The sequence below is a fragment of the Nocardia gamkensis NBRC 108242 genome (assembly GCF_001612985.1).
GTDB classification, from domain to species: Bacteria; Actinomycetota; Actinomycetes; order Mycobacteriales; family Mycobacteriaceae; genus Nocardia; species Nocardia gamkensis.
On record NZ_BDBM01000064.1, the window covers coordinates 1 to 43,737 of the forward strand.

General features: G+C 68.0%; 41 protein-coding genes and 1 pseudogene. 26 read left to right on the top strand and 16 right to left on the bottom strand.

From position 1 onward, the window contains the following. Both NG1_RS31350 and NG1_RS31355 read right to left on the bottom strand, forming a co-directional pair. Positions 1 to 1,037 (bottom strand): adenosylmethionine--8-amino-7-oxononanoate transaminase (locus tag NG1_RS31350; protein WP_062976913.1); only part of this gene is annotated, 1,037 nt, incomplete at its 3' end. A gap of 209 nt (positions 1,038 to 1,246) precedes the next feature. After that, positions 1,247 to 1,693: a MarR family winged helix-turn-helix transcriptional regulator gene (locus NG1_RS31355; protein WP_062976916.1), complete on the bottom strand. Its 447-nt coding sequence runs from the start codon at positions 1,691 to 1,693 to the stop codon at positions 1,247 to 1,249. 29 nt (positions 1,694 to 1,722) lie between these two features. Here NG1_RS31355 and NG1_RS31360 point away from each other — a divergent pair, with 29 nt between their 5' ends. From NG1_RS31360 to treY, 3 genes are read left to right on the top strand one after another with little or no spacing between them, the layout of a single operon-like run. Then, positions 1,723 to 2,271, top strand: a complete 549-nt coding sequence (locus tag NG1_RS31360) for a cupin domain-containing protein (protein WP_062976919.1) — start codon at positions 1,723 to 1,725, stop codon at positions 2,269 to 2,271. Positions 2,272 to 2,330: 59 nt separating this feature from the next. After that, entirely contained in the window at positions 2,331 to 4,451 is a 2,121-nt protein-coding gene (gene glgX / locus NG1_RS31365) for a glycogen debranching protein GlgX (RefSeq protein ID WP_062976922.1), read from the top strand. Between the two features lie 35 nt (positions 4,452 to 4,486). Continuing rightward, positions 4,487 to 6,895 (top strand): malto-oligosyltrehalose synthase, encoded by a 2,409-nt coding sequence (gene treY / locus NG1_RS31370; RefSeq protein ID WP_062976989.1) that lies wholly within the window; start codon positions 4,487 to 4,489, stop codon positions 6,893 to 6,895. On the opposite strand, the gene NG1_RS31375 is transcribed toward treY, so the two are convergent. Together NG1_RS31375 and NG1_RS31380 are read right to left on the bottom strand one after the other, a co-directional pair. After that, positions 6,881 to 8,095, bottom strand: a complete 1,215-nt coding sequence (locus tag NG1_RS31375) for a T6SS phospholipase effector Tle1-like catalytic domain-containing protein (protein ID WP_084499342.1) — start codon at positions 8,093 to 8,095, stop codon at positions 6,881 to 6,883. The genes treY and NG1_RS31375 overlap by 15 nt on opposite strands. A 93-nt stretch (positions 8,096 to 8,188) precedes the next feature. Further along, a complete protein-coding gene (locus NG1_RS31380) occupies positions 8,189 to 8,422 on the bottom strand; it encodes a hypothetical protein (RefSeq protein ID WP_062976924.1) in 234 nt (77 codons plus the stop codon). Between the two features lie 87 nt (positions 8,423 to 8,509). Between NG1_RS31380 and NG1_RS31385 the strand changes: the two genes are divergently transcribed. Both NG1_RS31385 and ilvA read left to right on the top strand, forming a co-directional pair. Continuing rightward, on the top strand, positions 8,510 to 8,944 hold the full coding sequence (locus tag NG1_RS31385) for a nitroreductase family deazaflavin-dependent oxidoreductase (RefSeq protein WP_062976927.1): 435 nt from the start codon (positions 8,510 to 8,512) through the stop codon (positions 8,942 to 8,944). A gap of 76 nt (positions 8,945 to 9,020) precedes the next feature. Next, entirely contained in the window at positions 9,021 to 10,376 is a 1,356-nt protein-coding gene (ilvA, locus tag NG1_RS31390; RefSeq protein ID WP_062976930.1) for a threonine ammonia-lyase IlvA, read from the top strand. A 448-nt stretch (positions 10,377 to 10,824) separates the two neighbouring features. Here the strand turns inward: ilvA and NG1_RS31395 are convergent, their stop codons facing one another. Then, positions 10,825 to 12,075: a serine hydrolase domain-containing protein gene (locus NG1_RS31395; protein ID WP_062976932.1), complete on the bottom strand. Its 1,251-nt coding sequence runs from the start codon at positions 12,073 to 12,075 to the stop codon at positions 10,825 to 10,827. Between the two features lie 110 nt (positions 12,076 to 12,185). Then, the gene (gene treZ / locus NG1_RS31400; RefSeq protein WP_157114348.1) at positions 12,186 to 13,928 is read right to left on the bottom strand and encodes a malto-oligosyltrehalose trehalohydrolase; all 1,743 of its coding nucleotides are present in this window, start codon (positions 13,926 to 13,928) and stop codon (positions 12,186 to 12,188) included. Between the two features lie 212 nt (positions 13,929 to 14,140). On the opposite strand from treZ, the gene NG1_RS31405 reads away from it, so the two are divergent. Then, on the top strand, positions 14,141 to 14,758 hold the full coding sequence (locus NG1_RS31405; protein ID WP_062976935.1) for a class I SAM-dependent methyltransferase: 618 nt from the start codon (positions 14,141 to 14,143) through the stop codon (positions 14,756 to 14,758). 3 nt (positions 14,759 to 14,761) lie between these two features. On the opposite strand, the gene NG1_RS31410 is transcribed toward NG1_RS31405, so the two are convergent. Next, on the bottom strand, positions 14,762 to 15,163 hold the full coding sequence (locus NG1_RS31410; protein ID WP_062976936.1) for a hypothetical protein: 402 nt from the start codon (positions 15,161 to 15,163) through the stop codon (positions 14,762 to 14,764). 158 nt (positions 15,164 to 15,321) lie between these two features. Between NG1_RS31410 and NG1_RS31415 the strand changes: the two genes are divergently transcribed. Continuing rightward, a complete protein-coding gene (locus NG1_RS31415) occupies positions 15,322 to 15,894 on the top strand; it encodes a TetR/AcrR family transcriptional regulator (protein ID WP_062976939.1) in 573 nt (190 codons plus the stop codon). A gap of 72 nt (positions 15,895 to 15,966) precedes the next feature. Further along, positions 15,967 to 17,163 (top strand): Cmx/CmrA family chloramphenicol efflux MFS transporter, encoded by a 1,197-nt coding sequence (locus NG1_RS31420; RefSeq protein WP_062976942.1) that lies wholly within the window; start codon positions 15,967 to 15,969, stop codon positions 17,161 to 17,163. A gap of 128 nt (positions 17,164 to 17,291) precedes the next feature. On the opposite strand, the pseudogene NG1_RS39270 reads toward NG1_RS31420, so the two are convergent. The 3 genes and pseudogenes from NG1_RS39270 to NG1_RS31425 form a co-directional block, all read right to left on the bottom strand. Further along, a pseudogene (locus NG1_RS39270) lies at positions 17,292 to 17,384 on the bottom strand (DUF397 domain-containing protein); the annotation flags it as partial. Positions 17,385 to 17,522: 138 nt separating this feature from the next. Continuing rightward, positions 17,523 to 17,735 carry a DUF397 domain-containing protein gene (locus NG1_RS36100; RefSeq protein WP_084499338.1) on the bottom strand — a complete coding sequence of 71 codons (213 nt, stop codon included), beginning with the start codon at positions 17,733 to 17,735 and terminating at the stop codon, positions 17,523 to 17,525. Further along, positions 17,732 to 18,625, bottom strand: a complete 894-nt coding sequence (locus NG1_RS31425) for a helix-turn-helix domain-containing protein (protein WP_063910490.1) — start codon at positions 18,623 to 18,625, stop codon at positions 17,732 to 17,734. Before NG1_RS31425 ends, NG1_RS36100 begins: the two co-directional genes overlap by 4 nt. 162 nt (positions 18,626 to 18,787) lie before the next feature. Between NG1_RS31425 and NG1_RS31430 the strand changes: the two genes are divergently transcribed. Then, positions 18,788 to 19,039: a hypothetical protein gene (locus NG1_RS31430; RefSeq protein WP_157114349.1), complete on the top strand. Its 252-nt coding sequence runs from the start codon at positions 18,788 to 18,790 to the stop codon at positions 19,037 to 19,039. A gap of 195 nt (positions 19,040 to 19,234) precedes the next feature. After that, positions 19,235 to 19,507 carry a hypothetical protein gene (locus tag NG1_RS31435; RefSeq protein ID WP_062976950.1) on the top strand — a complete coding sequence of 91 codons (273 nt, stop codon included), beginning with the start codon at positions 19,235 to 19,237 and terminating at the stop codon, positions 19,505 to 19,507. 432 nt (positions 19,508 to 19,939) lie between these two features. Here the strand turns inward: NG1_RS31435 and NG1_RS31440 are convergent, their stop codons facing one another. After that, positions 19,940 to 20,875, bottom strand: a complete 936-nt coding sequence (locus NG1_RS31440) for a helix-turn-helix domain-containing protein (RefSeq protein WP_062976953.1) — start codon at positions 20,873 to 20,875, stop codon at positions 19,940 to 19,942. 344 nt (positions 20,876 to 21,219) lie between these two features. Here NG1_RS31440 and NG1_RS37940 point away from each other — a divergent pair, with 344 nt between their 5' ends. The 6 genes from NG1_RS37940 (at position 21,220) to NG1_RS31470 (ending at position 24,992) form a co-directional block, all read left to right on the top strand. After that, complete coding sequence (locus NG1_RS37940) at positions 21,220 to 21,990, top strand: MmcQ/YjbR family DNA-binding protein (protein WP_063910491.1); 771 nt, start codon at positions 21,220 to 21,222, stop codon at positions 21,988 to 21,990. A 76-nt stretch (positions 21,991 to 22,066) separates the two neighbouring features. After that, positions 22,067 to 22,492 carry a PPOX class F420-dependent oxidoreductase gene (locus NG1_RS31455; RefSeq protein ID WP_062976955.1) on the top strand — a complete coding sequence of 142 codons (426 nt, stop codon included), beginning with the start codon at positions 22,067 to 22,069 and terminating at the stop codon, positions 22,490 to 22,492. A 10-nt stretch (positions 22,493 to 22,502) separates the two neighbouring features. Beyond that, on the top strand, positions 22,503 to 22,649 hold the full coding sequence (locus NG1_RS37225) for a hypothetical protein (RefSeq protein WP_168434208.1): 147 nt from the start codon (positions 22,503 to 22,505) through the stop codon (positions 22,647 to 22,649). 173 nt (positions 22,650 to 22,822) lie between these two features. After that, the gene (locus NG1_RS31460; RefSeq protein ID WP_062976958.1) at positions 22,823 to 23,845 is read left to right on the top strand and encodes an alcohol dehydrogenase catalytic domain-containing protein; all 1,023 of its coding nucleotides are present in this window, start codon (positions 22,823 to 22,825) and stop codon (positions 23,843 to 23,845) included. Positions 23,846 to 23,909: 64 nt separating this feature from the next. After that, the gene (locus NG1_RS31465; RefSeq protein ID WP_062976961.1) at positions 23,910 to 24,368 is read left to right on the top strand and encodes a YybH family protein; all 459 of its coding nucleotides are present in this window, start codon (positions 23,910 to 23,912) and stop codon (positions 24,366 to 24,368) included. Positions 24,369 to 24,590: 222 nt separating this feature from the next. Beyond that, positions 24,591 to 24,992 carry a VOC family protein gene (locus NG1_RS31470; protein WP_062976964.1) on the top strand — a complete coding sequence of 134 codons (402 nt, stop codon included), beginning with the start codon at positions 24,591 to 24,593 and terminating at the stop codon, positions 24,990 to 24,992. Positions 24,993 to 25,390: 398 nt separating this feature from the next. Here NG1_RS31470 and NG1_RS31475 read toward each other — a convergent pair whose 3' ends face one another. From NG1_RS31475 to NG1_RS38610, 4 genes are read right to left on the bottom strand one after another with little or no spacing between them, the layout of a single operon-like run. After that, complete coding sequence (locus NG1_RS31475; RefSeq protein ID WP_245660137.1) at positions 25,391 to 25,819, bottom strand: hypothetical protein; 429 nt, start codon at positions 25,817 to 25,819, stop codon at positions 25,391 to 25,393. Beyond that, a complete protein-coding gene (locus tag NG1_RS31480; RefSeq protein ID WP_062976967.1) occupies positions 25,816 to 27,945 on the bottom strand; it encodes a site-specific integrase in 2,130 nt (709 codons plus the stop codon). Before NG1_RS31480 ends, NG1_RS31475 begins: the two co-directional genes overlap by 4 nt. Then, positions 27,942 to 30,842 carry a hypothetical protein gene (locus tag NG1_RS38605; protein ID WP_245660138.1) on the bottom strand — a complete coding sequence of 967 codons (2,901 nt, stop codon included), beginning with the start codon at positions 30,840 to 30,842 and terminating at the stop codon, positions 27,942 to 27,944. The genes NG1_RS31480 and NG1_RS38605 overlap by 4 nt, the downstream gene beginning before the upstream one ends. Before the next feature lie 21 nt (positions 30,843 to 30,863). Continuing rightward, a complete protein-coding gene (locus NG1_RS38610) occupies positions 30,864 to 31,280 on the bottom strand; it encodes a site-specific integrase (protein WP_062976969.1) in 417 nt (138 codons plus the stop codon). A gap of 17 nt (positions 31,281 to 31,297) precedes the next feature. Here NG1_RS38610 and NG1_RS31495 point away from each other — a divergent pair, with 17 nt between their 5' ends. Then, positions 31,298 to 31,519 (top strand): hypothetical protein, encoded by a 222-nt coding sequence (locus tag NG1_RS31495; protein WP_157114351.1) that lies wholly within the window; start codon positions 31,298 to 31,300, stop codon positions 31,517 to 31,519. Next, the gene (locus NG1_RS31500) at positions 31,516 to 31,704 is read left to right on the top strand and encodes a hypothetical protein (protein WP_157114352.1); all 189 of its coding nucleotides are present in this window, start codon (positions 31,516 to 31,518) and stop codon (positions 31,702 to 31,704) included. The genes NG1_RS31495 and NG1_RS31500 overlap by 4 nt, the downstream gene beginning before the upstream one ends. Before the next feature lie 31 nt (positions 31,705 to 31,735). Here the strand turns inward: NG1_RS31500 and dnaE are convergent, their stop codons facing one another. Then, a complete protein-coding gene (gene dnaE, locus NG1_RS31505; protein ID WP_084499339.1) occupies positions 31,736 to 35,284 on the bottom strand; it encodes a DNA polymerase III subunit alpha in 3,549 nt (1,182 codons plus the stop codon). A 318-nt stretch (positions 35,285 to 35,602) separates the two neighbouring features. On the opposite strand from dnaE, the gene NG1_RS31510 reads away from it, so the two are divergent. The 8 genes from NG1_RS31510 to NG1_RS31545 all read left to right on the top strand — a co-directional run. Then, positions 35,603 to 36,040, top strand: coding sequence for a hypothetical protein (locus NG1_RS31510; RefSeq protein ID WP_062977003.1), 438 nt, complete (start codon positions 35,603 to 35,605; stop codon positions 36,038 to 36,040). Positions 36,041 to 36,355: 315 nt separating this feature from the next. Continuing rightward, positions 36,356 to 37,552, top strand: a complete 1,197-nt coding sequence (locus NG1_RS31515) for a sensor histidine kinase (protein ID WP_040865970.1) — start codon at positions 36,356 to 36,358, stop codon at positions 37,550 to 37,552. A 319-nt stretch (positions 37,553 to 37,871) separates the two neighbouring features. Beyond that, positions 37,872 to 38,669, top strand: a complete 798-nt coding sequence (locus NG1_RS31520; RefSeq protein ID WP_062976977.1) for a LytR/AlgR family response regulator transcription factor — start codon at positions 37,872 to 37,874, stop codon at positions 38,667 to 38,669. Beyond that, positions 38,666 to 39,031, top strand: coding sequence for a hypothetical protein (locus NG1_RS31525; protein ID WP_062976980.1), 366 nt, complete (start codon positions 38,666 to 38,668; stop codon positions 39,029 to 39,031). Before NG1_RS31520 ends, NG1_RS31525 begins: the two co-directional genes overlap by 4 nt. 78 nt (positions 39,032 to 39,109) lie before the next feature. After that, the gene (locus NG1_RS31530; RefSeq protein ID WP_062976983.1) at positions 39,110 to 40,864 is read left to right on the top strand and encodes a sodium/solute symporter; all 1,755 of its coding nucleotides are present in this window, start codon (positions 39,110 to 39,112) and stop codon (positions 40,862 to 40,864) included. A 158-nt stretch (positions 40,865 to 41,022) separates the two neighbouring features. Further along, positions 41,023 to 41,379 carry a DUF485 domain-containing protein gene (locus NG1_RS31535; protein WP_062976986.1) on the top strand — a complete coding sequence of 119 codons (357 nt, stop codon included), beginning with the start codon at positions 41,023 to 41,025 and terminating at the stop codon, positions 41,377 to 41,379. Then, positions 41,376 to 43,013: a monocarboxylic acid transporter gene (locus NG1_RS31540; protein WP_174315432.1), complete on the top strand. Its 1,638-nt coding sequence runs from the start codon at positions 41,376 to 41,378 to the stop codon at positions 43,011 to 43,013. The genes NG1_RS31535 and NG1_RS31540 overlap by 4 nt, the downstream gene beginning before the upstream one ends. A 51-nt stretch (positions 43,014 to 43,064) precedes the next feature. Next, on the top strand, positions 43,065 to 43,737 hold a 673-nt coding region (locus NG1_RS31545; RefSeq protein ID WP_157114353.1), incomplete at its 3' end, for an AMP-binding protein.

Consider the following 43,737-nt stretch of genomic DNA (forward strand, 5'->3'; position numbering starts at 1 on the left):
AGGCCCGCCGCCAGCTCCGCCTCGATCCGGGCCACCTCGCCGCGCCAGTCGCGCGAGCGCAGCAACTCGATCGACGCGACGGCGACCGCGCAGGCCAGCGGGTTGCCCATAAACGTGGGACCGTGCATGAGCCCGCCGTGCGCCGCGCTGATCGTCTCGGCGATCCGCGTGGTGCACAGCGCGGCGGCGAGGGTGAGATAGCCGCCGGTCAGCGCTTTGCCGACGCACATCACATCCGGGCTCACCCCGGCCACGTCGGCCGCGAACAGCGTTCCGGTGCGGCCGAATCCGGTCGCGATCTCGTCGAAGACCAGCAGCACGCCGTGTTCGTCGCACAGCCTGCGCAGGTCGGTGAGATAGCCGGGGTGGTGCCAGCGCATCCCGCCCGCACCCTGGACGAGCGGCTCCACGACGACCGCCGCGAGCTCGCCCGCGTGCGCGGCGATCAGGCGCTCCAGTTCCGCCGCGTACTCCGGCCGGTACTCGCTCGGCGGCACCGGCGCGAACACCTGGTTCACCAGGATGTCGGTCCACAGCGAGTGCATGCCGCCCTCGGGGTCGCACACGCTCATCGGCGTGAACGTGTCGCCGTGGTACCCGCCGCGCCAGGTGAGCAGCCGCCGCTTCTCCGGCTTGCCCAGCGAGCGCCAGTACTGCAGGCACATCTTCACGGCGACCTCGACCGACACCGAGCCGGAGTCGCACAGGAACACTTTGTCCAGTCCGGCCGGTGTCGATTCGACCAGCAGTTCGGCCAGCCGGGCCGCGGGCTCGTGGGTGAGCCCGCCGAACATCACGTGACTCATCCGCCGCGACTGGTCGACCAGCGCGGCGTCGAGCACCGGATGCCGGTAACCGTGGATGGCGGCCCACCAGGAACTCATGCCGTCGACCACCTCGCGGCCGTCTGCCAAGGTCAGCCTGGTGCCCGCGGCGGCAGTCACCACCAGCGGTTCGGTCGTCGCGGGGAAACCACCGTAGGGATGCCAGACGTGTTCGGCGTCGAGTGCGGTGATCTCGTCGGGGGTCAGTGCCACAGGAATCCTCGCGTCACGGCCCCGGCCGTCCGGGGCGGCTTGAACGCCGTTCAAGTTAGCACCGAACTGGACGGGGACGCCCATCGCCCACCGCCAACGGCTATCGCCCACGACCCACAGCCCATCGCCCCACCCACCGCATCAGCGTCGGCACCGGCACCGGCACCGGCGCTCTCAGCCGAGGACGTGCGCTTCGCCACCGCGGCGGGTCATTCGTCGGCCATGCCCCCCGCCAGCACCGCCGCCGCTCGAGCCAGCGCCGCACGCGTCTCCGCGAGGCGGCGCTCACCCAACGCCTGCGCCACCGTCCGCTCTAGCTGGTGGATTCGCTGCTCCGCCACGTCCAGCGCGGCCCGGCCCACCTCGGTGACCAGCACCACCCGCGCCCGCCGGTCGGCGGGGTCGACTCGGCGCCGCACGAGTCCGCGGCGTTCCAGATACGTCACCAGCTCCCCCATCGACTGCTGCGTCATCCCGGCCGCCTCGGCGAGCGCCGTGATCCGCGACCCTGCGGGGTCCAGGTAGCGGAACACCGCGTAGTGCGCAGGTCGCAGCCGGTCGTCCAGCCGCGCGCGCAGTTCGTCGTTCAGCGCGCGCTCGTAGGCGGCGGTGGCCTGGCTGAGCAACTTCAGCAGCGTCGGTTCACCCGTTGACATATTACAAAGGTTACCTTTATATCTGGAATATGCGAACCGGCCCCACACTGACCTTCCGCAACGGGCACCGAGTCACCCTTGTGGCGCACAGCGCCGACGAACAGGGCCCGTACCTGCGGCTGGAGCACGTGCTGCCACGAGCGGAACGTCAGGCCGGCCCACATTGGCATCCGGTGCTCGCCGAGCGATGGACGGTCCGGGAAGGCCGGCTCCGGTTCCGGATCGACGGCGTGCAGATCTTTGCCTGCGCCGGCGACACGGTGACGGCGCCCGCGGGCACGGTGCACGAGTTCCACAGCGCGGCCCCCGGAACGGTGGTCGATCACGAGATCCGGCCGCCACTGCGGCACTGGGAGATGTTCCGGCTCTGGCACAACCTGGATCGCGCGGGGAAGACGACGTCGTCGCGGGTGCCCCGCGATCCGCTCGCCCTCGCCCTGCTGTGGGATTACCAGGATGGTTACCTGGCCGGCGTGCCGGCCGTACTCCAACGGGCCGCACTCGGCGGTCTCGCGCGCGTCGCGGTACGTCTCGGCTACCGCCGCCGCTGGTTGGAAAACCCCTCCGACCTCCCCTGATCCGGTCGGCCGGAACCACCCGCACTGCGGAATTCCCGGCTGGCGCTACTGTCGTTGCCATGGCTCAGCCCGACGCAGCGCCCGGCGACGCGACCCCACTGGGTGTCTGGCCCGGCACCGCCTATCCCCTCGGGGCCACCTACGACGGCGCGGGCACCAATTTCTCGGTGTTCTCGGAGGTTGCCGACGCGGTCGAACTCTGTCTGATCGACGGGGACGGTGCCGAGACGCGGATCGCGCTCGACGAGGTGGACGGCTACGTCTGGCATGCCTACCTTCCCGCCATCGATCCTGGTCAACGCTACGGGTTCCGGGTGCACGGCCCCTACGACCCCGACCGTGGATTGCGCTGCGACCCGAGCAAGTTGCTGCTCGATCCGTACGGCAAGGCGTTCGACGGCGACTTCGACGATGATCCCTCGCTCTACACCTACGGACTGGACTCGCTCGGCCACACCATGACCGGCGTGGTGATCAACCCGTACTTCGACTGGGGCGCCGACCGCGCGCCCAACCGCCCCTACCACGAGACCGTGATCTACGAGGCGCACGTCAAGGGCATGACGATGACCCATCCCGACGTGCCCGAGGAACTGCGCGGCACCTACTCGGGCATCGCGCACCCCGCGATCGTGGATCACTTGAAGGGATTGGGCGTCACCGCGATCGAGCTGATGCCGGTGCACCAGTTCCTGCACGACCGTGTGCTGTTGGACCAGGGGCTGCGCAATTACTGGGGCTACAACAGCTTCGGCTACCTCGCGCCGCACAACGGGTACGCCGCGATGGACCGCGCCGGGTCGGCGGTCACCGAGTTCAAGGCGATGGTGCGCGCACTGCACGCCGAGGGCATCGAGGTGATCCTCGACGTGGTCTACAACCACACCGCCGAGGGCAACCACTGCGGCCCGACGATCGGCTTCCGCGGCATCGACAACGCCGCCTATTACCGCTTGGTCGACGACGATCCCTCGCACTACATGGATTACACGGGCACCGGCAACAGCCTCAACGTGCGCCACCCGCACACCTTGCAGCTGATCATGGACTCGCTGCGCTACTGGGTCCTGGAGATGCACGTCGACGGCTTCCGCTTCGATCTGGCCGCGACGCTGGCGCGGGAGCTGCACGACGTGGACCGGCTCTCGACCTTCTTCGACCTGGTGCAGCAGGATCCGGTGGTGAGCCAGGTCAAGCTCATCGCCGAACCGTGGGATGTCGGCGAGGGCGGCTACCAGGTCGGCAATTTTCCCGGCCTGTGGACGGAATGGAACGGCAAGTTCCGCGACACCGTGCGCGACTACTGGCGCGGCGAACCGGCGACGCTGGGCGAGTTCGCCTCTCGGCTCACCGGCTCCTCGGACCTCTACGAGGCCACCGGCCGCAGGCCGAGCGCGAGCATCAACTTCGTCACCGCGCACGACGGATTCACGTTGCACGACCTGGTGTCCTACAACGAGAAACACAACGAGGACAACGGCGAGGACAACCGGGACGGCGAGAGCTGGAACCGCTCGTGGAACTGCGGCGCCGAAGGGCCGACCGACGATCCGGACATCCTCGCCCTGCGCGCCAGGCAGAGCCGCAACCTGCTCGCGACGCTGATGCTCAGCCAAGGTGTGCCGATGCTCGCGCACGGCGACGAGATGGGCCGCACCCAGCACGGCAACAACAACGTCTACTGCCAGGACTCGCCGCTGGCCTGGATGGACTGGTCGCTGCGGGAGGAGAACGCCGAGCTGCTCGAATTCACCCGCGCGGTGATCGCGTTGCGCACCGAGCACCCGGTCTTCCGGCGCCGCCGCTTCCTGGCGGGCGGCCCGACCCGTTCGGCGGGCGGCGCCCGCGACATCGCCTGGCTCACCCCCTCCGGCGAGGAGATGACCGATGCGGACTGGGACAGCGGATTCGGCAAGTCGCTGGCGGTCTACCTCAACGGCGAGGCGATTCCCGAGCCCGGCCCCCGCGGCGAACGGATCACCGATGACTCGTTCCTGCTGTGTTTCAACGCCCACGACGAGGCCATCGACTTCGTGCTACCCCGCACCGGCGACGGCGGGGAATGGTCGGTGGCACTGGATTGCTCGACGCCGACCGGCCTGGCCGACGCCGGGTACCCCGGTGGCGCGACCGTCACCGTCGAAGCTCGCTGTCTCCTCGTCCTCCGCCAGGCCGCCTGACCAGAATGCCGATGAACCCACCCGATTCCACCGAGATGCACGTGACCGACCCGGTATCGCTGCGCCGCAAGCCCGCCCGCCAGACGACGATCCGCAGCGCCTACCGGCTCCAGCTACGACCGGACACACTGACCTTCGCCGAAGCGCGCGCCATCGCGGAATACCTTCAGCAACTGGGTATTTCGCACCTCTACCTCTCACCGATCCTGACCGCCACGCACGGCTCGACGCACGGCTACGACGTCACCGACCCGACCACGGTCTCCGCGGCCCTGGGCGGGCCGACCGGGCTCAAGGCCCTCGCCGACGAGGTGCGCAGCCGCGGCATGGGACTGATCGTGGACTTGGTGCCCAATCACGTCGGCGTGGCCGATCCGCGACAGAACGCCTGGTGGTGGGACGTCCTGCGGAACGGTCAAGAGTCCAGGTTCGCGCCGTACTTCGACATCGACTGGAGTCCCGGCAACGGCGCGGGCGGACGGCTGGCGCTGCCGGTGTTGCAGAGCGAGAACGATCCGGCCGCCTTGACCGTGGACCGCTCCGGCGCCGAACCCATGCTCGCGCTGCACGATCTGCGTTTCCCGATCGCGCCGGGCACCGACGGCGACAACGCCCTGCGCATCCACGACAAGCAGCACTACCGCCTGGTGAGCTGGAAGGCCGGGCTGTGCACCTACCGGCGGTTCTTCGCGGTCAGCAGCCTGGCCGCGATCCGGCAGGAGAACTCCGAGGTCTTCGAGGTCACCCACCGGGAACTCGCCGCGTGGTGCGAGCACGACCTGATCGACGGCGTGCGCATCGACCATCCGGACGGTCTGGCCGATCCGGCAGGCTATCTGACCCGGCTGCGCAGGCTGATCGGCCCGCACCGGTTGCTGCTGGTGGAGAAGATCCTGGCCAACCGCGAGCCGTTGGACGCGACGCTGCCGATCGACGGCACCACCGGCTACGAGGCGCTGGCCGATTTCGGCGGCGTGCTCATCGATCCGCGCGGGGAACATGCGCTCACCGAACTGTCGCGCCGGGTCGCCGGGCACGGCAGCGACCGGGCCTGGATCGGCGAGACCGAGCACCGGATCAAGCGGGCGGTCGCGGAAACCATTCTGACGCCGGAGATCCGGCGGCTGGTCGCCGCCATCAAACAGGATGCGAACGCCGAGAGCTTCGACACCATGGCGCTGACCAACGCCACCATCGAGGTGCTGGCGTTCATGCCGGTGTACCGGGCCGACTACGCACCGCTGGCCGGGATGGCGGGCGCGGTGATCGCCGAGGTGGAGAAGCGCAACAGCGAGCTCACCGCGCCGCTGGCGGTCCTGGTCGCGGCGCTGGCCGCCGACGGGGCCGCGGCGGTGCGCTTCAGCCAGGTCTGCGGCGCGGTGACCGCGAAGGCGGTCGAGGACACCATGTTCTATCAGGCCGCGCGGCTGGTCTCGTTGCAGGAGGTCGGCGGCAACCCGGCGCGTTTCGGTCACTCGCTCAACGAGTTCCACCTGTCCAACAGCCAGCGCGCGCAGCTGTGGCCCGCGACCTTGACCACGCTGTCCACGCACGACACCAAACGCGGCGAGGACGTGCGCGCCCGTATCGGCGTCCTGTCCCAGGCCGCGGAGACCTGGGCGCGCAACGTCGACTCCTGGCTGGAGACCGCTCCGGCGCCGGACGGCGCGACGGCGCTGTTCCTGCTACAGAACATGTTCGGGGTGTGGCCCGCGGACGGCAGACCCGCCGCCTCGGTGCCCGGCCTGCGCGAACGCCTGCACGCGTTCGCCGAGAAAGCGATCAGGGAGGCGAACACCAAGACCTCCTGGGAGGAGCCGGACGCCGAGTTCGAGTCCGCCGTGCACGCGTGGCTGGACGTGGTGATCGACGGGCCGGTGGGCTCCGAACTCGGCGACCTGGTGCACGAGCTGGCCCCGCACGCCTGGTCGGACTCGCTGTCGCAGAAACTGCTGCAACTGTGCGGACCGGGCATCCCGGACGTCTACCAGGGCTGTGAGCTGTGGGAGGACTCCCTCGTCGACCCGGACAACCGCAGGCCGGTGGACTTCGCCGCCCGCGCGGGCATGCTCCAGTCGCTCACCGGCACACCGGCGCTGGACACCACCGGCGCGGCGAAGATGTGGATCGTCGCCTACGCGCTGTGGCTGCGCCGCGAACGTCCCGATTGCTTCGTCGGCGGCACCTACCGGCCGCTGTTCGCCACCGGCGACCACGCGGCCAAGGTGGTGTCGTATGCCCGCGGCCGCACCGGTGAGCCGCCCGAGGTCATCGTCGCCGCCACCCGGCACAGCGTGAGCCTGGCCGAGACCGGGTGGGGCGATACGTTCCTCGACCTGCCCGCGGGCAGCTGGACCGACCGGTTGACCGGCCACACCTTCCAGGGCCGGGCCAGGCTGGAGAAGATGTTCGGCAGGCTGCCCGTCGCGCTACTGGTGCGCTGAGAGCTCGAGCGGGGGCGGTGCGTCGGGCACCGCGGGAACCCGCTCGAGTTCCTTCGCGAAAACGCCGCGCACCTGCTCGAAGGTTTTCTCCGGGATCACGCCGCCCAGCTCTTCGCGCCAGCGCCGCAGATTCGCGGGCTGGTAGTCCAGCGCGTCCTGCGTGCTGACCGACAGCCGGACGCCCTGATCGGTGGGCGTGGCGATCCGCCGCCAGGAATCCCAGTGGAAGCGGCGGCTGCGTGGATTGCGCAGGGTGCGCAGCAGATTCAGGATGCGGTAGCCGATGCTCAGCGAATCGTGCAGCCGCATGTGATCGCCCTTGGTGGTGTCGCAGCGCTTGGACAGCGCGTCCAGCCGATCCCGGTCGAAGGCCAGCCCGACCGACTCCGCCTCCCGGACCATCCACTGCAACGTCGCGTCGGACAGGCCGCATTCGGCGTAGCCGCCGCCGATATCGGTGTGCACGCCGGGGAACCACACCTGCTTGACCCGCTCGAAACCGCGCCGGTACTTCACGGTCGGTTCGACCGGCACCTCCCACAGCGACGGTTCGAAGTTGCGCCGCCGTTCATCGATGGCCAGCGCCTGGCGGGCGCAGTGCACGTGGCGGGAGAGCTTGACGTCGTGGAAGCGGTGCCGCAGCGAGGTGACGCCGGGGACGCCCAGCGCGCCGACGGTATCGAACACGCCGAGGAAGTCGATCTTCGCTCTCCTGCAATTCTTCCGGCGGAACTCCTGCCATTCCTCCGGCTCGGCCGGATCCGGGTCCTCGGGCGTCGGCGCGGGCGGGCGCTGCCGATAGATGCGCAAGGCGTCCGGGTACTTGCCCGCGATCATCGCCTCCGGGGTCATGATCCCGATCCGGCTGATCAGACCGGCCAGGCTGCGCGCGGTGAAGGCGCCGCGACTGAAGCCGAAGATGTAGATCTCGTCGCCCTTTTCCCAGTTCAGGGCCAGATGCCAGTAGGCGGACGACAGGTTCGCCTCGAGTCCGAGTCCGAAGGCGCCGCCCAGGAGGCGATCGCTGAGGAAACCGCGGGCGCCCGGGCCGGAGACGTAGGTGACCCACTGCTGGATCGTCTCCCCCGCCGGGCCCGGCGCGTCGAAGCGGATCGTCTGCGCGATCTTGACGATGTTCGACACCGTGCTGCTCGATTCGGCCTTCCAGGTGCCGTCGCAACATACAACGAGACGTTTCATGCGCTGATCCTCCCGCTGCTGTCCCACCGAAACCCGCGTATTCCACTACTCGAATTCATCGTGTGGGACGCGAAAGCGTTAATGCAGAGAGAGCTACGGCGTGTCGCCGGGCCGCTCGCCCAGACCTGCGAGCGCCATGCCGATCAGCCACCGGGCCGCCGCGAGCGCTGCCGCCGCCAGCACCGCGATCTGCGGCGAGCCCGTGATCAGGACCAGGACGAGGCAGCTCGCCAGCCCGACGACGAGTGCGTCGAGCTTGTAGGCCGGCCACGCGCTACCGGCGATGTCGATCGTGGTGCCGCGCGCCGAAGAGTGAACGACCGCCATCTCCTCAGGGTAGTCGGAATCAGAAGTTCGGGCCAGCGAACTTTTGTCGCAGGGAACACACCGATTAGCCGCGGTGTTGCGGCAGACATGCCACTGATAGGTGAATACGAACCGAGCACATCCGACTGGGCCCGCGAGCAAGCCGAGAAGTACGAGAACTCCGGCGGCACCGAGGGCGCGACCATGCAGGGCAAGCCCATCATCCTGCTCACCACCAAGGGCGCGAAGAGCGGCAAGCTGCGCAAGACGCCGCTGATGCGAGTCGAGCACAACGGCGAGTACGCCGTGGTCGCCTCCTTGGGCGGCGCGCCGAAGCACCCCGTCTGGTACTACAACATCAAGGCCGAACCGCACGTGGAGTTGCGCGACGGAGCGGTCAACAAGGACTACACCGCGCGCGAGGTCTTCGGCGAGGAGAAGGCGCAGTGGTGGGAGCGCGCGGTCGAGGTGTGGCCGGACTATGCGAACTACCAGACCAAGACCGATCGTCAGATCCCCGTCTTCGTCCTCACGCCCAGGTAGTTTCCTACGCAGGTGGCCAGCGTGTCACGGCCACCCGCCGCAGCTCACCGGCGCGACGGGTGGCACCATGACTGGGGTGTCCAATCCGCTTGATGTCCTCGACGCATTGTCCGCTTCTCGCCCCGCGCTCACCGCGGACGAGATCGATGCTGCCGCCAAGCGAATTGCCGACGTCATCGATCCGACCCCGCTCCAGCACAGCGAGCGGCTGTCCAAGCTCACCGGGGCGAGCGTCTATCTGAAACGCGAAGACCTCGGCGCGGTCCGCTCCTACAAGTTGCGCGGCGCCTACAACCTGGTGATCCAGCTGACCGAGGCCGAACGCGCCGCGGGCGTGGTCGCGGCCAGCGCGGGCAACCACGCCCAAGGCGTCGCGTTCGCCTGTCAGACGATGGGGATCAAGGGCCGCATCTACGTCCCGACCACGACACCGAAGCAGAAGCGCGACCGCATCCGGGTGCACGGCGGCGAGTTCGTCGAGCTGATCGCGGTCGGCGAGACCTACGACGCCGCCGCCGCGGCCGCCGCCGCCGACGTGGAACGCACCGGCGCGACCATGGTGCCGCCGTTCGACGACGCGCGCACTGCCGCCGGTCAGGGCACCATCGCCGCGGAGATCCTGGAGCAATTGGACGCAACGCCGGACCTGGTGATCGTGCCGGTGGGCGGCGGCGGCTGTCTGGCCGGTATCGGCACCTACCTGCGGGCGCGTTCCCCGCGCACCGCCATCCTGGGCGTGGAGCCCGCGGGCGCGGCCTCCATGACCGCGGCCCTGGTGGCGGGCGGTCCGGTCACGCTGCCGGAGATCGACCCCTTCGTGGACGGCGCCGCGGTGCGCCGGGTCGGCGCCGTGCCGTACGCCGCGGTGGCCGGATTCGGCGGGCGAGTGGTCTCGCACGCCTCGCTGCCGCTGCTGACCGTCACCGAATCGCCCAGGGGCGCGGGCGCTTTCCAGATGATGCAGGTCGACGAGGGCGCGATCTGCACGACCATGCTCGATCTGTACCAAAACGAGGGCATCATCGCCGAGCCCGCCGGCGCGCTCACCACGACGGCGCTGGCGGAGATCAGCGTGGAGCCCGGGTCGACGGTGGTGTGCCTGGTGTCCGGCGGCAACAACGACGTGTCCCGTTACGGCGAGATCATCGAGCGCTCGCTGGTGCACAGCGGCCTCAAGCACTACTTTCTGGTGGATTTCCCGCAGGAGCCCGGCGCGCTGCGCCGTTTCCTCAACGAGGTGCTCGGCCCCGAGGATGACATCACCCTGTTCGAGTACGTCAAGCGCAACAACCGGGAGACGGGCGCGGCGCTGGTCGGCATCGAACTCGGCGCCCCGGACGGCCTGGGGCCGCTGCTGGAGCGGATGCACCATTCCCCGATCCAGTGCGAGCGCCTCGAGCCCGATTCCCCGGCCTACCGCTACCTGACCTGAGCCGGGGCCACGGCGGATCGCAACCCGACCCGGAGCCGGACCATCGGGGGTCGACCCCGCGGGAGCCAGATCACCGGCGGATCGACCCGACCCTGCTCCGGCCGCATCGGTTCCGGGCAGCGCTCCGGGTCAGGGTGTCGCCCAGGCTCCGGCCGCTCAGACTCCGGGCAATCCCCCGGCCCAAGTCGGTGCCCAAGCTCCGACAGAGTCGGGCGCTCGCGCCCCGATCGGTCCGTCCCCGGCGGAACTTCAGCAGGTGGCCACCGTCCAGCCGGACCATCAGCGGTCAACTCCACCGGAGCCAGAGCACCGACTGGTCATCGGTGTTAACTCCACCGGAGCCGGAACATCGGCGTGGTCGACTCCGCGGAAGCCAGATCACCGCGGATCAACCCCGGGAGCCGGACCACCGGCGGGTCGACCCGGCACGAGGCGGGCCGCCGCCGGGTCAGGCCGCCTTGGGCGTCTCCGTCGCCGGGATCCGGCGGCGGGAAGCGCGCAGGCAGTTCATCATGAGCGGCAACAGCCAGAATGCCGCCGTCTGGTCGTAGCTGAGCTGCGCGGCGGACAGCCGGTTGTGCACGAAGCCCACCGACAGGCCCAGCCGGGGTTCGGCCCAGCCGAAGGAACCACCGAGGCCGATGTGCCCGAACCCGGCGTGGGCGCCCGGCACCGGCAGCGAGTGGTAGCCCAGCCGCCACATCATCGGCAGGTAGAACAGCGCACGGTCGGGCTGGTAGGTCTCGACGCGGCGCAGCGCCTTCATGGTGCGGCGGCCGAGATACCTGCCCCCTGCCACAGTGCCGTCGCCCGCGAGCGCTCCGTACATCGTGGCCAGCGCGGGCGCGGTGGCCACACCATTGCCCGCGCCGAGTTCGGTCTCCAGGATCGGCGGGCTCGCGCCCTCGAGGATGGCTTCCAGGCCGGGCAGGAACAGGCAGCGGGTGGCGGCGCCGAGCGCGCCGGGGATCCGGTGGCTGCGGCCGAGAACCGCGGCCCCCAGCGGCTTTCCGAGCATGCTCAGCTGGGTGCCCGCGAGCGGCGCATAGGTGATCGCCGCACCGGCCGGTGGCTTTCCGAGATACAGGCCGTCGATGCCGAGCGGCTCGGCGACCTCGGTGCGGATCAGTTCCGCCAGACTGATGCCGGTGATCGCGCGGGCCAGGCCGCCGACCAGCCAGCCGAAGGTGAGCGCGTGGTAGGTGGGCACGCCGAGCAGGCGGTCGGGCTTCGCCGCGGCCAGGCGCTGCTCCATCAGCTCGTGATCCAGCACGTCGGCCAGTCCGCCGGTGGCGAGCGGGGCCAGCGCGGACAGTCCCGCCCGGTGGGTGAGCAGCTGGCGGACGGTGATCTTGCGCTTGCCGTTGGCGCCGAATTCCGGCCAGTACTCCGCGACGGGGGCGGAATAGTCGAGCAACCCGCGGTCGGCGAGACGATGCACGACGGTGGCGGCGATCCCCTTGGTGGCCGAGAAGATGATCGTGCCGGTGTCTCTTGTCCACGGAGCGTCACCAGCGGAACCGATCCAGATGTCGATCAGCGGCTCTCCGTGCCGGTGCAGCGTGAACGCCGCGCCCGCACCCCGGCGAGTGCCGAAGGCCCGTGCGAAAGCACGCACGAACGGTGCGAATTCGGCGGCTGCGCTGCCACCCATCCCCGGGGGAAGAACCGCGAGGTCCCCGGAAGCGACGTTGCTCATCTCTCCACGGTAATGGCATGGGACGATTCCGGCAAAGTGCCTGTCTCGGACAGCTGCCCGCCCGTTATCCCGAAACCGCCCGAAAGGCGGCCCGGAGCTGGGATTCCACGCTATCGGCGCGGGCCGGGCAGGGCGGTTTCCAGCAGGGTGAAGGAGTGGCCGGGAACGGTTGTGGCGGAAGGGCCGATCGTCGGGGATTCCCAGGACAGCAGCGGAAGGCCCGCGATCGGGATCGCGACCTGGTCCTCGCCGAGGTTGCACATCAGGGCCAGCGTGCCCCGGCGTACGACGATCCATCGCGCGGCCTCGTCGTAATCCACCGAAACGTGGGTCAGCCAGGGGTCGCTGAGCTCCGGCCGGTCGCGGCGAAGGGCGAGCAGGGCGCGATAGCAGGACAGCAGCCGGGCGTGCTCCGGCTCGTCGGCTTCGGTCCAGTCGAGCTTGGAGCGCAGGAACGTCTTCACGTCTTGCGGGTCGGGCACCTCGCCTGCGGGCCAGCCGTGTGCGGCGAACTCCTTCTTGCGCCCGGATGCGGTGGCGGCGGCGATTTCCGGGTCGGTGTGCGAGGTGAAGAACTGGAACGGCGTGCGCGCCCCCCACTCCTCCCCCATGAACAGCATCGGCGTGAACGGGCCGCACAGGACGAGGGCGGCTTTGATCGCGAGCTGGCCGTCGGTCAGGTAAGCGCTGGGGCGGTCACCGAGCGCCCGGTTGCCGATCTGATCGTGGTCGCAGGTGTAGGCCAGCAGGGCGCTGCCCGGGATCAGGCCGCGATCGATCGGCCTGCCGTGCGTGCGGCCCCGGAAGCTGGAATACGTTGCGGCGTGGAAGAACCCGTGCTTCAGGGTGCGGGCCAGGCAGCGCAGCGAGCCGAAGTCGGCGTAATAGCCCTGCCGCTCACCGGAGACGGCGGTGTGCACGGCGTGGTGCAGGTCGTCGTTCCACTGCGCGGTCAGGCCGTAGCCGCCTGCCGCACGCGGGGTGATGAGCTTCGGGTCGTTGAGATCGCTCTCCGCGATCAGCGTCAGCGGCCTGCGCACGTGGGTGGCCAGCCGCTCGACGGCGACCGACAGCTCGGCCAGCAGGTGGGTGGCCGTGCGGTCGACCAGGGCGTGCACCGCGTCCACGCGCAGCGCGTCGATGTGGAAATCGCGCAACCAGCGCACCGCGTTGTCGAGGATGTATCCGCGCACGTGGTCGGACTGCGGGCCGTCGAGGTTGAGACTCTGCCCCCAGGTGTTGCGGCCCTCGGTCAGGTAGGGCGCGAAACGCGGCAGGTAGTTGCCGGACGGGCCGAGATGGTTGTAGACGACGTCCAGGCAGACGGCCAGTCCCCGGAGATGGCAGGCGTTGACGAAGCGCTGGAGGCCGTCGGGCCCGCCGTAGCTCTCCTGCACCGCGTACCAGAGCACGCCGTCGTAGCCCCAGTTGTGCGTGCCGTCGAAGGCGTTCACCGGCATCACTTCGACCACGGTGACGCCCAGGCCGACGAGATGGTCCAGCCGGTCGATCGCGGCGTCGAAGGTGCCTTCGGGGGTGAACGTTCCGATGTGCAGTTCGTAGTAGACCGCCCCGGCGTGCGGCCGCCCGGTCCAGTCCGCGTCCGTCCATCCCGCCGGATCGAGGGTGTGCAGCGCCGAGCGGGCGTGCACCCCGTCGGGCTGGCGCGGCGAGCGGGGATCGGGCAGCACGGTCGGGTCGTCATCGAGCAGGAAGCCGTACCTGGCTCCGCTCGCGGCCGGAATATCGGTGCGCCACCACCCGTCCGGCGACCGAGTCATCGAGTGGACGACACCCTCCAGATCCAATCGCACCGCCTCCGGCCGCGGCGCCCACACCTCGAACAAAGTCACCGCGCCAGCATCGCACGCGCACACCCGGCCCGCCGGATACGGACACCGACCTCGACCACAGCGGCATGTGCCGTCCCGGCTTGCCGACCAACCGGCTGAAGTCGCTTCACTCGGTCCGCGCAACCACGCTGACCGGGCCGGGCGCGGGGCGCCCACCGGGTTGTGGGCGTAGGACCCTGGCCCGGACGGGCGATGCCTGCAAGAGTGGAGGTGTGGGTGTCTATGCGGAGCACGTGGTTCCCCGGATCGTCAACCTGGCCTGCGGGATGCGGGACCTGGATCCGCTGCGCGAGCGGGCCTGCGCCGATCTGCACGGGCAGGTCGTGGAAGTCGGTTTCGGTTCGGGATTGAACGTGCCGTTCTACCCGGCGACGGTCGCGTCGGTGCGTGCGGTCGAGCCCGCCGATCTGGGCTGGCGGCTGGCGAGCGACCGCGTCGCCGCCGCCACCGTGCCGATCGAGCGGGCCGGGCTGGACGGGCAGGCGCTGCCCTTCCCGGACGGGACCTTCGACTGCGCGCTGTCGACCTGGACGATGTGCACCATCCCCGACATCGCCGCCGCGCTCGCCGAGGTGCGCCGGGTGCTCGTCCCCGGTGGGACCCTGCATTTCGTCGAACACGGGCTGGCGCCGGACGAGAAGGTGCGGGCGTGGCAGAACCGGCTGAACCCGGTCCAGAAACGACTGTTCGGCGGCTGCCACCTGAACCGCGATATCCGCGGCCTGGTGACAGACGCCGGTTTCGAGATCCGCGACGCCGAGTCGTTCTACGGGGAGCACGCTCCCCGCTTCCTGGTCGCCCAGACGCTCGGTGTCGCGGTGTCGCCCTGACGATCAGACGATGCGGACCGACAAGGTGTAGGTCGCGTTGCCGCGACTCGGCTCCACCGAGATGGTGTAGTAGCCGCTGCGCGGCAGGGTGATCCGGCTCCAGGTCTCCTCCAGGCACAGGACGCTTCCGCCGGGGGCGGTGGTGGTGAACCGCGCGTTGCCCTCGACCGAGGTGAGTTCCGTGATCAGCGTCTGCCCGGCCCGCGCCTCGAACGCGTAGGTGTCGGCGTCGCCGCGAACCACCGCGCCGTCGATGGACGCGTGGTCGCTCCCCGGCGCGAATTTGATCTCGTATACCGACCCCGCGTTCGCGGCGCCCGCGCCGACCGCCGCGACGCCGAACGCGGCCGCGAGCACGGTGGCGCCGAGTACGAGCAGGCGCAGGCTCCGGAGTATGGCTTGCATGACGATCCTCTTTCCTGGAGTGGACGACTTGCCCAGAACTGTCCGCCACCCCGCCAATCGAATGCTTAACGGCCGCTTGGACATCAGAACACCGCAGGTCGGAGCCCCGCCCGGAATATACTGTAACGATCTGTTCAAAACAGTGCTAGCGTGAACCCATGCCACGCCCCAGGTTGTTCGACGAGGACCGCGCACTGGACGCGGCGATGCGCGCGTTCTGGCGCACGGGGTACGAAGCGACCTCCACCGAAGACCTGTGCGCCGCGACCGGACTGGGCCGCAGCAGCATCTACAACACCTTCACCAGCAAACGCGACCTGTTCGAGCGCGCCCTGCGCCGCTACATGACGACCAAGAACGCCGCGACATTCGACCTGCTCGACAGCCGGACGGAGGTGCGCGCGAAGATCCGCGCACTGCTGTGGCAAATCGTCGAGGCCCCCGAGGAGGACCCGCTCGGCTGTCTCGTGGTCAATTCGACGATCGAGTTGGCCCCGCGCGACCGCGAACTGGCCGCCGTACTCGCCGCCGACCAGGAGCGACGGCTCGCCGTGCTGACCGACGCGTTCGAAACGGCCAGACGCGCGGGCGAGATCGCACCGGACAAGAACCCGTCCGCCCTGGCCCACTTCGTGATCGCCACCATCGGCGGCATGCGAGTGGCCGCACGCGGCGGCGCGGATCGCGAGACACTGGCCGCCATCGCGACTACCGCGCTCGACGCGCTCTGAACCTTCCACCCCTGGCGACAGTTTTGCCGCGCCCGCATTTTGGATAGATCAGTACAATATAAGGAGGTACCGATGCCCGTGGCGATCTACGTCCTGGGTCTGTCGATCTTCGCCCAGGGCACCTCGGAGCTGATGCTCGCGGGCCTGCTCACCGAGATGGCCGCGGACCTGGGCGTCTCCGTGCCGCGCGCGGGCCTGCTCATCTCGGGGTTCGCCCTGGGCATGCTGGTGGGCGCGCCGGTGCTGGCCGTGGCGACGCTGCGCTGGTCGCGGCGCACCGCACTGCTCGCGTTTCTCGCGGTGTTCGTCGGCACCCACGTGGTCGGGGCGCTGACCTCGGATTACTGGGTGCTCTTCGCGACGCGGGTGGTCGGCGCGTTCGTCTACGCCGGATTCTGGGCGGTCGCGGCGACGACGGCGATCGGGCTGGTGCCCGCCACCGCGCGCGGCAAGGCGATGAGCATCGTCGCGGGCGGGCTCACCCTGGCCATCATCATCGGGCTCCCGGCGGGCACCGTGATCGGGCAGCAACTGGGTTGGCGGGCGGCGTTCTGGGCGGTGGCGCTGCTGTCGGCGGCGGCCGGGATCGGCGTGCTGGCGAAGATCCCCGGCGGACGCACCGACGCGCCGCTGCGACTGCGCACCGAACTGCGCACGATGATGCGTCCCGCGCTGTGGCTGTCCTACGCCACCACCGCGCTGTCCATCGCCGCCCTGATGGTCACCTTCGCCTACCTCGGCGCTCTGCTGTCCCACACCACCGGCATGGCGGACGGCTGGATTCCGGCGGTACTCGGCGTCTACGGACTCGGCGCGTTCCTGGGCATCGTCCTCGGTGGGCGCACCGCCGACACTCGCCCGCTCACCAGCCTGTACGTCGGCATCACCGGCGGCGTGCTCACCTCCGCGCTACTCGCCGTCACCATGGAACACGCCGTGCCCGTCGTGCTGCTGTCGTTCCTGTTGGGGGCGTTCGGCTTCGGCATCAACCCGACCTTGAACAGCCGCGTCTTCACCCTCGCGGGCGACGCGCCCACCCTCGCGGGCGCCACGAACATCTCCTCGTTCAACGTCGGCATCACCGCAGGCCCCTGGCTCGGCGGCCTCGCCATCGGCGCGGGCCTCGGCTACCCGGCGGTGGCCTGGATCGGCGTGGTTCTCGGCCTCGCCGCCCTCGCCGTCGTCGCATGCAGCCATGCCCTGCACCGCAAGGAGGTGGCGCGATCGTCGGTCGAGCCACCTGCACCGGCACTGGCCGACGTGGGATAGCCCTTCCCGCATAGGCAGCGGCCCTGGCCCGACGTGGCGTAGATCGGGTGCAGGGCCGCTGTTTCGGCGGAAATATCCTGTTCAGGTCGGTCGAACTCCCCGTCATGGACGCAGACTGCGAAGGCATGCCACTGGCCTGGCGCGGAGATCAACGCCTGGCCAGTCGGGTCCTTCGAGTCGCGGACACCGACAAGCCGTGCCCTCAGCCAGGCGACTTCGACGGATTCGCCCCCGTGCCGCTATGGGTCGACTTGAATCATCGCGCGCTGGTCATGCCAATGGCCATGGTTGGGGCTCCTTACCCCTGCGTGACTAGGGGTTTCGACGGTAGCTCCTCCTCCGATAGCTCCCGACCTGGCTCAGGAAGAGGGCCGAGTGAACTCCCCGTCCCGAACCGCAGCGGCGAAAGCATCCCACTGGCCTGGCGCGAAGGTCAACGCCGGGCCGGTCGGGTTCTTCGAATCGCGGACACCGACATGCCCTGCGTCCAGCCAGGCGACTTCGACACATTCGTTCCCCGTCCCGCTGTGTGTCGACTTGAACCATCGCGCGCCGGTTAGGCCGATAGTCACTGTTCATATCTCCTTGCCACCTGCCGGAGCAGGTCTCTCGATGGTTGTTCCTCCAGCGCAGCGCACAGGATCGTTTCGTGGATTCTGCGGTAGCGCTTCACATCGTCCTCGTCTTCGAAAAACATTACGCCGGTGTTGTTTTCGGCGTATACAACTGGAGGCTCCGATCGACCGCCAGGACCGTACACCGGGAAATCGAGCATGATATAGGGCAGCACGGGGACACAGTCGCCCGGAAACCCGGCCGTGAATGGCAGTATCCGTACGGTGACGTTTGGGCGAGTGCTCATGTCCGCCATATGTCGATGTTGCGCAGCCATGACGGCACGGGAGCCTACGATCGTGTGCAGAACACCCTCGTGCACTACGAACTCAGCCCTTACAGGGTCTATTCGCCGAGTCAGGATCGCTGCCCGCCGCAATCGTAGTTCTACACGGCGCTCGATATCTTCCTGAGTATCATTCGGAAGATACGGCCGCTCAATTGCTCCCGCGTAATCGGCTACTTGGAGCAGGCCCGGGATAACGAGTGGCTGGTACATTGCAAGTTGCGACGCACCGGATTCGAGCCCGAGATACGTGTTGAATCCAGGCATAATCAGATTTCGGGACGCCTGCCACCATGATTTCGTAGGTGTCTGCTGCGCAAGAATTTTCAGCTCTTCGATCTGTTCCGCGTCGAGACCGTACAGCTTGCCGAACGCCTCCACATCGCGCAGTTTGACCTTGTCGTTCTGCCCCTTCTCGATCCTGCCGACCGAAGTCTTGCCCATCTCCATGAGCTGCGCGGCGCGCTCCAGGGTGAACCCGGCACCTTCCCGAGCCTCCCGCAATGCCCGGCCGAGTTGCCGACGCGGCAATGTCGAACCGGGCTGATCGTCTTTCCCCATCGCTCCCCTTTTCCCCTGCTCGGTCCGAAACGGCCCAGATCCCGGTCCGGTTCGGACGTCGAACTATGTGTAGACCGGTCCGGGCTCTGCGCGAATGGCCGACTTCATCGGACCGTCCGTTTTCCCAGCACGGATGCTGTTGGCCTGCAGCAACATAGCCGCATGGCCAAGCAACAGGGAAGCCTCTCCGCCGCACAAGTCCGAATCCTGCGGACGCTGAGCTGCGGAGGGATGCTCACCGAGCATCAGATCAAGGTGTCGGCCTGCCTCACGGCGTGGAAGACCCGCCAAGCTCTGGCGAATCTGGCCGGTCGCGAACTCGTCGTGACCGGAGCCCGAAAAGGCCGCTACGAAATCACCCCGCTCGGCCGAACGACTCTGGCGACAGAGCCACCCGACAGCCGCCAGGCGTAAGGCCGCGCAGATCAAGTCAACGGCACAGGGCGGTGAGCATTTCGGCGAAATGCCGCAGCCATGTGCCACTCGACATCACCGCCCGGTGGGCGAGGAGGGATACGGAAGTTGTTGGGTGCTAACGGCGAGAGCGGCGGGATTGTCTCACCGCCGAGGATCTGTGGTTCGTCCGACGTAGAGTTGGCACATCGGCTGATGCGGCGGCACCGGGAATGCCGGGTCGATCGGTGCGCGTGGAAGTGGGTCGCCTTCTACACGTTGGTGCGGCGCGGCCGGATCGTGCCGCAGCAGTCGAGCCCTCGGGAACACGCCCACCGGCGGGGCATCGCCTTCCCCGTCGACCACACCGACCATCCGCCCTCTCGCGACGACGTGCCGGAGCCCCGGACATTCCAGCAGGTTCTCGAGGGATTGAGCAAGCTCGCCGACGACCTGCGCGCCGGCTCGGGCGACGGCTGCCAGCGGTGAGCGAGCGTGCTGTCGACCATCGTGACGGTATTCGCCGGTTGCGGCGCGGTGCTGCTCGGCGTGGGGTACGTGTGTTCTGTAGCCAATCAGATCTGTTGCCGCTCACCCGCGTTGAGGTTCGATGTTGGCTGGTCCCGATCATGCCGGACGGGTCGCTGGACTGCAACAATTAGCTGTCGTTGCCACCGTCGAGAAGCGACCACCACGTTGCCAGTCGTGGAACCACCAGCAACAGGTAATCCTCTCGGGGAACATGTTTCAGATTTCTGGGCGGGCCGATCATGGCGGCGGCAGCCTGGCATCCCCTAACGCCGGTTACAAAGCGTTTGGATCTGGATTGCCTGCATGACCTGTGATGCGAAAAGGCTCAACCAGCGCGGATCTCTCGCGTGTTTTGCTGAATTGTCTGGTTGGTAACGGCTCCGCAGGTACTCACGGATCGGTCGTGGCTTCGCGGGCCGCGTAGGTGGCCGGGGTGAGACCGGTGCGTGCGCGGAAGAAGCGGCCGAAGTTCGCGGGATCGGTGAAGCCGAGGTGAGCGGCTACAGTCCGGGCGTCCCATCGCGGGCCTTCGAGCAGGCGGCGGGCTTCGAGCAGGCGGCGCTCGTCGATGAGTTCGCGCACCCCTTTGCCGGTGGCGTCGAGGGTGGCGCGGCTGAGGGTGCGTACCGAGCAGCCGAGTAGCTCGGCGTAGTCCGTGGCCTGGTGCCGTTCGCGAAAGTGCAGTTCCAGGGCGTCGAGGAACTGTCTGTAGGTGTCACCGCGGCCGGTCCGGACTGTGGCCGCGCTGTCAGTGGTGATGCCTGGGGAGTTGGCCAGGCGCAGCAGCAGTGCTTCGAGCAGGCTGCGCCGCAGGGCGTGGTGCAGATCGAGCGGGCGGCGCCCGAGTGCGCGGTGTTCGTCCAGGAGTTGGAATGCGGTCTGTTCGAGCCAGGCAGCGTCCTCGGGATGCGGGTTCAGCACGGCAGGGGCCTCGTGCGCGGTGAGCGGGGCCAGGAGACGAGCGGCGTCGGGCCTGAGCACGTCGGGCTCGAACAGGATGAAGGGACCGCGGGTGACACCCGGCGGATGCCAGCACAGCACGTGTCCGGGACGCACCCATAGCCACTGGCCGGGGGTGACGGTTCGCGTGATGTGGTCCACGTCGTGGCGCAGCACACCCTCGGTGACCAGGACGAGGTAGTGGAAGGTGGCGCGTCCCGGGCGCGGCGGGTTCCAGGGCCAGTCGTCGTGGTGGGCGAAGAAGTCCTCGATGGTGTTGACCTCGAGGCCGTACGGGGTTCCGACCGGCGGCTGGAAGCGGTACAGCAGAACCTCGGCCGGTCTGTCGCGCCGTCCCGTTCTGGAGTGTCGCTTGTCGACTATCACGTGTCCGCACCCTACCGCCCAGATTTCCCGGTGCGGTAGGGACGTGCCGTCGCCGGGGGTCGCGGCGTAGTTCAGACCTGCCGTCCGGGCCACGACTGGCGGGCACCGAGGAAAGAGTCACCTGGCGACTGTTAGCTGACCGCTCTGTGTGCCAGTCGATCGGTCGGAACATAAGGAATGATTGAGGAGCTACAGCTATCTCTCAGCAACTCATCTATGGAACCGCCGGTCTACGACGGAGTACATGCCATGGCCGCTACCGCATAGCTGTTCGAGAACATCGACAGTCCCTAACGGTCAACAGGACACCGAACATCGGTTATCGACCAGGAAAGGATCTGATTATGCGTGCGCAACAGTTGCTTTCGGTCGCACAGAAGACGGCGACGCAGTTACCCGGGGCGGTTTCCGAACAGCCGTTCGGCCCGGATTGGCAGGTGTACAAGGTCGGCGGCAAGGTCTTCATGCTGGTGACCGAGGTTCGTGGCGAGTCGATGGTGATCGTCAAAACCGATCCCGAGGACGCGATCGCATTGCGCGACCAATTTCGGGAGATTACGCCCGGTTATCACATGAACAAGCGGCACTGGATCACGGTGACCGCTGGTGACGGGATCTCGGCGCGGCTGGTCCGGGAGCTGGTGACCGACTCCCATCGTCGCGTGGTGTCGGGCCTGCCCGTCGGGGACCGGCCCGCGAACTCCGATCGCCCGGCCCGACGCGGCCGGACGTCGCGGGGCGGGCTGACGGGGACACGACTGCAGTCGACGGCTCGTCGCACGGCGGGTTCGCTTCGCGGGGTCAGCCATGGGCGGCCGTTCGTGGAGAAGCTGGACGTGTACAAGGCCGGCGACAAGGTGTTTCTGATCGTCACCGACGATCCCGAGGAGCAGATCATCACCGTCAAGGCCGATCCGGAGCGCGGACAGATGCTGCGCAAGCGTTTCCCGTCGGTGACCGACGGCCGTTACCTGGACAAACACCATTGGGTATCGATCGGCACGGGACGCGGTGTCACCCCGGAGTTGGTGACCGAACTGGTCCACGATTCCTACGACCTGGTCCGCCAAGGCGTACCACGTCAGCGGCGGAAGAAGACACCAGCACGGGTCTGACGGACAACAACCGATCCCATGAGCAGTCGGGCGCAATTGCGGGAGAGTAAGCAGAGCAAACAGAAGGAGACAGGCGATGCATGTGATGTCGGATCAGGAGTGGATGCAGTTCGTGACCGACGGAGCGCACACAGGAAAGTTCGCCACGGTCGGTGCGGATGGCACACCGAACATCGCTCCGGTTTGGTTCGTGTTCGACGGGCAGGATTTCCTGTTCACCACCGGTGCCTCGACGGTGAAGGTCCGCAATCTGCGCCGGAACCCGAGGGCGGCGATCTGTGTCGACGACGACCGGCCGCCGTTCTCCTATGTCGAAGTACGCGGGCCGGTGAGCCTGAGCGAGGATCTCGACGAGCTGGTGGACGTCGCGACCCGCGCCGGTGCCCGGTATATGGGGGCGGACAAGGCGGAGGAGTTCGGGAAGCGCAACGGTGTGCCCGGCGAGGTCGTCGTGCGACTACGGCCAAAGAAGGTGATCGCCTATGGCGGTGTCACCGACTGAGGATTCTCCGTTGTCGTTGTTTGACGACGGGTCGTCGCGGCCGCTGGCCGACCGTTTGCGCCCACGCCTGCTTGCCGATGTCGTGGGACAGAATCATCTGCTCGACGAGCAGGGGCGATCGGGCGAATGGTGGCACAGCGTCGCCTGGTCTCGATGATCCTGCGTGCACGCCAGCCCACACGGCGAGATGTCGCCCGGTGACCATCAAGTGACTGCCGCATGCTGGGGGATTAATCGGTCCCCAGGCAAGAATCGAAGAGCGCCACGGCAGGCAACAGGCCGCCGACGTACCGCACGAAACTCTGAAACCGCGCCGGAAAGGAATCCGTTATGAGCCATCCCACAGCAGCCGATGCCGCCGCACCGGCGACCATGCGGGCCGTCATCGTCACCCACCCCGGCGGCCTGGACGCACTTCAGGTCAAGGACGTACCGGTGCCCGCCCGAAGGCCCGGCTGGGTGCGGATCAAGGTGAAGGCGTTCGGCGTGAACGAGTCCGAGGTCACCACCCGCAAGGGCGAGTCGGACGCCGTGGTCACCTATCCACGCATCCCAGGCATCGAGGGCGTTGGGACAGTCGACGAGGCCGACGAGGACAGCGGACTACGCCCCGGCCAACAGGTAGCCACAATGATGGGCGGCATGGGCCGCGCGTACGACGGCGCGTACGCCCAGTACGTCACCGTCCCCGCCGGCCAGGTCATCCCCTTCGATACCAGCCTGCCGTGGGACGTGGTCGGCGCGCTGCCCGAAATGTTCCAAACCGCCTACGGCTCCCTAACCCGTGGCCTGGACCTCGAGGCCGGGCAGACACTGCTGATCCGCGGCGGCACCTCCACGGTCGGGCTGAGCGCGGCCACCCTCGCGAAGGACCTCGGCGCCACGGTCATCGCCACCACCCGCAGCGAAGCGAGGGCCGGGGAACTGCGGGCGGCGGGCGTCGACCACCCCCTCGTCGATAACGGCGCCCTCGCCGATCAGGTGCGCGAGCTGTTCCCGGACGGCGTGGACGCCGCACTGGAACTGGTGGGCTGTTCGGTCCTCGCCGACACCTTGCGCACGGTCCGCCTCCACGGCACGGTCTGCTTCACCGGAGCCCTGGCGGGCCAGTGGTCTATCCCGGACTTCACTCCGTTCATGATCCCGTTCGGGGTGCGGCTGACCTCCTACGGCGGCCAGGCCGCCGACCTCCCGGCCGACGCCTTCGCCCACCAGCTCCAGGCCATCGCGGAGGGGCGCCTCCTGGTCCCGGTCGCGAAGGTCTACCACGGGCTGGAAGAAGTCCGTGACGCCCAGGCCGATCTCGAATCCGGCGCCACCCCGGGCAAGCACGTCGTCGTCCTGGACGACTGACGAAACCCACCACCTCCTGTCAGCGCCGGCCCGAGCCGGCTGCGGGATACACGAAAGGAAGACCATGTCTACCGTTCCTGACTACGAAGCGAACTACACCAACGAGCAGAAGCAGCTCGCCGAGCATCTCATCGGGCTGGAGAAGAGCGCCCTCGATAAGTGGTTCAAGGGCGACGTTTCCGGATACCGCGAGCTGTGGTCGCGCAGGAGCTTCACCTACTTCGACGCCGCACATCCCGAGCGTGTCGAGGGCCACGAAGCCATCGACACCTTCCTGGACGGAGTGGACGGCAAGCTCCATGCCGACGAGTACGAAATGCGTAGCCCGCGCGTACAGTTCGGCGACGACACGGCACTGCTGACCTACCAGCTGTTCTCGGACACCAACCTCATCGACATGAAGTACAACTGCATCGAGCTCTTCCAGAAGGAAGAGGACTCCCAGTGGCGGGTCATCCACTCCACCTGGTCGTTCATTCGCCCGATGGACATGGACTTCGGCTCCGCGAAGAAGATCGTCTGAGAGCCGTCACCATGCCGCTCCGATGGCGGCGATCGCCCTCCGTGCAGCCCCTCCATCGCAACCCCGGTCTCAGCTCGAGCCGCGCCATGTGACCGGAACCTCCACGCCGCACCCCCTCCGCCCCCGCCTGTCCGAGCTTCACCGGCGTGGCGAGCGGGGCGCGGCCGTCATTATGCCCGGCGACATCGACGCACCCGAATATCCGAACGAAAGGATCCCGTGATGACCGACACCGCGACCGACGCCTACAGCTCCTTCACCGTGAACGACCTGGAATCGACCCGCACCTTCTACCAGGACGTACTCGGCCTGCGTATTGAAGACCGGGACGGAATGCTCTTCATCCACCTCCCCGGCGGCGCGTACACCGTCGCCTACGCCCACCCCGAGCACCAACCTGCACGATTCACCATCCTCAACATCGTCGTCCCCGACCTGCCCATCGCTGTCGCGGACCTCACCCGGCGCGGCGTGGAATTCGAGCACTACGAGGGAACATCCATACAGATCGACCCGGACGGGATCTACCGCGCCAAGGGCCCCTGGTTCGCCTGGTTCTACGACCCCTCCGGCAACGTTCTCGCCGTCTGCGAACGCGACGTCCGCCCGTCCGGCACCGCCTGACTCGCATGACTGCCGCGCCGCGCCCGGGCGCACAACCTCGAGGACGTCGACGTCACGGTGCCGCTGGGCAAGCTGGTGGCGACCGCCGGAGTCTCCGACTCATGCAAGTCCTCGCTCGCCCTCGGCGTGCTCATCGACTCCGATCGGTACGAAGTCCACGCCGGGGCGGCAGCTTAATGAATGCGCCGCTCAGGAGATCCGTCCAATCCTGACCCGCCCCAGCGACTCAACAATCGCGGTCCAGCTCGTGAACGAACCATCGCCCAGCTCGGGCGGGTACGGACGTCCGCACCTGCCTGTTCCGAGCGATCTGGAGCGCCGTAGCCGTTGGTCGCCAGTCGATCTCGCGAACATTCGGTAGTGCAAGAATTTAGTACGTGCGTCCCAGAATTGGCGAATCAGCAGGGGCCGATCACGGCCTGGCGGCGGCGCCGACCAGTGTCGAGGTCGGCAACCGACGCTCTGCTGCTTGCAGCGTCCTTCTCCAGGGCAAGCAAGTTGATTACCGAAGCGTAGAGCTGCAACTGCTGTTCGAGCTCGGTGCAGTGTGCGCGCAACTCGGCGTGCTCGGCCTTGAGCTTGTCGCATGGACTGGGCTCGGCGGCCGCGGCCGCCGATTCGGCGTCTTTGACGCGGGCTTGGAACAGTTCTTTGAGGTCGGTGTGCTGGTGGGTGAGGTGCCAGCGGCCGAGACCAGCTTCGACGGCCAGCTGGGAGACGCTGAGCCGACCGGTGGACCGCAGAGGCTTGCCCGCGAGGAGGCGGTCCATCGCGGCCAGGAGTTGCTTGCGGATCGGATTCTTCTCCGTCGCGATGGTTGGTGTCACTGGTGGTTCTCCAGGATGGTGTCGAGGCGGTCGAGTTCGTGCTGTTCGCGGCGGTGCCGGATCGGCGGGGCGAGCGGGTCGGCGACGATCTCGGCGAGTTCATCGCGGCGCTTGCGGATTTCGGCGATGTCGCGGCCGGTGCGGGCGATATTCGGGCAGCGGGGCCGGCAGTCATCGATGTCGGGGGTGACCATGGGGTCATCGGCGGTGCCGCGGAGCTGGCAAGCAGCCTGGGCGGGGTCGAACACGCAGGTCATGCCTTTGCCGTGGAAAATCTGCAGAAGTGGGTTGTTGACCAGGTCACGGGCTTGCTTCCCGGTGCTGAGGACGTGGCCGCCGAATTGCTTGTGAGCGGCGGAGACTCGCATCCCGTAGTCGTCGGCGGCCGGGCCGCTGACGTGTTCGCCTTGGGCGAGGGCCCGATGATTCTCGGCAATTTCATCCAGACGAGCCAGGAAATCTTCGAAGGCGTAGTCGTCAGGGAATCCGGATTCGTAGGTTCCGGCGTAGCCCTGGAACATCCGGGTTTCGACGTGCCCGTATTGCAGTGCGCCGGCGACGACTCCCCGGGGACGGCGCCGGATGGACCAGGCGAGGGTTCGCCGGAAACGGGACAGGTTCAGCGGTCCTTGCGGGTCCGCGGGAACGCCGTCGATGCCGCGGCTGACGCTGTAGGTGTTGATCCAGGTGGTGAACGATTCCAAGTCCTTTGCGACGATGCTGGCCAGTCGCGCTTCGCCTTTGCGGGTGCTGTTGTAATACCGCTGGCGGGCAACGTTGTTCGCGAACAGAAGAGGGTGATCGTGTAGGCGTTCGAGGACTGCGGCGGCTTCGGCGACGGGCTCGACGACGACCCAGGGATCGCGTCGTGGTGCCCCTTGGGGGATCTTGTTGCCGCGGTCGTCGGTTGCGTGCTTGAAGTAGGTGCCAGACATGAGCAGCAGATCCGTTTGCGGGTCGTACTCGATGCATCCGCGTTCGAGGTTGAGAACCTCTGCTGCGCGGGCGCCGGACAAATACGCGATGATCACCGCGCAAGCGGCGCTCAGATGCCGCGCCAGTGTGCGTGCTTCGAAGTGGGCGATCGGGCGGTCGAGCCAGAGCTGCCCGCTCAGGCGCCCGGTAATCGGCGTCTCCAGATAAGCGTTGTCTGCCACCGGGATTCCCGATTCGCGGATGGCCTGGCCGATCGCCGCCTTGCTCAGGCCATGAGGGGCGCATTCGAAGATCCGGCCCAGATGGGGCCAATCGATCTCGATGATTCCGTCGGGGGTGATCCGGCCCGGCAGCGATCCGCCGGTGCAGCGGAGCCGGTCGAGGTATTCGATGACCAACCCCTCGATCCGGCCCTTCGGTGAGCGGATCACGGGCCCGGTTCGGCGGCGGCCTTCCATGCTGCGGCTGTCCAGGAACCGGTATTCGGCGTAGGCGGCGATGATGTCTTCGGCAAAGTCCTCGACGAACCGCAGAGACCATGCCAGCAGCGGTTGCATGGTCTTCTCGGCGATGCGTGGGGTGAGGTTCGCTCGACTTTGGGCGATTTTGCCGAGCAGTTCATGCGACCTGTCTCCGCCCCATGGCGGCAAGGGTGGCAGTCTCATCTGCTCGGGGAGCGCGTCTCGATAGGACCACAGCCGCCGAACCTCCCTGATCCGCTTGTGTTTCGCCAGCGGCGACATGTCGCGGGCGCTGAGATCGATCAGGTAGTCATCGAGGAGCTCGGCTGTGACGTCCTGCAGCTCGGTGACGTCATGGCGGTGCAACCAGACAAGGAATTCCTTCAATGAAGCCCACGAGGAGTCGATACTGAGGATCGACGGCCGACTCACCCTCATCCACCGCATCCATGCCGGGCATTCGGTGTTGATCAGTTGCCAGACATAGTGTTTCGCGGTCAGCTGCATCGGTATCGGGATGGCGGCGAAGTTCAGGCTGGTCGCGTCGGCGCCGGCCTCGAAGATCGCCTCGTTGAGATGCCACCGGTCATCACCGAACCGTGACAACCTGGCCGGATCGGTTCCCGGCAGTAGTTCACGATCCAGCAGCACCAGCGTCTCGTTCCGCGGCCACCGATCGGCGGCGGAAACGGTATGGGCGGCAAAGACGTCGAGGGCGCGGTCGGTCATCGCAGGTCGAGCTCTCTGTTCAGGAATCGCTCCACTAATGCGCGGTCGGCGTCGCTGACGCCCACTCGAGCGTCGTCGACATCGGCGAGGTCATGGCGGGCGAGCAATTCGGCGAGTTGGGCGTGCGCGAACCCGAACCGCTCGACCCAGGTCAGTGGATCCATTTGCGCTTTGCGGGCGCCGAGCTGACTGTGAACGTGCACCTGAATTGGCAGGTGATGCGGCATGGCGCGCGCGCAGGGACAGCTCAGGCACTGCATAAACGAGGCTTGGCACGCCCCTGCGGCGGTGTGCGGGCCTGTGCCGTCGTCGGCGCAAGCCGCCATCACGGTGTCGAGCTTGCGGGCCATCATGCGTTCGAGAACCCTTGCGTCCATGCCGTGTTCGGCAGCGACCCCATCGGGATCGTCGTGAGCCCGTGCGAGGTCGTCGATGCTCAGGTGGTCGATCACACCGCGTGCGCGCGCTCTGTCGACCTCTCCAGCCAGTGCCTCGGCGACGACTCTCCGGTATTCGTCGACGCTGCCGCGATTGCGCGACAGATAGTCCTTGACCAGTGTCTGTTCACGATGTGCGACCGGCTTCTGGTGCAACTCGAGATAGGTCAACCTGACCCGGTTCATCGCAACCTGCAACGCAACCGGGTTCCCCTCGCCGGACATGGCGTCCGACACCAGATTGTGCGACCTGCTCCACCCGGCGTACCAGCTATCGAGTTTGTCCATCACCCGCAGCCCCCGACCGTTCTCGCAGTGCCCGCCGGCGGTGCTGGTGTAGCCGACGAAAAGCTTGTCTGTACCGATGAACTCACGCGACCGCGCGGTCAGCTCGATCATCAGGGCGTAAACGCCAAACGGGGTGTGCAGCTCGTCGCGGGCCGACAACTCCTCATGACGGTCGGGAATACTGATCCAGTTCGGAACCTCCTCCAACACCAAGTTCATATAGGCGCGGCCGCCGCGCCTGGGCTTGCGGGTGTTCAGGATCGCCGCCGCTGTCTGCCCGACATGCCCGTCAGCGCGATGATGCGCGACACCGGCATTGAGGATCACGCTGCGATTCTGTCCAGTCATGGCAGCCAGCAGAATGGCTCCCGCGACGAGCTCTCGACCCACCAGATGAAGTTGAGCGACCGCGTCGACGGTCGAGCCGAGTCGACGAACCCAATCCTTCGCTTGGGATGTGACCGCCCCGGTCCGCGACCGCATGTACTTGTATCGGGGGACGTCAGCGTAGCGGTCGACGAAATCCAGCAGTTCCATTCTCCGCTCAGGGTCTGCCGAGCTCCCCTCGCGATATTCCCGCAACAGCTGCCTGTTGTTGCGAATCCGGACAGCCGCAGCGCGCAGGTCCTCGCGCGCGGCCGTCGCGATCCGTTTGAACTCTGCGCTGCTGTAGCTCGCCGTTGGCGGCCCCGCAACGCGCCGGTGCGGGTTGCGCTCTCGCAGCTTCGCCACCAAGGCGTCGGTGATGCCATCGGCGCCCAACAGGACCCCCTTCACCGATCCCAATTCGGTTGCGGCATTCCGCATCCCCCGACGATGGGCAACGAAGCCGTCGATATGGCCTGGCACCAGATCATCTATCAGCCTGGGTGGGGCGGGAAGGTTCGCCAAATACGTGGCGAACGTGGTGATCGCCTGAAACACGGCTCGTATCGAGTGCATCGACGTCAACCGGCTTCCTGGAGCCGTCCGTCGAGCGAACGCGACCGCCATTTCCCGCTGCATTCCCGCCGCCACCGGCAGGCCGGTGAAGTCGAAGTCCTTGTGCTCGCTGCCCTCCTGGGCGAAGCACCGAACCACACTGGTCTCACCGAGAATGCCTCGGGCAGTAGCTGGTTCGGTGCTCGGCAGGGCGGCTTTGCGTCCGCGCCGGCTCACCGGGCGCGCGCCCAGCGGGTCGGTGATCACGCGTGAGTGTCCCGCAACGGCTTCGACGACGAATTTGTCGATGTCGAGACCTTCGACCTGGGCGAGCAGGACCTCCACCGACAGATTCTGGAACGGCTCGAGGTAGACCGATCTTGTGGTTTCCACCCGGCGGTGACCGAGGATGGTTTGCACGAAATCCCATGTGTCGCCGAACTGGTAACGAAAATCGCGGGTCTCGTTCTCGCTGAGATGGTCGACCCGTTTGGCGTAGACCAGCTTCCCGACCGAGAACCATCGCAGGGCAGCCGAATGACGACTCATGTGCGAATTCACCCGGAAGTTGTCCAAACCTATCGCAGCGACGCGCTGGTTCGCGGCATCGAAGCTGTGATGCCAGGCGTGGGGATCGCGCGGCAGCCCGTCCTCGTTCAACCACAACCACACCGGCTCCAAACCGGCCACTGTCTCCCGAAACATTCTGCGCCGCAACGATGAACCCACCAAATTCCAGTCCCGAACGACCCAGCCGCCGCTCTCCTGGTCGGGCATCACCACCGAACCAGGACGGCGATCGACGTCCACCAGCATCCGGCCAGGGAGCCGTTCATAAACGCCAGCAGCCTGCGCTTGGCGAACCATCCGCGCGCGAGCGCCCTCGACATAAGCCCAGACCGCACTCAGCGCGCGCCGAGGAATCCAGTACGGATGCCCATAGCCGCCCTTGGCGCACTTGCTGGCCAATTGGCAGGTGTAGAAGCCGCGCCCGGCTTGCAGTCGCGGCAGCTCCGGTAGCACCACGCTGGCCCACTCGCTCAACCTCAGGGCGGTGCCGTAGAGTCCGTCGGCGAATGCCGCGTCACGCTGGTCGTTGCGGCCACGCCACGATCGATCCGGTCGACCCGACAGGTCCCGCCCCCGCAATCCGACATCTCGCCAGCGTGCCCACGCCGCCGGGTCCAGCCACTTCACGGCTGCGTCCCGCTTGGCCTTCGGATAGTCCACCTCGGCGAACACGTCGTCCACATCGCCGTAGCGGCCGGAGGCCTAGGTGTAGAACTTCTTGCACGCGGCAACGTCTTTCGCGAACGTCGACGTCTTGACCGTCGCGATGTTCGCCGGATCGGTCAACCGCCAGAACTCGAACTCCTCGGTGTGCTCCTCATCCGCCTGCCACCACGGGCAACCCCGTGACTCCAGGAAACTCAGCCACAACGCCAGCGAGTATGCGTAATCTCGGCGCGTGTTCTCAGCCAGCACCCCGAACTTCGCCGATGCGAGGAACCGATTCACCCGATCATCGGGAAACCCGTTCGGCGCCAACATAAACCACTGGCCGTGCCGGACTCCCAGTTGCCGCGCCCAGGGCCCCACATCCAGCGCAATGCGTTCCAGCCCCTCTGGCAAGTTCGGCCACGAGCGCTCCAGATCGAACCGCCGTACGGTCCACAACCCCGGGTCCACCAGCTAACTCTCCCTCGATGGTCTTGGACATCGAACCACAACAGGAGAGCGGCTATAGAATGTACGGCCGACCGACCAGCCGCGCCGCCCTGCCCGTCGCCGCAGCACACCGGGCCATGCAGTTGCACCGTGATCACGACTGCGCCCGCAAGCGCGCCGCGTTCACCGCCCTGATTGCCGCCGGGCGCATCACACCGGATTCCGCACGCCAACACCGCCCATGGAGCAATCCCTCGTGAATCGAACCGAAGAAGACCCGACCGGACGGCTCCGGGAACTCACCGACCGCGCTACGCGAGCGGGCTACTGCCTGGTGCGCGATCCGGTCCCACCGCACGACTGGAAGTTGCTGGACGCCGAGGACGGCGACGTCGTCGTCTTCGCCGCGAATCTCGAGCGAATCGAGCAGTGGCTCGACACCTGACTACGCGGCACCCGCTGAGCGAGCCCGCCGCTCAGCTCGCCAAGCAACCCGGACCGAGCAGCGCCTTGAGGTCGCCCATCAGTGCCGAGGACGGTGAGACTCGCAGGCGTTCGTCGAGTTTCAGCAGCGTGGTCTTGTCTCGGGCGCCGACGTGCCGGATATGCACATCCGACGTGCCGGGGTGCCTGGACAAGACCCGCTTGAGTTCGCCGATCTTGTCCGGCGTGCACATGCGGGTGGTGACGGTGACCGCGAGCGGCTTCGCGACGCCGACCGCCGACAGGTCGGGCACGGCGAGATCGTTGGCGATCAGCGAGATCCGGTCGTCGCGGACCGAGACGCGCGCCTTGACCAGCACCACGGCGTCCTCCACGACGTCCATCCCGTACACCGAGTACGACTGCGGGAAGAACAGCACCTCGATGCCACCGGTGAGGTCTTCCAGCTGCGCGGAGGCCCAGGCCAGGCCGTTCTTGTTGATGCGCCGGTTCACCGAGGCCAGGATGCCGCCGACGGTCACCTGGGTGCCGTCCTTGATGTCGCCCTCCAGGATGGCGGGGATCTGCGTGTCGGCCTGCGCCGCGAGCACGTGCTCGACGCCGTTGAGCGGATGCCCGGACACGTACAGGCCGAGCATCTCCCGCTCCAGTGCGAGCCGGTGCTTGGACTCCCACTCCTCGTCGGGGACCTTCACGTTGAACACCGAGGTCACCGACTCGTCCGCGTCCAAGCCGCCGAACAGGTCGAATTGACCGATCGCCTCGGCCTTCTTGGTGGCCATCACGGCGTCGATGGCATCGGAGTGGATCAGCATCAGGCCCTTGCGCGGATGCCCGAGGGAGTCGAAACCGCCTGCCTTGATCAGCGATTCGGTGACCTTCTTGCTCGCGGCGATGGCGTCGATCTTGTTCAGGTAATCGGAGAAATCGGTGAACTTCGATTTCTCCTTGCGCGCCTGGATGATCGAGGAGACGACGTTCGCGCCGACATTGCGCACCGCGCCGAGACCGAAGCGGATGTCCTTGCCGACGGAGGCGAAGTTCTGCTCGGACTCGTTGACGTCCGGCGGAAGCACGGTGATGCCGAGGCGGCGGCAGTCGGAGAGGTAGACCGCGGCCTTGTCCTTGTCGTCGCCCACGGAGGTGAGCAGGCCCGCCATGTACTCGGCCGGGTAGTTGGCCTTGAGGTAGGCGGTCCAGAACGAGACCAGGCCGTAGCCCGCGGCGTGCGACTTGTTGAACGCGTAGCCGGCGAACGGAAGGATGGTGTCCCACAGCGCCTTCACCGCGGCCTCGGAGAAGCCGTTGTTGGTCATGCCCTCGTGGAAGCCCTTGTACTCGGCCTCGAGCACCTCGAGTTTCTTCTTACCCATGGCCTTGCGCAGCGCGTCGGCCTTGCCCATCGAGTAGGAGGCGACCTTCTGCGCGATGAACATGATCTGCTCTTGGTAGACGATCAGGCCGTAGGTCTCGGCGAGGATGTCCTTGAGCGGTTCCTCCAGCTCGGGGTGGATCGGCTTGATCGGCTGCCGCCCGTTCTTGCGGTCGGCGTAGTCGTTGTGCGCGTTCATGCCCATCGGGCCGGGGCGGTAGAGCGCGAGCACGGCGACGATGTCGTTGAAGCCGGTGGGCTGCATGCGGCGCAGCAGGTCGCGCATGGGACCGCCGTCGAGCTGGAAGACGCCGAGCGTGTCACCGCGCGAGAGCAATTCGTAGGTCGCGGGGTCGTCCAGCGGCAGGTTGTCCATGTCCAGGTCGATGCCGCGGTTGGCCTTGATGTTGTCCAGCGCGTCACCGATGACGGTGAGGTTGCGCAGACCGAGGAAGTCCATCTTCAGCAGGCCGATGGCCTCGCAGGACGGATAGTCCCAGCCGGTGATGATCGCGCCGTCCTGGGGCCGCTTCCATACCGGGATGGCGTCCATCAACGGTTCGGAGGACATGATCACCGCGCAGGCGTGCACACCGGCGTTGCGGATCAGGCCCTCGAGTCCGCGCGCGGTCTCGTAGATCTTGGCCACGTCCGGGTTGTTGCCGATGAGTTCGCGGACCTCGGCGGCCTCTTTGTACCGCTCGTGATCGGGGTCCATGATGCCCGACAGCGGGATGTCCTTGGCCATGATCGGCGGCGGCAGCGCCTTGGAGATCTGGTCGGCGATGGCGAAGCCGGGCTGGCCGAACTGGACACGCGCGGAGTCCTTGATCGCGGCTTTGGTTTTAATCGTGCCGAAGGTGATCACCTGGGCGACCCGGTCGGTGCCCCACTTCTCGGTCGCGTAGCGGACCATCTCACCGCGGCGGCGATCGTCGAAGTCGATATCGATATCGGGCGCGGACGGGCGCTCCGGGTTGAGGAACCGCTCGAACAGCAGGCCGTGCGGCAGCGGGTCGATATTGGTGATGCCGAGCGCGTAGGCCACCAGCGAACCGGCCGCCGAACCACGGCCGGGGCCGACCCGGATGCCGACCTCTCGCGCGTGCTTGACGAGGTCGCCGACGACGAGGAAGTAGGCGGGGAAGCCCTTCTGCTTGATGACGTCCAGTTCGAAGTAGGCGCGGGTGTAGTACTCGTCGGGCACGCCGTCCGGGAACCGGCGCGCCAAGCCGCGGTCGACCTCTTTGCGCAGCCAGGAATCCTGGTCCTCGCCCTCGGGTACCGGGAAGATCGGCATGCGGTCCTTGAAGGCCCACACGTCGTCGTAGGACTGGACCCGCTCGCCGATCAGCACCGTGTTGTCGCACGCGCCGGGCACCTCGGCGTCCCACAGCGCGCGCATCTCCTCGGCGGACTTCAGGTAGTAGCCGTCACCGTCGAATTTGAACCGCGTGGGATCCGACAGCGTCTTGCCGGTCTGCACGCACAGCAGCGCCTCGTGGTTGGCGGACTGGTCCTTGGTGACGTAGTGGCAGTCGTTCGTGGCCAGCGCCGGGATGCCCAGCTGCCTGCCGACGTTCAGCAACCCCTCGCGGACCCGGCGCTCGATGGACAGGCCGTGGTCCATGATCTCGAGGAAGAAATTCTCCTTCCCGAAGATCTCCTGCCACTTGGCCGCGGCCTCGAGCGCCTCGCGTTCGTGCCCGAGGCGCAGGCGGGTCTGCACCTCGCCGGAGGGGCAGCCGGTCGTCGCGATGATGCCTTCGGCGTACTGGGCGATGATCTCCGCGTCCATGCGCGCCCACTTGCCGAGCTGGCCCTCGATGGAGGCCAGCGAGGACAGTTTGAACAGGTTGCGCAGGCCGGTCGCGTTCTCGGCGACCATGGTCATATGCGTGTAGGCGCCCGAGCCGGAGACGTCGTCGCCCTTCTGGCTCGGATCGCCCCACTGCACGCGCTTGGTCTCGAACCGGGAGGCGGGCGCGATGTAGGCCTCGATGCCGATGATCGGCTTGATGTCGTGCTTCTTGGCCGAGTTGTAGAACTCCGAGGCGCCGTACATGTTGCCGTGGTCGGTCATCCCGACCGCGTTCATCCCCAGCCGTTTCGCCTCGCTGAACAATGGCGAGATCTTGGCCGCACCATCGAGCATGGAGTACTCGGTGTGGTTGTGCAGATGGACGAACGATCCGGACGAGGCGGCCAAGACGGTCCTTCCTCCCAAGGTCTCGACGGGGGTTGGCTGGACCGATTCTAGGCGTGCCCACCGACTGCTTCGGACCGGCGCGCTGGCGCCACTCGGGCGTCCGGCGTGTCGGTGGGGAAGATCACCGGCGCGTCCTGGGGACTCGCCGTGTGAGTGGCCGATTTCCGCGAGTGTCGGGGTCTTGCCGAATTCGGGAACACCCGAACGGCGGCCGTGGCTCGGCGGTAATCTCTGCTTCCCTCCCCACGACGATGCCGGCGCTTCTCGGGGACGGGCCAGCACGGCAGACCGGATTTTCCCGAAAACGTGGAGGTGTCGATGAATTCGACGACAGCGCTCTTGATGGTCCCCGCTACGGCGATGGCGGCACTGGCCGCGACGGCCGCGCCCGCCGCGGCCGCGCCCGCCGCGTTCGCCACCGTGTACACCCTGGCCCAGGGGCCGTGCGTGGGGCAGGTGGAGATGTCGGTCAACGGCAACGCCTACCCCAACCAGGCGGCCTTCACCGTGGGCGCGACGCTGCTCGGCGCCGGGCCGTGCACGCTGCCGGTCACGCTGAACTACCGCAATGTCGACACCGGCCAGGAAGGTACGTTCCAAGTGGTCGCGCAGGGTCCCGGCTACTGGGGCAACAGCGGCCACTCCGCGCTGTTCCTTCCCGGCATCGGCCAGTTCACCGCGACGGTCAGCATCGGCGCGGCGCACTTCCCCGAACCCGGCACCATCGAGTTCACGGTCCCGCAGTACCAGGGCTGAGAATTCCCGCAGGCCGGACCGCGCCCGCGCCCGGCGGCGGCGCGGTCCGCGTGGACGGATTCGGCCATTCAGTGCGGCGGTGGTATCCACCAGCGGCGACGCGACCCCTTACCGAACTCCGGCAAAACCGCAGGACAGCGGCCACGCCCGACGAAGGCGGGTTCCGCGTTCACCGGATTCGGCCCGTTGCGCGGCCGTCGACGCCAACGCCCGCACTCGGCCGCACCCCGCACTCGCGTCACAGCCGCCGCCTTGCCGCGGTGTTTGCGGCCGACGCGATAATCAGCCCATGCAGTCCGTGCGCCGATGCCCGCCATGACCACCGCACTCGCCGTCGCGGCGGCGGCGGCGCTGATCGCCGGGGCGCTGCTGATCTGGTCGCGCACCCGCAGAGTGGTGACCACCCCCGCGGAGCGGGCGGTGCATTCGGCGTTGCACACCGCGTCGCTGGCGGCGGTCCCGCTGCGGCGCGGGCTGACCGAGCAGTCCGCGCGGGAGGCGGCGCCGCACCTGCGCGCACTCACCGGCGCCGAGGCGCTCGCGCTGGCCGACCCCGACGGCACGTTGCTCGCCTGGGACGGCCCGCACGCCGAACTGGCCGAATACTTCGGCGAAGCCGCCGTGCGCGCCGTCGCGGGCGAGCGCCCGGTGCTCGTCGCCGGACCCGGACGCGGCGAACACGCGGGACGCACGCTGATCGCGCAACCGCTGCTGGTCGAATCCAACGGCGTGGCCGGCGTGCTGGGAGTCGTGAGCGCCGGGCAGCCGGGACCGGGCCGGCTGGGTGCGGTCGCCGAGGTGGCTCGGTACGCCTGCGGTCAGCTCGAACTGGCCGAGCTGGACGCGTCGCGGGCCCGGCTGGACCGCGCCGAGGTGCGCGCGCTGCGGGCCCAGATCAGCCCGCACTTCATCTACAACGCGCTGAACACCATCGCCTCGTTCGTCCGCACCGACCCGGCGCGGGCCCGCGAGCTGATCCTCGAGTTCGCCGACTTCACCAGGTACTCCTTCCGCGCCGCGGGCGAATTCACGGTGCTGTCCGACGAGTTGCGCAACATCGAGCGGTACCTCGCGCTGGAACGCGCCCGTTTCGGCGACGCGCTACAGGTCCGGCTGCGGATCGCGCCCGAGGTGCTCGGCGTGGTACTGCCCTTCCTCGCGTTGCAGCCGCTGGTGGAGAACGCGGTGCGGCACGGGCTGGCGGGCACCGCGCACGGCGGCACCGTCAGCATCGTCGCCACCGACGCGGGCACCGACTGCGTGATCAGCGTCGAGGACGACGGCGTCGGCATGGACCCGGATCTGCTGCGGTCCGGCGCGCTGGACGCCGTCGACACCGGGACGGGCCCGGCGGCCTCCGGTGAGGCCGCGCACGTCGGGCTGGCCAATGTCGACGACCGGTTGCGCGCGGCCTTCGGCGACGACTACGGCCTGGTCGTGGAAACCGCGCCCGGTGCGGGCACGAAGGTCAGCCTGCGCGTCCCCAAGTTCCGCGCGGGCATCCGGGCGTAACACCGCCCTGCGGGACCCAGGACCAGGCCTCAGGACGATGACAACCAACCGGGCATGAAACCAACGCGCTACGCCCAGGACCACAACTCACCCCGCCGACAACCGAACCGACACACCACCGCGCGAGACCCGCGACCACGACCCACACCGACGACGAGCAACCGGACGCAAGACCGGGACACCCGACGCCGGAACACAGTTCATGCCGACGACAAGCAACCGGATATGAGACCGGCGCGCACGACGCCCGGGAGCTGGACACGTCCCGCCGACGGCGCCCGTCGGCGGCCTCGCAGGGGAGCCTTACGATGGTGCGATTGTGACCCGCGTTACCGGCAAACCGGCGGGCGCGCTGCGCGTGCTCGCCGTGGACGACGAGAAACCCGCTCTGGACGAGCTGGTGTATCTGCTGCGCGCGCGGACCGAGATCGGCGAGATCCACGCGGCAGGCGACGCCACCAGCGCACTGCGGGTGCTGCGCGCCCATCCGATCGACGCGGTGTTCCTGGACATCAACATGCCGGGACTGGACGGCATGGAGCTGGCGGGCATCCTCTCGGAGTTCGCCGCCGCGCCCGCCGTGGTCTTCGTGACCGCCCACGACGACCGGGCGATCGCGGCGTTCGACCTGGGCGCGGTGGACTATCTGCTCAAGCCGCTGCGGGAGGACCGGCTCGCGGAGGCGGTGCGGCGGATCGCCGCAGCGCGCAGCGCGCCGCACCCGGCCGCCACCGAAGCCCGCACCGACCCGAACGAGGTCATCCCCGTGGAACTGGGCGGAGTGACCACGCTGGTACCGCGATCGAGCGTGAGCTGGGTGGAAGCCGACGGTGACTACGCGCGGCTGCATACCAGCGCCGGGTCGCATCTGGTGCGGATTCCGTTGTCGGCGCTGGAGGCTCGCTGGCACGACGCGGGCTTCCTCCGGGTGCACCGGTCCTACCTGGTGGCGCTGCGGCTGGTGACCGGGCTGCGCAGCGTGGGTTCCGGGACCGTGGTGTGCCTGCGGGCCGAGGGCGACGCGCGGGCGGTCGAACTGCCGGTCAGCCGAAGACAGGTTCGTGAGCTGAAACAACGGCTGGTGCGCCGGCCCCGGCAGCACTGGGGCAACCAGTGACCGGGCCGCAGCGCCCGGTCCGCAGGCGCGTCGTGCTCTCCGAGCGACGTGGCGCCCGGCGGGTGCGCACGCGGGTGGAGGTCGCCGAGCAAACCGAGTTCGGTGAAGCGCTCATCGGGGGCCTGATCCGCGCCCAACTCGGGCTCGCGCTACGCGTGGGCCTGGTGAGCATCGCGCTGCTGTGCGCGCTGCCGGTGCTGTTCCGGACCGGCTCGATCGGCTCCATGGCGGTGCTGGGCATCCGGTTGCCGTGGCTGCTGCTCGGCGGAGCCGTCTACCCGCTGCTGTTCCTGCTCGGCCGCACCTATGTGCGCTTGGCCGAACGCAACGAACAGGACTTCCTCGAACTGGCCGAGGACTGATGGTGCGCCCTCCACCATGAACGAGTCGATCACGTCCACATCGCCCGCCGAACCGATGCGCCGACCCCGGAGCGCTCCATGACCTCGGGTACGGCGCCTGCGCTCACCGTGGCCGCGCTGGTCCTCGCGGCGCTGGCGACCGTCGCGATCGGCGCGTACGGCGTGCGGCTCGCGCGCACCACCTCCGACTTCCTCGTCGCGTCGCGCAGCGTGGGACCGCGCTGGAACGCCGCCGCGATCTCCGGGGAATACCTCTCGGCCGCCTCGTTTCTCGGCGTGGCCGGGTTGATCGCGAAATACGGCGCGGACGCGCTGTGGTACCCGGTGGGCTTCACCGCCGGATACCTGGCGCTGCTGCTGTTCGTCGCCGCTCCGCTGCGCCGCTCCGGCGCGTACACGGTGCCCGACTTCGCCGAATTCCGGCTGGGCTCACTGCGTTTGCGCAGGCTCGCGGCCACCGTCGTGGTGCTCATCTGCGCGGTGTATCTCATTCCGCAGTTCCAAGGGGCCGGGCTGACCCTGCACATCCTGCTCGGGGTGCCGGACTGGGTGGGCGCGGTGGCGGTGGGCGCGATCGTGCTCGCCAACGTGGTCGGCGGCGGGATGCGCTCGATCACCCTGGTCCAGGCGTTCCAGTACTGGCTGAAGCTGACCGCGGTGGCCCTTCCCGCGCTGGTGCTGCTCGGGCACTTCCTCGCCGACGAGCGAGAACTGGGTGCGCCCGCGCCGCCGGTGGTGTCCGAGCGCACGACCGTCGACGTGACCACCGACGTGGTGGTGCGGGTGGGTGCGCCGCAGCAGGTTTCGATCACGGGAACCCTCGACGACCGCGCGGTCGACGGCCCGGTGCCGCTGGCGCCGGGCACCCACGAGCTGTCCGCGGGCACGCGGCTGGTGCTGGAAGCCGGGGTCGCCGTGCCGGTGGTCGCGGGCGCACCCGCCGACGGCGCGGGCTGGCTGGCGCCGGGCGGCGGCTTGGGTGGACCGCATCCGGCCTACCAGGTCTATTCGCTGATCCTCGCAACCTTCCTCGGCACCATGGGCCTGCCGCACGTGCTGGTGCGCTTCTACACCAACCCCGATGGGCGGGCCGCGCGCGCGACGGCGCTCGCGGTGATCGGCCTGGTCGGGCTGTTCTACCTGTTCCCCGTCCTGCTGGGCGTCTTCGCCCGGCTGTACGTGCCGCAACTGCTGATCACCGGGACCTCCGATGCCGCGGTGGTGCTGCTGCCCGGCTCGGTGGTCGCCGGACTACCGGGGCAGCTGCTAGCGGCGCTGGCCGCGGCGGGCGCGATCGCCGCGTTCCTGTCCACCTCGTCGGGACTGCTGGTGAGCATCGCGGGCGTGCTCAGCACCGACATGCTGCGCGGGCGGATCCGGGACTTCCGCGCGGCGGCGCTGGTCGCGGGCTCGGTTCCGCTGGCGCTGTCGCTGACCGTCGTGTCGCTGGACCTGTCGCGCACCGTCGGCCTGGCCTTCGCGGTGGCCGCCTCCACGCTGTGCCCGCTGCTGGTGCTGGGCATCTGGTGGCGCGGGCTGACCGCGGCGGGCGCGGCGGCCGGCCTGATCGCGGGCGGGCTCGCCGCGGGCACCGCGACCGCCGTCTCGGTCACCGGCGGATTCTCCGACACGGTGGCGGGCGGCTGGCCTGCGGCGCTGCTCGGCTATCCGGCTGCGATCAGCGTGCCGTTGGCGTTCGCCACCATGGTGCTGGTCAGCTCGTTCACCCGCGGACTCGGCGCGAGGACGGTGAGCCGGATCTTCGTCCGGATGCACGCGCCGGAGCGACTGGGCATGGGCGCCGACCGCGAGCGCAGCCTGCGCTCGGACTGACCGAGGCCACGGGCGGCCGACCGTTCATCGCGTCACATCGACCGCTCGGCGCAGATTCGGGCACCTTCACAGAGTGACCCACGCCACAGCCTACTGGTGAGCCGTGGGCCTGGCTTACCGTCCTCGAGAAGTAAGCCACGTCACTTGGTAGGACACTCATGACCAGTACCGAACTCGACGACACCGCCCCGCGGCGAGCGCCGAGCGCAGCAGAATTCGCCGAAGTGCAGGCGAGCCCCCAATTCCAGGAACTGCGAACGCGCCTGCGCCGCTTCGTGTTTCCGATGACCGCGTTGTTCCTGCTCTGGTACCTCGGATACGTCCTGCTCGGCGCGTACGCCCACGACTTCATGAGCCGCCCGGTGTTCGGCGACGTCAACGTCGGGTTGCTGCTCGGCCTGGGCCAATTCGTATCCACCTTCGCCATCACCGCGCTGTACGTCCGGTTCGCCAACCGGGAACTGGATCCGCGCGCGGCGACCATCCGCGGCTACCTCGAGGGAGACCGAGCGTGAACACCGTGCACACCTACGCCGCCGCCGCGACGGTCGGCAACCCGGTCGCCAATATCGCCATCTTCGGCGTCTTCGTCGTGTTCACGATGATCGTGGTGATCCGCGCCAGCCGCAACAACGCCACCGCCGCCGACTACTTCACCGGAGGGCGCGGTTTCTCCGGCCCGCAGAACGGCGTCGCCATCGCGGGCGACTACCTCTCGGCCGCGAGCTTCCTCGGCATCGCGGGCGCCATCGCGGTCTACGGCTACGACGGTTTCCTCTATTCCATCGGATTCCTGGTCGCTTGGCTGGTCGCGCTGCTGCTGGTCGCCGAAATGCTCCGCAACACAGGCAAATTCACCATGGCCGACGTGCTGAGCTTCCGGCTGAAGGAAGGCCCGGTACGCACCGCCGCCGCGCTGTCCACGCTCACCGTGTCGCTGTTCTACCTGCTCGCGCAGATGGCGGGCGCGGGCGGCCTGGTCGCACTGCTGCTGGACATCTCCGACAAGACCGGGCAGTCCATCGTGATCGCCGTGGTCGGCGTGCTGATGATCGTCTACGTGCTGGTCGGCGGCATGAAGGGCACCACGTGGGTGCAGATCATCAAGGCGGTGCTGCTGATCGTGGGCGCGGCGCTGATGACCGTCATGGTGTTCGCGAAGTTCGGTTTCAACTTCTCCGACATCCTGGGCTCCGCGCAGGAAGCGGTCTCCGGCTCGGCGAACAAGGCCGTCGCCGCGCGCGACGTGCTCGCTCCCGGCGCGCAGTACGGCGGCAGCGAGACCTCGAAACTCAATTTCCTCTCCCTCGGCCTGGCATTGGTGCTCGGCACAGCGGGCCTGCCGCATGTGCTGATGCGCTTCTACACCGTGCCCACCGCCAAAGAGGCACGGCGCTCGGTGGTCTGGGCGATCGGCCTGATCGGCGCGTTCTACCTGTTCACCCTGGTGCTCGGCTACGGCGCGGCGGCGATCGTCGGCCCGGACCGCATCCTCGCGGCCGCGGGCGGGCAGAATTCGGCGGCGCCGCTGCTGGCCTTCGAACTCGGCGGCGTGGTGCTGCTCGGCGTGATCTCCGCGGTCGCCTTCGCCACCATCCTCGCGGTGGTCGCGGGCCTGACCATCACGGCGTCGGCCTCGTTCGCCCACGACATCTACGCCAACGTCATCAAGCGCGGGAAAGCCGGTGAGCGCGAACAGGTCCGGGTGTCCCGGATCACCGCGGTGGTGATCGGCGTGCTGGCCATCGCCCTGGGCATCCTGGCCAACGGGCAGAACGTCGCCTTCCTGGTGGCGCTGGCGTTCGCGGTCGCGGCGGCGGCGAATCTGCCGACCATCCTGTTCTCGCTGTTCTGGCGGCGGTTCAACACCACCGGTGCGCTGTTCAGCATGTACGGCGGCCTGATCTCGACGATCGTGCTGATCGTGTTCTCCCCCGCGGTCTCCGGCAGCAAGACCGCCATGCTCCCCGGATCGGATTTCGACTGGTTCCCGCTGTCCAACCCGGGCATCGTCTCCATCCCGTTGGCGTTCGCGCTCGGCGTCATCGGAACCTTGGTCGGCGGCAGGTCCGAGGACCCGGCCAAGGCCGCGGAGATGGAGGTCCGCTCGCTCACCGGCGTCGGCGCGGAGAAGGCGGTGGTGCACTGATCGCTGCCCGCCCTTCCTCGTCCCCCTTGCTCTTTCGTTAGGAGATCTCGCGTGACCAGCGCAACCACCGATGACCGCGACGCCACCACCGCCTACCCGCCGAGCGCGGAGTTCGCCGCTCAGGCGAACGCCGACGCCGGGTTCTACCAGCGGGCGGCGGCCGATCGGGAAGCATTCTGGGCCGAACAGGCCGGACGGTTGCACTGGCACCAACCCTTCACCCAAGTACTGGACTGGACCGACGCACCAGTCGCGAAATGGTTCGCCGACGGAAAACTCAACGTCGCCTACAACTGCCTCGACCGCCACGTCCTGGCCGGCCACGGCGACCAGACCGCCATCCACTGGGAAGGCGAACCCGGCGACTGCCGCACCCTCACCTACCGCGACCTACTCGACGACGTATCCCGCGCCGCCAACACCCTCACCGACCTCGGACTCACCGCAGGCGACCGCGTCGCGATCTACATGCCCATGGTCCCCGAAGCCATCATCGCCATGCTCGCCTGCGCCCGCCTCGGCCTGACCCACTCCGTCGTATTCGCCGGATTCTCCCCCACCGCCCTGCGCCAACGCGTCGACGACGCCGCCGCCCGCCTGATCATCACCACCGACGGACAATACCGCCGCGGCAAACCCGCCCCCCTCAAAGCCGCCGTCGACCAAGCACTCGGCAACGACCCCACCACCGTCGAACACATCCTGGTCGTGCGCCGCACCGGCA

Coding starts and splice junctions, on each gene's coding strand:
- NG1_RS31355 (WP_062976916.1), bottom strand. CDS start 1,693: ATGTCAACGGGTGAACCGACGCTGCTGAAGTTGCTCAGCCAGGCCACC.
- NG1_RS31360 (WP_062976919.1), top strand. CDS start 1,723: ATGCGAACCGGCCCCACACTGACCTTCCGCAACGGGCACCGAGTCACC.
- glgX (WP_062976922.1), top strand. CDS start 2,331: ATGGCTCAGCCCGACGCAGCGCCCGGCGACGCGACCCCACTGGGTGTC.
- treY (WP_062976989.1), top strand. CDS start 4,487: ATGCACGTGACCGACCCGGTATCGCTGCGCCGCAAGCCCGCCCGCCAG.
- NG1_RS31375 (WP_084499342.1), bottom strand. CDS start 8,095: ATGAAACGTCTCGTTGTATGTTGCGACGGCACCTGGAAGGCCGAATCG.
- NG1_RS31380 (WP_062976924.1), bottom strand. CDS start 8,422: ATGGCGGTCGTTCACTCTTCGGCGCGCGGCACCACGATCGACATCGCC.
- NG1_RS31385 (WP_062976927.1), top strand. CDS start 8,510: ATGCCACTGATAGGTGAATACGAACCGAGCACATCCGACTGGGCCCGC.
- NG1_RS31395 (WP_062976932.1), bottom strand. CDS start 12,075: ATGAGCAACGTCGCTTCCGGGGACCTCGCGGTTCTTCCCCCGGGGATG.
- NG1_RS31410 (WP_062976936.1), bottom strand. CDS start 15,163: ATGCAAGCCATACTCCGGAGCCTGCGCCTGCTCGTACTCGGCGCCACC.
- NG1_RS31415 (WP_062976939.1), top strand. CDS start 15,322: ATGCCACGCCCCAGGTTGTTCGACGAGGACCGCGCACTGGACGCGGCG.
- NG1_RS31420 (WP_062976942.1), top strand. CDS start 15,967: ATGCCCGTGGCGATCTACGTCCTGGGTCTGTCGATCTTCGCCCAGGGC.
- NG1_RS31425 (WP_063910490.1), bottom strand. CDS start 18,625: ATGGGGAAAGACGATCAGCCCGGTTCGACATTGCCGCGTCGGCAACTC.
- NG1_RS31430 (WP_157114349.1), top strand. CDS start 18,788: ATGGCCAAGCAACAGGGAAGCCTCTCCGCCGCACAAGTCCGAATCCTG.
- NG1_RS31435 (WP_062976950.1), top strand. CDS start 19,235: ATGCGGCGGCACCGGGAATGCCGGGTCGATCGGTGCGCGTGGAAGTGG.
- NG1_RS37940 (WP_063910491.1), top strand. CDS start 21,220: ATGCGTGCGCAACAGTTGCTTTCGGTCGCACAGAAGACGGCGACGCAG.
- NG1_RS31455 (WP_062976955.1), top strand. CDS start 22,067: ATGCATGTGATGTCGGATCAGGAGTGGATGCAGTTCGTGACCGACGGA.
- NG1_RS31460 (WP_062976958.1), top strand. CDS start 22,823: ATGAGCCATCCCACAGCAGCCGATGCCGCCGCACCGGCGACCATGCGG.
- NG1_RS31465 (WP_062976961.1), top strand. CDS start 23,910: ATGTCTACCGTTCCTGACTACGAAGCGAACTACACCAACGAGCAGAAG.
- NG1_RS31470 (WP_062976964.1), top strand. CDS start 24,591: ATGACCGACACCGCGACCGACGCCTACAGCTCCTTCACCGTGAACGAC.
- NG1_RS31480 (WP_062976967.1), bottom strand. CDS start 27,945: ATGACCGACCGCGCCCTCGACGTCTTTGCCGCCCATACCGTTTCCGCC.
- NG1_RS31495 (WP_157114351.1), top strand. CDS start 31,298: ATGGTCTTGGACATCGAACCACAACAGGAGAGCGGCTATAGAATGTAC.
- NG1_RS31510 (WP_062977003.1), top strand. CDS start 35,603: ATGAATTCGACGACAGCGCTCTTGATGGTCCCCGCTACGGCGATGGCG.
- NG1_RS31515 (WP_040865970.1), top strand. CDS start 36,356: ATGACCACCGCACTCGCCGTCGCGGCGGCGGCGGCGCTGATCGCCGGG.
- NG1_RS31530 (WP_062976983.1), top strand. CDS start 39,110: ATGACCTCGGGTACGGCGCCTGCGCTCACCGTGGCCGCGCTGGTCCTC.
- NG1_RS31535 (WP_062976986.1), top strand. CDS start 41,023: ATGACCAGTACCGAACTCGACGACACCGCCCCGCGGCGAGCGCCGAGC.